Raw genomic sequence first — 47,492 nt, 5'->3', positions numbered from 1 at the left:
GCGCAAAAAGGCGTGCCCGGCGTCTATTTCCGTGCCGGTCGCGATCTCGTGAACGGCGGCAAGGCAGCGGGCGAACGCGAGCGAGCACGCTACAATGCCGTTTGCTATCACCAGACCTGCGATGAGTTCAAACCGGGTTGGGACATGACCGGCGCGGCGCAGGAAGGCAGCGTCGCCTACGCACTCGGACGTGAGATCGTGGGCGGAGCGACCTGGCCCACGTGGAATGCCTCAGAGCCGTTCCTGGCTGAGCGCGCGAAGAGCGACACGGAACGCCGCTGAGGGGCACACGCGCAACATCGAAGTGGCCATAATGACTAACTAGTCATCTCGTGTCGAGTACACCAAGATCGGCGAGAAGCCGACGAGGCCTGCGTTCCGCGTCGATTATCCTATTTCTTTTGCAGCGTAAAAAGCGGACCTTGTCGGTAATTTGATAGTCGATGCACGATTGGCACAACGTCAAGCACCGAAAGTGTGGCACGCTGCACACCATCGAAGAGCCTGTTTGCGTCTTCAGCAGCAAAGACACATCGTCCATCAAATGCCATAAACCGATTAGTCACGCGCTCGTGAAGACCAAGCAGCTGATAAGCTTGCCGCGCTTGGTGCTGAGCACCGTTCTCTTCGAACCACTGTTGGACGCTCTTCTCTGGTTGATGACCTTCGGTGTTTTTCCATTTCGTAGCGTCCCCCATGAGCTGCTTAAGCCCATGCAGGATCAATGAACTAGCGGGCTTGCTTACCATATTCATCGGAAAGCCAGCCTTTGCAGCAGATGAAAACACCATCATCGCGAGTGCGTAAGCGACGTTCGTGTCTCGACCGAACCCTAGATTGAGGCTCTCATAAAGATCGCAGAACCCCACGTTACCCTTTTCGAGAATACCCGCAAGCTCGATCACCTGCCGAGGCGTGTAAACCGCCTGAGCGACCGTACGAGTATTGATCGGGTCTGAAGATAGAAGTGCTGAAAATGACATAATATTGCCTCTAGTACGATTAGGGAGAGAGCATGATGGACATGCGCGGTTTGTGCACCCACTTTGCGGATCTGACTGCGAGAAAGCGGTGAGCGATCACACTACTAGGTCCCTGATGTTCCCGTTTGGCATCGAAGAATGCAGAAGGTTCGTTTTTTTTGAAAACCGCTACAGGATACGCTTCAGGTAAGGACACGCTGATCGAAGCCAAAGCGCGAGTTCAACAGTGGGCGACGCCGAAGACGGCGGAAGGGATAGCTGTCGTAGCCGGCGGCGCTGCGACGCTCACAATGCAGACGACCACACAGGATTTCGTGCCAACTTCGACGCTTACCTGACTGCTCATCGCAAGATCGCTGGCGCCAACTGCGCAGCTAGATGTCGCTGATCAAAAGAACGTTCCCGAACTCGTCGGTGCGACACCCCTGGCTGCCAAACACCCGCTACGTCTGTGCATGCCACTACGGAGCACAGCCGCTTCGGCGTAGACGTGGAAACGCGTTACTGTCATGGGACAGTCTCTCGCATGGTAGGGCAAGAACCTTGATCCTTGCCGCCATTTGCGTGTCTGAAGTTGCATCGACTGCTCGCCGACCACCGTGACGCTAGGTGAGTGGAGAAACCGTCCTTCACGCCGAGGACAATCAGCTCTCCACTCATAGCCCTTGATCGTGCGAAACCTACATGCGCAACCGCGCAAGGTGAGCTGCCCAAATCCTCAGAGCAGCCCGCTTCTCGGCATAGTACGCGTGCCTGTTGTACACGCCCTGCACGCCGGGTAGCTTGTGATTGACCACCCTCTCGACGACGTGTGGTGGAATAAGTGGTTGATCGTTCTCGTCCAATAAGCCGTACATGCCAGTGGCAAGCGTACGTCGCAGATCGTGAATGCTCCACGGCTCAACATCGATACCAACTTGGGCCGCCGCCGTGCTCATGGCTTCGTTCAAGGTCTTCGTAATTTTGCTAAAACCACTCATGGCATTCGCCGGATTGCTTTGACTTGGCCAAACCAGCTCAACACCTTTCCTGCGTCGCGATGCCGCAAGTTCAAGCATATCGGTCATGATCGCTGGTAGTGGCAATAGAAGCTCTACGTTGGTCTTCGTCCGATGCTTGGGAATAAGCCAGTCTCCGCGATTCATATCGAGTTCCGACCAGCGCATCCCGAAAGCTTCACCGCGGCGAACTCCAGTATGAAGCGCTAAAAGGAGCGGCTCGTTAAAAGGAGAGTTACGTTCGTCGAGCGCCTGAAAAAACAGGGCAATCTCATGATCCGATAATACGCGCCCTCGTGATTGCAGTTCGTGGAGCTTCGTCAAATCCACGGAAGGGTCGCAGGTCAACTCAGTGATGTGCCTTCCCTTTGTCACCGCCCACCGAAACCAGCGCCGAATGAGGCTCTGAAGGCCGTTGGAGATGCTTGGAGCTGTTAACAGCTTGCTCTGAAGAATATGTGCAAGGTCATTATGTGAAATGTCAAAATACGATCGCCCTCCAATTACCGGACTGATGTCACGGCGGTACAGCCGTCGCTTCTCCGCCGCGGATCTACGACTCGCCCCCTCATGAAGCATGTACTGCTCAAACATCCAGTCGCAGTCACGCTCACGGCGCTTCTGCTCAGCCTGCTCCTGGATCCTTGACTCCTCGATGACGTCAATCCCGAGATCGCGATTACGACCAATGTTCATGGCCCACTCGCGGGCTTCCTCAAGCGAATGCCTAGGAAACTGACCCAAGGTGTACTTCTTTGCCTTACCGTTGATGCGGAGCCTAGCCACGAAGGTAAGCGTGCCTGTGGGCCTGGAGGTTAACCTCAATCCCGGACAGTAGGCATCCACGTATTCGATAACTCTATCTGTGGGAACGATCGACTCGATGTACTTTTTTGTGAGCTTTACAGTTGGCATACCTTCTACCTCTCGTAAAAAGAGGCAGACCATCTATAACGAATGTAAGGAGCTCGCAAGAAGGGGCCAAAATGGACACTTGGCGGCATAAAGTCGAGTTAAAGTTGACACCCGCTGACTCGGTTGAGGTAACGCTGAGGTATCGCTTACGAGCTACGGTGTGCAACTAGAAGCAACCTTATGTTACGCTAATGCTAAGCCCGACTGTACATGGCGGAAACAATAAGTTCGAAAAGTCAATTTAGCGTTGCGCTACGTAACTAGTCTCGATGCTCTTAATCAGCGGGTCCTTGGTTCGAGCCCAAGTGCGCCCACCACCCTCCGTCGGGTTGCTATTTAAAACAGCTACAACCGCATGACCGGCAGCGTGCCCGACACGCTGCCGGTCGCGCCGGATCAGTCGCGGATCGCGGATCCGGCGTTCTGCAGCGCCGCACCGGTGCGATCGGCGGCACGATCGCCGGCGCGCTCGATGTTCTCACCCGCGCGGTCGGCGGCGGCATCGGCGTTGCGGGCGGCTTCCTTGGACTCAGCGGCGGCGCGGTCGCCCGCTCGGTCGATCTTCTCGCCCGCGCGGTCGGCGGCGGCCGCGACATCGTCGGCGGCGCGGTCGGTCGCCGCCGCCGCGCGGGAGCCGAGGTTCTTGGCATCGTCGCCGATCGCGTCCGCGGCCTGCGAGGTCTGTTCCTGCGCGCGCTCGCTGCACGCCGCCAGCGGCATCGCCGCGATAGCCATCGCCAGACCGAAATGAACCTTCTTCATACATCCTCCCGAAACACGGCGCGCGAGCGCGCCCGACAAGGCACCGCAAGACACTGGCGTCCTCCGGCAGCGGCTTCGTCAACCCGGCAGCGTCGGTAAACGTTCCGTAGCAGCAACGAGGCCGGTGCCGCGTGATCGCGCAGATCCGATCATGACGCGGTCACAATCCTGTGGCACGGGCACCCGCATGCGATACCTCCGCCGCCCCGCCCGCGCTCTGATCCCGGCCATGACCCTCGTGCTCTCCGCGCTGCCCAGCCCCGCGCTCGCCTGGGGCAAGACCGGACACCGCGTCGTCGGCGCGATCGCCGATCCGTTGCTGACACCGGCCGCGCGCGCCGGCGTGCGCGGCATCCTGGGCGTCGAGACAATGGCTGAAGCCTCGAACTGGCCCGATTTCATGCGCTCGGCACCCGACGATTATTGGCAGCACTCGACGCCGTGGCATTACGTGACGGTGCCACCCGGCAAGACCTACGCGCAAGTGACGCCGCCGCCCGAGGGTGACGCCGTGACCGCGCTGCGCGGCTTCACGGCAACGGTGAAGGACAGGAGCAAGCCACTCGCCGAGCGCCAGGCTGCGCTGCGCTTCATCATCCACATCATCGGCGACCTGCACCAGCCGCTCCACGCCGGAAAGGGCGACGACAAGGGCGGTAACGAGGTCGCGGTCACCTTCTTCGGCAAGCCGACCAACCTGCACTCGGTGTGGGACTCGGGACTGATCGACGACGAGCAGCTGTCGTATAGCGAACTGGCGGCGTGGCTCGGCGCGCGGATCACCCCCGCGGATCGCCGCGCCTGGGCGAGCATCGATCCGACCGTCTGGATCGCGGAGAGCACGGCGCTGCGCGACCAGATCTACCCGCGCGACCCGGCGCTGTCCTACGCCTACGTCTACCAGAACAAGGCGCGCGTGGAGCAGCGGCTCGAGATGGGCGGCGTCCGCCTGGCCGACTATCTGAACGCGCTATTCGCCGCCCCGCGCAAGCGCCGCTGACACGAAAAAGGGCGACACGTCACCGACGCGCCGCCCTTTCTCACTCGAGCCTGATCAGGCGAGCGCGTCCGCCACGACCTTGTTGACGATCTTGCCGCCGCGCACGTTCAGGCCTTCCATCAGCCCTGGGTTTTCCTCGCACGCCGCATAGCCCTTGTCGGCGAGCGCGAGGCCGTAGGGCAGCGTCGCGTTGTTGAGCGCGTGGCTGGAGGTCAGCGGCACCGCGCCGGGCATGTTGGCGACGCAGTAATGGATCACGCCGTCGACTTCGTAGGTCGGCTCGGCATGCGTCGTCGCGTGGCTGGTCTCGAAACAGCCGCCCTGATCGATGGCCACGTCGACCAGCACTGCGCGCGGCTTCATGTGGCTGAGCATCGGGCGCGTGACGAGCTTGGGCGCAGAGGCACCGGGGATCAGCACCGCGCCGATCACCGCGTCGGCCTCGGCGATCTCCTGCTCGATCGATTCGAGCGTCGACACGCGCGTCCGGACGCGACCGCCGAACAGCTCGTCGAGCTCGCGCAATCGCGGGATCGAGCGGTCGATGATCGTCACCTCGGCACCGAGGCCAACCGCCATGCGCGCGGCGTGCGTGCCGACGACGCCGCCGCCCAGCACGACGACGCGCCCCGGTTGCACGCCCGGCACGCCGCCCAGCAGCACGCCGCGACCGCCGTTCGGTGCCTTGAGCGCGTGCCCCGCCGCCTCGATCGAGAGTCGGCCCGCCACCTCGCTCATGGGTGCGAGCAGCGGCAACTGGCCGCGCGCGTCGGTGACGGTCTCGTACGCGACCGCGGTGACGCCCGATGCCATCAGCCCCTTGGCCTGCTCGGGATCCGGCGCGAGGTGAAGGTAAGTGAACAGGATCTGGTCGTCGCGCAGCTGCACCCACTCGCTCGGCTGCGGCTCCTTGACCTTCACGATCATCTGCGCGCGCGTGAACACTTCCTCGGCCGTGTCGACGATCTCGGCACCGGCGGCGCGGTAGACGTCGTCCGACGCGGCGATCCCGAGGCCGGCGCCCGCCTGCACCAGCACCTCGTGGCCGTGCGCGACATATTCGCGCACCGCGCCAGGCGTCAGGCCGACGCGATATTCGTGGTTCTTGATTTCTTTGGGCACACCGACGCGCATTTCAACTCTCCTCTACTTTGCTGCCTTTTACTGCGGCTCGCACGCCTTTTCTCGGCAAAGCTGGTCACCCTCTTGCGATATGTTGCCGCTTTCCTGCATCAAAGGGCGCGATGACGCAGCAATCCGATTTTCCCGATCGCATCGATCGCCGTCTGCTCGGTGCCTTGGTCGAGAACGCACGCGCGACCGCATTCGCGCTTGCCGAACGACTGGGTCGCAGCGCGACCGCCATCGCTAGGCGGCAACGCGCACTGGAGGAATCGGGCGTGATCGCGGGCTATGCCGCGCGCCTCGATCTCGGACGCCTTGGACTTGGCACCACCGTGCACATCAAGATGACGCTGGAAAGTCAGCGCAAGGACGTGCTCGAGGCGTTCGAGCACGCGATCGCGGTTAGCCCCTCGGTCGTGCGCTGCGACCTGATGTCGGGATCGTACGACTATCTCGTAACCGTGCAGGCGCGCGATCTGGCGCATTTCGCGGAGGTACACCGCGAGGAATTGTCACGCCTGCCCGGCGTTACCAGCATGGAATCGGGCTTCGTCCTGCGCGAGGTTGTGGGCGTGCGACTACCGCTCCACCTGCTCGATTGAGCGCGGTTGGAACCCAGGCGAGCGCATGATAGCTTAGCCTCCATGACCGAGCATGTGCCGATCACCAACGTGCCGACACGCGTCAAGCTGCGCGTCGAGGATTACCTGTCGCTCGATCGCGACGGTGCCTTTGACGGCTACGGCAAGACGGAACTGATCGACGGTGAGGTCACCTACATGAATGCGCAACACCGGCCGCACGCGCGCGTGAAGATGGGATTGTACGACGCGTTCAAGGACGCTCTGCCGCGCTCGGGAGAACAGTTGGGGATCATGGTAGAGGCGTCGATCGCCGTGCCTCCAAACAACGTTCCCGAACCCGATATCACCCTCACGAGCGAACCTGATGGCAGCGGCCTGATCCCGCTAAATTCCGTCCGACTCGTCGTGGAGGTTGCCGACACCACATTGCGGTCTGATTTGACCCTGAAAGCGACCGTTTACGCGCGTCATGGCGTGGCGGAATATTGGGTCGCCGACGTTAATGGTCGAGTGCTTCACCAGATGTGGTCGCCCGAGAACGACTATCGCGAGCGCAGGCTGATCACCTTTGGGGATGCGATTACCGCTGCCACCATTGCCAACCTGACGATCACGACCGACCATCTCTAAGCATCAGCGGCCTCGCCAATAGTTGAACGCCTTCGCCTGCTCCTCGGCAACGAATCGCTCAGCCTCGCCGCCTTCCCAAGCTCCGCGATAGCCGCGCCGCTCGGCCAGCGTCGTCCACCATCCCTGCCCCGGCAGCCGGTCGCCTTCTCGCACCACCAGCACGGCGAGCGCCGGCTCGCCCGCGCTCTCCCCTGCCAGATCGATCGCGTCGAGCGTCTTGCAGAGAGCACGCATCTTCGGTCGCGTGAAGCGATGACCGAGCATGCGCAGCAGCTCGGAATAACTCACCGCCCGCCCCTCACGCGCCGCATCCACCAACAGCCCGCGCACCAGCGCCACGTCGGCGATCGTGCCCGGCCCCTCGACCGGCACGATCCCCTCCGCCCCCAGCCAGTGCAACAAATCGTCGCCGTTGCCGGAGGCGCCGCGCATCAGCGCGTCAGCTTCTTGTACGCCAGCCGTGTCGGACGATCGGCGGCGTCGCCCAGGCGACGGCGCTTGTCTTCCTCGTAGCTCTCGTAATTGCCCTCGAACCATTCGACGTGGCTGTCGCCCTCGAAGGCGAGGATGTGGGTACACAGCCGATCGAGGAAGAAGCGATCGTGGCTGATGACCACGGCGCAGCCCGCGAACGTCTCCAGCGCCTCTTCGAGCGCGCGCAGCGTCTCGACGTCGAGGTCGTTGGTCGGCTCGTCGAGCAGCAGGACGTTACCGCCCTCCTTCAGCATCTTCGCCATGTGGACGCGGTTGCGCTCGCCGCCCGACAGCTGGCCGACTTTCTTCTGCTGGTCGGGGCCGCGGAAGTTGAACGCGCCGACGTAGGCGCGCGTGCCGAGCTCCTGCTTGCCGAACCGGAACACCTCCAGCTCGTCGGAAATTTCCTGCCACACGTTCTTGTTCGGATCGAGATGATCGCGGCTCTGGTCGACGTAGCCGAGCTTGACCGTCGAGCCGACCTCGATCGTGCCGCCATCGGGCTGCTCTTGGCCCGTGATTAGCTTGAACAAAGTCGACTTGCCCGCGCCGTTCGGCCCGATGACGCCGACGATGCCGCCCGGCGGCAGCGTGAAGTCGAGACCATCAAACAGCAGTTTGTCGCCGTACGACTTGGTCAGTCCCTTGGCCTCGATCACCTTGCCACCCAGACGCTCGGGCAGCTGGATCAGGATCTGCGCCTTGCCCGCGACGCGATTCTCCTGCTTCTCCATCAGCTCGTCGAATGCGCGGATGCGCGCCTTGGATTTGGTCTGGCGCGCCTTGGGGGTCTGGCGCATCCAGGCGAGCTCGTCGGCAATCGCGCGCTGGCGGCCTGCCTCCTCGCGCTCTTCCTGCTCCAGCCGCTTGGCCTTCTTCTCCAAGTAGCCCGAGTAGTTCGACTCGTAGGTGTAATAACGCCCGCGATCGAGCTCGAGCACCCAGTTGACGACATTGTCGAGGAAGTAGCGGTCGTGGGTGACGAGGATGACGTTGCCGGTATATTCCTTCAGGAAGTTTTCCAGCCACGACACGCTCTCCGCGTCCAGGTGGTTGGTCGGCTCGTCGAGCAGCAGGATATCGGGCTTCTCCAGCAGCAGCCGGCACAGCGCCACGCGACGCTTCTCACCGCCCGACAGGTTGGTGACGGGCGAGTCGGACGGCGGGCAACGCAGCGCCTCCATCGCTTGTTCGAGCTGGCTGTCGAGGCTCCACCCGTCGGCGGCGTCGATCTTCGCCTGCAGCTCGCCCATCTCCTCCATCAGCGCGTCGAAGTCGGTGTCGTCCTTCGGATCTCCCATCTCGGCCGAGATCGCGTTGAACCGCTCCACCATGTCGGCGACGGGTCCGGCGCCCAGCCGCACGTTCTCGATCACCGTCTTGCTGTCGTCGAGCTTCGGCTCCTGCGGCAGGTAGCCGACGCGGACGCCTTCGGCCGCCCAAGCCTCGCCGACGAAATCGGTGTCGATCCCGCCCATGATCTTCATCAGCGTCGACTTGCCCGCGCCGTTCGGACCGATGATCGCGATCTTCGCGCCCGGAATGAACTGCAGGTGGATGTTGTTGAGCACGGGCTTGTTCGCGCCCGGGAAGGTCTTGGTCAGACCCTTCATGACATAGGTATATTGGACGGCCACGGGTCGCCTTCTCGCGTGATGATGCTGGGGGAAAATTGTTCCCGTCATATGTAAGCGTCCGGCGCGGCGTTGGCAAACCGGCAGGTGCCGGTTACGCCTTCGTTCCATGAAGTGCATCCTGCTCGCGGCCAGTGCCGCTGCCGCCCTGTCCGCCCCCGCCGCGGCGCAGACCCCGCCGTCGCCGAGCCCGGCGGGCCAGCCGGCGGTTACACGCCCGGCACCGACGCCGCCCGCGCCGGTCGACCCGCGCGTGGCAGCGCTGCGCGATGCCGCGTTGAAGGACGAGGTCGGCTATGACATCGTCGAGGGACTGACGACCGAGGTCGGTCAGCGGCTCGCCGGCACCGAGGCGGAGGCGCGTGCGCGGGCCTGGGGCGCCGCAAAGCTCAAGGCGCTCGGGTTCAAGAACGTGCGGATCGAGACCTATCAGATGCCCGTCTGGGTGCGCGGCGCCGAGGAAGCCGAGATCGTCTCTCCCTTCCCGCAGAAGCTGAAACTCGCCGCGCTCGGCAACTCGGGCTCGACTGGCGCGCAGGGGCTGACCGCCGACCTCGCCGTGTTCCCGAGCATGACCGAGTTCGTCAACGCACCCGCGGTCGCCGTGCGCGGCAAGATCGTCTATATCGGCAACTCGATGCAGCCGACGCAGGATGGCTCCAGCTACGGCGCGAACGGTCCCGCGCGCTTCACCGGACCGGCAATGGCAGCGGCAAAGGGCGCGGCGGCGATCGTGATCCGCTCGATCGGCACCGACACGCACCGGCTGCCGCACACCGGCGTGACGAACTTCCCCGCCGGCACCGCCGCGATCCCCGCTGCCGCGCTCGCTGTCCCCGATGCCGAGCAGATCGAGCGGATGGCGAAGCGCGGCAAGCCGATCCGCATGCACCTGGTCCTCACACCGCAGCAGACCGGGAGCCACGAATCGGGCAACGTCATCGCCGAGGTACCCGGCAGCGATCCGGGCGCCGGCATCGTGCTGATCGGTGGCCACCTCGACAGCTGGGATCTCGCCACCGGCGCGATCGATGATGCCAGCGGCGTCGCGATCACCACCGCCGCGGCGAAGCGCATCCTCGATTCGGGCAAGCGCCCGCGCCGCACGATCCGCGTCGTCTGGTTCGGCGCGGAGGAAGTCGGCGGCTTCGGCGGCGAAGATTACGCGAAGAAGCACGGCACGGAGCGCCACGCGATCGCGGCGGAAAGCGACTTCGGCGCCGACCGCGTCTGGCGCTTCGAAACGACGCTACCGGCGGGCGCCAAGCCGATCTCGGATCGCCTCGCCAGCGCGCTAGCCCCGCTCGGCATCGTGCGCGGAACCGGGGGTGCAGGTGACGGATCGGATATCGAGGCGACGATCAAGACCGGCGTAGCGGGCGTCGACCTCAACCAGTCGGGCCTGCGCTACTTCGACGTCCACCATACGCCCGACGACACGCTCGACCGCGTCGATCCGGCGCAGCTGCAGCAGAATGTTGCCGCCTGGGCGACGATGCTCGCAGTGGTCGCCGACGCGCCCGAAGAGATCGGATCGGTGACGCGGCCGTGATGTCAAGTGCTCAACCACTCGTCGCAACCTGTACGCCAGATGAATTTTCCTTATTGACCCCCTGAACCGCTAGGGTATTCGGGCGTTTCGCGACGGCGTTGGGGTCGGCCGCGATTTTTGTGATGCTTGGGAGCATTCGAATGAAGAAGATCCTGCTCGTTGCCGCTGCCGCCGGCCTGATGTCCGTTGCTGCTTGCTCGAAGTCGCCGGAAGCCAACGCGGTCGAGAACAACGCCGACATGATGGCGGACAACATGGACGCGATGGCCGACAACGTCGCTGACATGTCGAACACCACTGCGAACCCGTTCGCCGAGGACAACGCCGAGGCGGTTGCCGAGAACATCCACGACGCGGCCGACAACGTCCGTGACTCGGCGGACGACGCGACCACCAACATGTAATCCGACCCGGTTCGGGTCTTGTTGATGCCTAGGTTGATCCCTCTGGCCGGCGCCGCGCTTCTTCTGCTCGGCGGCTGCAGCAAACCCGAACCGGTCTCGGTCGAGAATGGTACCGAGGCATTGTCCGCCAATCTGGAGCAGATGGCGAACGAGTTGGAGGCGGAAGCGGCGGGTCAGGTCAACGCGACCGAGCGCGAGACGCTCACCGACGCAGCCGCCACGCTCGACAATGCGTCGGACGCGGTCAACCTGTCCGACACCACCGCGAACGACTAGCTCGCGGTCGGCATCCATCACTCACCCGATCAAGGGCGTCCCGTTCGCGGGGCGCCCTTTTTCGTTCAGCTATCCTTATGCCGTCTTCGTTCACCTTCACGCGTGAACCAGATCGCGCCCGCCGAGTTGTGCCGCTGACGACAGGTCGGATGCGAAGGCGGACAAGATATGCGCAAATCCTTTCTGATGGGGCTGGTCGGTGGCCAGCGCGCGATGACCCCGCTCGCGACCGTCGCGATCGCCGCCGCTCGCGGTCAGCTGCCCGCGGATAATGGCGCACCCAGGCTGCTCGCGAACCCGCTGGTTGCCGCCGGCACGCTCGCGCTCGCGATCGGCGAGATGGCGGGCGACAAGCAGAAGACCGCCCCCAACCGCGTCGTGCCGATTGGCCTCGCCGCACGCTTCGTCACCTCGGCGATCGCGGGTGCTGCATTGGTACCCAAGCGGCAGCGTTGGATCGGCGCCGCGGTCGGCGGCGTGACCGCGGTCGTCGCTTCCTACCCCGGTTGGCGCACGCGCATGGCGTGGCTGCCCAAATACGGCCAGACGCCCACCGGCTTCGCCGAAGATCTGGCGGTGCTCTCCTCCGCCGCGGCGATCGTCCGGCAATAGCTTGCCAAGCTTGCGTCGGAGCCGCTACCTGCGGCGGGCGCGCGGAGGGCCTGTAGCTCAACGGTTAGAGCTGGCCGCTCATAACGGCTAGGTTGCGGGTTCGAGTCCTGCCGGGCCCACCGCGCGCATGTCATCCAGTGCATCGATGACCTCACCGAGCGCCACGGGCGCGTAGCCGCATCGCCCCAGCGCGGGCAGCACGTCGTCCCACCAGGCATGGAAGCGCGCCAACCCGCGCGCGTCACGCACGTAGGGCGTGTGTCCCGGCACCAGCGACGGCGAGTGAAACGTCAGCTGCAACAACCGCTCACCATCCGCCGCCGCCTGCTCGATCGCGCATACCGCCTCGCCGACTGGCGTGCCCTCTGGCGTCAGTGGCACCCGCGACAACAGCTTGGTGCGAGAGAAGGCACCGCGCGCCTTCGGCACACGCCCGAGCAGCGGATGCAGCCAGGCACCGTGCGCGCGCAGCAACCCGGTGTAGATCGTCGAAAGCGGCAGCTCGACCAGCGCGCCATCACCCAGCGTGAAGGCCCCCGGCCCCACCGCGACGAAATCAGGCCCGCCTTCTCGCGCGTAATCAAAGCGCGCGCGCATCGAGGCATCGATCCGAAAACCACGCGACGCGAGCGTGTGAAAGGTGTGCGGCCCAACCCCGTAACGCCCGGCGCGGAAGATGCACGGCCGACGCCCAAGCGTGCGCTCGATCATCGCGATCAGCCGGTCGAGCTTCGCCGCCTCGACCTCGCGCGGAAGATTGCCCGCGAAGGTTTCCACCCGCGCGCCGCTCCCGAGCGGCGGGGTTACCCAGCTGTGCAGTTGCGCACCAATCGCGGTCGCCGGATCGCGCGCCAGCAGATCGCGTATCGTTGCCGCGGCCGCCTCATTCGACGCTACGACATAATCGACCATGTAGATCGGGCTGACGCCGTGCGCCCGCAGCCGCTCGTGCATGGCCGGCAGCGCCGCGACCGCAGTCACATCATAATCGTCACTCGCACCCGGCGACGACCAGTCGAATTCTTCCTCGGTGTCGATCGTCACCACGAAGCGGCGCCCGAACGTGGCGGGCCAATCCAGCGCCGCGCCGTCCGGCGTCGCGAAGCGATGCGTCACGGAAGGAGCGTGGAAGCGGCATCCTTGCGTGCCGCGACCGCGCGCGGCAGCGCGACCGTCAACCGCGTCGGCTCGAACAGCAGGTGACCACCCAGCTGCGCCGCGAGATTGCGCACGAGCCTGAGCGCGAAGCCCACGCCCAGTAGCGGCGCGCCATCGGCATCGTCGACCTGATCGTCGAGGTGGAGCAGCCCCAGATCATCGCGCCCGACGAACGCCGCCGGGCGATCGATCGACACGTGCAGCAGGTCGCCTGCCCCCTCATCGACCATCACGCGCAACGTCTCGCCCGGCGCACTCGCCGACAGCAGGGTAGCGCTCAGCCGCGAGATCACACGCTCGACCGCGATTGGGTCCGCGGCCACGCGCACGTCGGACGCGTCGGGCAGCAGCAGCGCCGCGCCGCGACGCGCGGCCAGCGGAGCTAGGTCCTCCGCCACCTGCGCCAGCAGCGGCTGCAACGCGATCACGTCGGCCCGCAGGTCGAGTGCCGCGGCCTCGATCCGCGCCGCCATGTCGAGATCTTCGATCGCGCCGATCAGGCCCGACACTTGCGCGCGGATCGCCGCTGCGCGCTCACGGTAGGTTTCGGCGACCGGCCCGAGCAACTCGCGCTCGATCAATTCGGAGAAGCCTGCGATCGCGTTGGTTGGGGTGCGCAGTTCGTGCACCAGCCGCCGCAGACCCTCGGCGCCGCGTGCATCGAGCGTCGGCGCGGGGACCGGACGTGCGCGCGCCGCATCCTCGTCGATCCGCGGGCGCCGCGCGCTGCCGCGATAGCCCATGAAACGACCGCTGCTCTGCTCGAACACCGGCACGCCTGCGATCCGCCAGTCGCCACCGAGCGGTGAATTGCCCGCGACCACGAGCCGCGCGTCGCTGAACGCCGCGCGCTTGCGGAACGCACCCGCCGCGACGCCGTCGACCCCGGTGCGCGCAACTCCGGCATGCGCCAGATGCGTGCCGATCACCGCGCCGCGCGGGGCACTGTCGATCCAGCGGATGATGCCGTCGGCGTCGCTCTCGAACCGGAACGACGCGACCTGCGCCTCGTCGGCTAGTGCGAGCGGGTACGGCGTGTTGCGCCCGCGCTGGAACTCCTCGATCCGGTGCACCAGATCGGCGATCTCAAACCGCTCGCCGGGCACGGGGGGAGCCTCCGCGGCAACCGGAACGACAGGCTCGTCGGAAACCGCGCGAACGATCGGCACATCGGAAACCGCCGCAACCGGCCCGCCCTCTACCACCTGAGTCGACGGTCGCTGGTCGCTCAACGCGAAGTCGGTGCGCCCCATCGTCTCCAGCGCGCGCATCGCGCTCGGCGGCAGATCGCTGCGCTGACGCAGGACGCTGCGCCCCATCGGCGACAGGCGCGGAATCAGCTCGTCCCAGTTCTCGGGCGTCAGCCGCGCGACCCGCAGCACCGATGCCGCGACCTCCGCATCGTCGGCGGCGAACAAGGCGACGAGCGGCGCAGGCGGGTCGGCCAGCGCGAGGCCACGCGCGACCGATGCCCGAGTACCGACTGGCACATGCTCACCGATCGCCCGCAGCCGGGCGATCAGCACATCGTCGGCCGGCGCGCGACCGCGCGCGATCAAATCGGTCAGCTGGCGGAACGCAGCGCGCGCGCCGAAGGATGTCGACACATCGGCGGCGAGAACCGTCTTCAGACTGTCATCAAACCGCACGCGACCCTCCTTGCAGGGCTGACAACGATCGCTGCGCGACCTGATCGACCCGGCCTACAACGCAGATGTTGCCACGTCATCACCGACGCGCGGGCAATTTGTCGCACCTTGGCACAATTGCGTTATCGCGCAATTATCCTATAGCGGCACCGCGAACATCTGTCCTCATCGTTCGCAGGATTGATATCGGGATATAGTCATGGCGTTGGACAAGATCGACCGCGAAATCCTCTCGCTGCTTCAGGAGGACGGACGCATGACCAACGTCGACCTGGCCGAGCGCGTCGGCCTGACCGCCCCCCCGTGCCTGCGCCGGGTGCGGGCGTTGGAACAGGCTGGCGTTATTCGTGGCTATCACGCCGATTGCGATCCGGCGAAGCTCGGCTATCCGATCACCGTCTTCGCGATGGTCAGCCTGCGCAGCCAGGCCGAGCAGGATCTGGCGCTGTTCGAGCGGCACATCGCGACGATCCCCGAGGTGCGCGAATGCCATATGCTCAACGGTGAGATCGACTTCATCCTCAAGATCGTCGCGCCCGATCTGGAGAGTTTCCAGCGGCTGCTGACGACGCAGCTGACCGCCGCCCCCAATGTCGCCAGCGTCAAATCATCGCTGACGATCCGCACGGCCAAGGCGCAGACCGGCGTACCGATCCCTTGAGACAGGCGCATCTAAAGGTCGCGTGAAAGAAAAAGGGCGACCCGCAGGCCGCCCTCTCCCTCACAATTCTTCGGATCAGCCGACCGGCGGGTGATCCAGATACTCGATCCACAGACCTGCCAGATCGGCGCGGGGCTGACCCTTTACCGCCTCGAACGCGGTGCGCGCAGCCGCCTTGTCGCCCGAGTAAGCGAGCGCGATGCCGAGGCGGGTGTTGACCGCGTCGGCGTCGACCTGACCCTTCTGCAACGCAACGCGGTACAGCTCGACCGCCTTGGCGTAATTGCCCGAGCCGAGATACGCGTCCGCCGTGCTCGCCGCCAGCTTGCCGTTCGCCGCTGCCTTGGCCCGCGTCTCGAGCCCCGAGAGCGAGCCCTCGTTGGAGATCGACTTGTCGGCGAGCTGGAGCAGCGAGGTGGCATTGCTGCTCGACGCCGGGATCTTGCCCGCGGCCTTGCCCTCGTTCAGCACCGACTTGGCTTCCCACGGAATACCCAAGTCTAGCGCCGACTGCGCGTAGATTTCGTAATCATACTGGTCGGCCAGCGCCTTGCCGTTGCGCAGCAGGCGGAACAGGTCGACCTTCTGCCCCTTGTCGAGCGTCGCGACACCGCCAGAGGTCAGGCCGAACGTCGTCACCACGTCACGCCAGTTCTTGGCGGTCGGATACGCCTCGACGTACTTCTTGAGCCACTGGTAGGTCAGCGCGCCGTTGCGCTTCTGATTGCTCTTCGCGATCATGAAGCGATACAGGTCCTCGCCCGGCTTCTGCCCCGCGGCGGTCTGCGCGGCGATTACCTTGTCCATCTCGGCCGACGCACCGGCGAGGTCGCCCGCATCCGCCTTGGCTTTCAGGATCTGCAGCGACATGTTGGGGTTGGTGTAGCCGGCCGCCTGCGCCGCCGCGAAATATTGCGCGGCCGCGGCATTGTCCTTGGCGTTGGTCGCGATGCGGCCGAGCTCGTAATTGTAGCGACCGATGTCGGCCGGCGGCGTCTTCGGATTCGTCACCAGCACCTTGAGCGGCACCGCGAGCGCGGCGTCGCTGCCCTGATTGTTACCGATCTTCTTGGCTTCGAGGTTGAGGCGCAACGCCGCCGAGATATAGCGCTCATCGTCCGTCTTCGCGGCTGCCTCGGCCTGCGCGATCGACGTCTCTGCCGCGGCCAGATCATTCGCGGCAAGCGCGGTCTGCGCCGCAGCGGCAGGCGCCTGCACTTCCTTGCTGAGCTTCAGCGCCGGACCTTCCGCCTTCTTGTCCTTCTTCTGCGCGGCGGCGGGCTGGACCGCCAGCGACGCGCCACCGGCGAGAAGGGCGGCTGCGAACAACGCGTTGGTGAACCTCTTCATCGACTATTCTCTCCGATACGGCCGTGATCGTGCCTGCTGCCGCGATGCTCTACTGATACGGCGTCGCGGGTTCAAGGAAGGGACATTACGTACCCGTCACGCGCTGAACCCCGATTGAACGCGCGCGTTCCGGCGGCTAGCGCGGGCGCGATGATTGCCCTGCTCTCCCCCGCCAAGACGCTCGACCTCGACACACCCGCACCGTGCGACGCCACCCGTCCGCGCTTCGCCGAAGAGGCCGCCACGCTGGCCAAAGCCGCCTCGCACCTCACCCAGAAGAAGCTCGCCGAGCTGATGCACATCAGCCCCGCGCTCGCGAAGCTCAACGCCGACCGTTTCCGCGACTTCCCGGACGCCGCCGAGCGCCCGGCGATCTACACCTTTGCCGGCGACGTCTACACCGGGTTCGAGGTCGCGACCCTGGACGAGCCCGCGATCCGCTTCGCGCAGGATCATTTGCGGCTGCTGTCGGGCCTGTACGGCCTGCTCCGCCCGCTAGACGCGATGCGGCCCTACCGGCTCGAAATGGGCACGCGCTGGGCACCGCGTCGTAAAAAGCTGACCGACTGGTGGGGCAATCGCATCGCCGACGCGCTCGCCGCCGATCTGGCGGAAGAGGGTTCGGGGGCGATCCTCAACCTCGCGTCGAACGAGTATTTCGCGGCCGTGGACGGCAAGCTGCCCGCCGGCACCCGCGTGATCGCGGTCGATTTCCGCGAGGCTGACGGCCGCTTCATCAGCTTTCACGCGAAAAAGGCGCGCGGCACGATGGCGCGCTGGATGGTCGAGCATCGCGTCACCGACGCGCAAGCAATGCGGGGCTTCGACAGCGACGGCTACGCCTTTGACGCGAGCGCGAGCAGCGACGATCGCTGGACCTTCACCCGCTCATGAACGCGATCAGGAACGCTGTCGTCATCGGCGCCTCGGGCGGGATCGGAGCGGCGCTGGTCGAGGCGCTGGAGGAGGAGGATGTCAGCGTCCTGCCCTTCGCCCGTTCCTTCACCGGCGACCGCCATCTCGACCTGGAGGATGAGGCGAGCATCGCCGCCGCCGCTGCCCGCGCCGGTTCACCCGACCTCGTGATCGTCGCCACCGGCTTGCTCCACGATGCCGCGCACGGCCCCGAAAAGGCGATCCGCGAGCTCGACCCCGCCTGGCTCGCGCGCCAGTTCGCGGTCAACGCGATCGGTCCCGCGCTCGTCGCCAAGCATTTCCTGCCGGCAATGCCGAAGACCGGGCGCAGCGTGCTCGCGTTCCTATCCGCGCGGGTCGGCAGCATCACCGACAATCGGCTCGGCGGCTGGTACGGCTATCGCGCCTCGAAGGCCGCGCTCAACCAGCTCGTCCGCACGCTGGCGGTCGAGGACAAGCGCCGCAACGATCGCGGGCTGGTCGTCGCGCTGCATCCGGGCACGGTCGACACCGCGCTGTCGCAGCCGTTCCGCCAAGCGGGCCGCGACCTGTTCAAGCCCGATCGTGCCGCGGTGCAATTGCTCGACGTAATCGACGGCCTGAAGGTCACTGACAGCGGGCGTCATTTCGCGTGGGACGGCGCCGAGATCGCGCCCTGACCCATGTGCGCGGGCTTGTTACGCAACCTTCATGAACGCGACAGCGCGGCGTCATGCGCAGGCTTCTAATCAGGCAGGAGGCGCGATGAAGCGCCGGACGATTAGGAGACCTTCGATGACCCGTTCGTTGCCCTTCGCGCTTCTCGCCTCCGCCGCGCTGTTCTCCGCCGGGATGGCGGTCGCGCAGACACCGATGACGCACGCGACCACCGCGGCGCGCACCACCACGCGCACCATGACGAAGACGTCGTCGATGAAACCCGCGATGGCGACGACCCGCACGACGCAGTCGCGCACGGCTGCCGGTCACATGGTCACCACCAAGACCGCGACCGGGAAGAGCGTGACCTACGATTGCTCAAAGGCGGGCAACAAGACCAAGCAGGCCTGCAAGCGCTGATCCGACTTCATATGCTCCCGCGCGCGCACGTACACGCACGTACGCGCGCGGGGGTGGTCACGGGCGACACGCTCGGCTAGGCTGCTCCTTTCCCTAGTAGCCACGAAGAGCGTAGCACCTTGACCGACGAGACCGTCCTCGCCGACCCGTCCGACATCGCCCCCATCTCCATCGTCGAGGAGATGAAGACCTCCTACCTCGATTACGCGATGAGCGTGATCGTGGCGCGCGCGCTGCCCGACGTGCGCGACGGGTTGAAGCCGGTCCACCGCCGTATCCTGTATTCCGCCAACGAGAGCGGGTTCCTCTACAATCGCCCGTATCGCAAGTCGGCGCGCATCGTCGGTGACGTGATCGGTAAATATCACCCGCACGGCGACACCGCGATCTACGACGCGCTCGCGCGCATGACGCAGGACTGGTCGATGCGGCTGCCGCTGATCGACGGTCAGGGCAACTTCGGCTCGATGGACCCCGATCCGCCCGCCGCGATGCGCTACACCGAGGCGCGGCTGGCGAAGGCGGCGAACTACCTGCTCGAGGACCTCGACAAGGACACGGTCGACTTCCAGCCGAACTACGACGGGTCGGAGCGCGAGCCGCAGGTGCTGCCCGCGCGCTTTCCCAACCTGCTCGTTAACGGCGCGGGCGGCATCGCGGTTGGCATGGCGACCAACATTCCGCCGCATAACCTCGGCGAGGTGATCGACGCGTGTTTCGCCTACCTCGACAACGGCGCGATCACGACCGAGGAACTGATGCAGATCGTTCCCGGTCCCGACTTCCCGACCGGCGCGATCATCCTCGGCCGCGCGGGCGCGCGCTCGGCCTATGAGACCGGTCGCGGCTCGATCATCGTCCGCTCACGCCACGTGATCGAGGAACGCGGCGGTCGCGAGGGTCGCCGCTCGATCGTGCTGACCTCGATACCCTACCAGCAGGGCAAGAACGCGCTGGTCGAGAAGATCGCCGAGGCGGCGAAGGACAAGCGCATCGAGGGCGTCAGCGACATTCGCGACGAGTCGAACCGCGAAGGCGTGCGGATCGTCATCGACCTGAAGCGCGACGCGACGCCCGAGGTCGTGCTCAACCAATTGTGGCGCCACACGCCGGCGCAAGGGTCGTTTGCCGCCAACATGCTCGCGATCCGCGGCGGGCGGCCCGAGCTGCTCAACCTGCGCGACATCATCGCCGCGTTCATCACCTTCCGCGAGCAGGTCATCACCCGCCGCTCGAAGTTCGAGCTCGCCAAGGCACGCGAGCGCGCGCACATCTTGCTCGGCCTCGTCATTGCGGTCACCAACCTCGACGAGATGGTGCGGATCATCCGCGGCTCGGCGAGTCCGGCCGAGGCACGGCAGAAGCTGCTCGCGCGCGAGTGGCCGATTGCCGAGATCGCGCCCTACATCCGCCTGGTCGAGGCGACCGACGTCGAGGTCACGGGCGACACCTATCGCCTGTCGGAAACGCAGGTTCGCGCGATCCTCGACCTGCGCCTCCATCGCCTGACCGCGCTCGGCCGCGACGAGATCGGCAACGAGCTCGAAGGGCTCGCGGCCTCGATCGCGGAGCTGCTCGCGATCCTGTCCGACCGCGTCAAGCTTTACGGCGTGCTGCGCGACGAGCTGCGCGAGGTGCGCGAGCTGTTCGCGACGCCGCGCCGGACCGAGATCGCCGCCGCCGCCGACGGGATCGAGGACGAGGACCTGATCGAGCGCGAGGAGATGGTCGTCACCGTCACGCTCGAGGGCTACATCAAGCGCACCCCGCTCGACGCGTTCCGCGCGCAGGCGCGCGGCGGCAAGGGTCGCGCCGGCATGGCGACCAAGGACGAGGACGTCGTCACCAAGCTGTTCGTCACCTCGACGCACACGCCGGTGCTGTTCTTCTCGACGCTCGGCCGCGTGTATCGCATGAAGGTGTGGCGCCTGCCCGAGGGCGGGCCGGCGACGCGCGGTCGCCCGATGATCAACCTCCTGCCGCTGGAGGCGGGCGAGACGATCTCGACCGTGCTGCCGCTGCCTGAAGACGAGGCCGACTGGGGCAAGCTCCACGTCATGTTCGCGACCGCGCAGGGCAGTGTGCGGCGCAATTCGATGGACGCGTTCACCAACGTGCCGTCGAACGGCAAGATCGCGATGAAGTTCGAAGGCGTCGACGCCGACGACCGGCTGATCGGCGTCGCGCTGCTCGACGAGGGCGACGACGTGCTGCTCGCCACGCGCCAGGGCAAGGCGATCCGCTTCGCCGCCGATGAAGTACGCGAGTTCCAGAGCCGCAACTCGACCGGCGTTCGCGGCATCGCGTTGAAGGGCGACGACGCGGTTATCTCGCTCTCGGTCCTTCACCGCGTCGATGCCTCGCCCGAGGAGCGCGAGCAGTATTTGCGCAACGCCCCGTGGAAGGAGCGCGAGGGCGATCTCGACATGGAGCTGACCCTGTTCGAGCGGATGCGCGGGTGTGAGGAGTTCATCCTTACCGTCTGCGCCAACGGCTATGGCAAGATTTCTTCCGCCTACGAGTATCGCCGCACCGGGCGTGGTGGTCAGGGCATCACCAACATCGACAACGTGAAGCGTAACGGCCCCGTCGTCGCCAGCTTCCCCGCGACCAAGGCGGACCAGCTGATGCTCGTCACCGATCAGGCCAAGATGATCCGCATGCCGCTGACCAGCTTGCGCATCATTGGGCGCGGTTCGGCGGGCGTGCGGCTGTTCAACGTCGCTGACGACGAGCACGTCGTCTCCGCCGCGCGGATCGATGAGGAGCCCGAGCCCGAGGACGCGGCCGAGGCGATGGTCGCGGCCGAACTCGCCGACACGGTGGAAACCGCGCCCGCCGATGATGGTTCGATCGGTGACGATGCAGCCGCCGGACCGGAGGATGGCGAATGAGCGAGACCGATAAGCCTCTCACCGCCTACAAGGTGCTGACCGCGGAGCAGATGGCGACGCTGGAGCGTGACGGTACGTTCGCGGGCGCGCCGGTCGACTTGGCAGACGGCTACATCCATCTCTCGACCGCGGACCAGCTTGCCGAGACGATCGACAAGCATTTCGCCGGGCAGGCGGACCTTCACATCGTCGCGGTCGATCTCGCCGCACACGGCGACAAGATCCGGTGGGAGCCGTCGCGCGGCGGGCAGCTTTTCCCGCATCTCTACTCAGCCATGCTGCTCGAAACCGCCATCGCCTACTCGCCGCTCGCCCGCCACGACGACGGCAGCATTCGCCTGCCGATCGCGGGCTAGGCGTAGAGGTCGATCACCGCACGCCCCTCGCCCACCGTATGAAGCAGCAGCGTGCGGTGGCAATGGCACGGGTCGCGCTCGTAGCATAACAGCGCACTGGGTATTTCGTCGGCGAGCGCCAGCATCTGCGCCGCCGCGACCTGCGCCTCGGGCAGCTCCAGCTGTGCGTCGTACACCGCCGTTAAGGTCGCGACATCGCCCTTCTTCGCCGCGTCGCGCCCCGGCTTGGGCGTGCCGAGCGCCTTCAGATGAACATAGTCGATCCCCGCCTCCTTCAACGACGCGGCCAAGGTTGACTTGGAGAAGCCCGGCCGGCGCGACAGCGGCAGCGCGCGTACGTCGATCACCCGCCGGACGCCCGCGCCGTGCAGCGCGGCGGTGAACGCGTCCAGCGTCACGCCCTCGTAGCCGATGGTGAAGATCGTCATCGCGTCGCTTCCGTTAGCGCTGCCGCCTCACGAACGACGGCGCGCCCCCATATAGGGCCTCGCCTGCCCTGCGCCGAGCGCTGCTCGGCTTCTGCGCTCGCAATGCCTTAATGCTTGTGCGTTACAAAGCGTGTCCATGCGTCCGCTGTCTGCCACCATCGATCGTCGCGACCGCCTCCTGCTCGCGTTGATCTTCGTATTGGCGCTGATCATTCGCATCGGCTTCGCGCTCGCCATGCCGTACGACAGCGGTGACTGGGTGCTCTACCGCAACGTGGCGGAGAATATCTATCGCGGCTGCGGCGTCGCAGTGACGATCCCGGGCGTCGGCGACTGCGTGCCTCATTTCGGCGGCAACCAGCTGCCGCTGTTCCCTGCCTTCGCCGCCGCGGTATGGCACCTCAGCGGGCACAGCAACGTCGCGATCCTGCTGGTGCAGAGCCTCCTCTCGGCCGCGTCGATCGCCTATCTCACCTACGCCGTCCGCCGCACCTTCACGCGCCCGGCAGCGCTGCTCGCGGGTGTCCTGCTCGCCTGTTCGCCGGTCGGCGCGATCTACGCGGGTAATCTCGAAACCGAGTTGCTGACGCTTGCCGCCACGAACTGGGTGTTGGCCGAACTGCTGCTCAGCATCGAGGTCGGCCGATTGAGGACGTGGCCGCTCGCGCTTGCCCTCACCGTCGCGGTGTGGCTGCGGATGGACTCGGTGCTACTGCTCGCACCCGTCGCGCTCGTCGCCTATGCGATCGGCCCAAAACCAAGACTACGCCGCGCGATCACCTCGTGGGGCGTCGTCACTGCGATCGTCGCCGCCTCGTGCCTCGCCTGGTCGGCGCGCAACGTCGCGGTCGGCCTGCCCGCGCTGCCGCGGCCGTGGGTGAAGACCGACGGTACCTACTTGGCGCGCGGCTACACCGACTGGGTCACGACCTGGGTCGTCGGACAGCAGGAGCGCGGCGACGCACTCTACTACGATCCGCGCGACACGCGTCACTTCCGCCTGCCCGACCACGCTTATTCCTCGCCTGAAGAACATGCCGAGGTCGACCGGCTGCTGGCGATCACGCGGGCGACACCCGGCACGACGATCCCGCCGCTCGCCGCTGCCGGATTCGAGCACCTGGCGCGAGTACGGGAGGCAGGACTTGACCCCGTCGACCGGGTCCGCCGCTTCGCCGCCCGTACCCGCGCGCTCTCCGCCCGCTGGTTCTGGCCGTTCGCGCAGGGCGTGGGTGACGGGCGCGACCGCGTCAGCGTCACCGACCTGTACCGGTTCGCGCTCACGCTCGCGGTCCTGCTCGCCGCGGCGATAGGATCCCGCCGCACGCGCCTGTTCGCCGCGGCGAGCGTGCTCTACGCCAGTGCCCGCGTGATCTTCTTTGCCGCCGGCGCGAATACCGAGCTTCGCTATCTGGTCGAACTCTCGCCCTTCTTCGAATTGACCGCAGCGCTGATCGCGGCGGAACTGCTCGCCCGGCTGGCTCTCCCTCGCTCGAACCTTGCACGGGGCGCCGCCACGACATAATCACCGCCGCCGATGCAACGCTCGGACCACCGCCCCGGAACCCTGATCCCCGGCGGCGCGGTATTCCCGCATCGTCACCTGACCGGGATCCACGGCCTCGAACCACACGAGATCACCTTCCTGCTCGACGAGGCCGAACAGTGGATCGAGGCCAATCGCGCGCCGACCACCGCGGACAAGCGGCTCGCCGGGCTGACGCAGATCAACGCTTTCTTCGAGAACTCGACCCGCACGCTGCTCAGCTTCGAGATCGCGGGCAAGCGGCTCGGCGCCGACGTCGTCAACATGCACGCGGCGCAATCGTCGGTGAAAAAGGGTGAGACGCTGATCGACACCGCGATGACGCTGAACGCGATGCGCGCCGACGTGATCGTCATTCGTCACATGAGCTCGGGCGCGGTGCGCCTGATCGCCGACAAGGTCGACTGCCCGGTACTGAACGCGGGCGACGGCCGGCACGAGCACCCGACGCAGGCGCTGCTCGACGCGCTCACCATCCGCCGCCGTTTGGGCGGCATCGCCAACAAGCGCGTCGTGATCTGCGGCGACCTGCTCCACAGCCGCGTCGCGCGATCGAACATTCTCGCACTCACCGCGCTCGCCGCCGAGGTCCGCGTCTGCGCGCCCTCGACGCTGATGCCGCCCGAGATCGAGCGCATGGGAGTCACCGCCTTCACCGATTTCGACCAGGCAATCGCGCATGCCGACGTGGTGATGATGCTGCGGCTGCAGACCGAGCGGATGTCGGGCGGCTACGTCCCCTCGATGCGCGAATATCACCTGCGCTACGGCCTGACGATGGAACGCCTCGAACGCTACGCGCCCGACGCGCTCGTCATGCATCCCGGCCCGATGAACCGCGGGGTCGAAATCGACTCGGCGGTCGCCGACCATGTCGAGCGCTCGGCCATCACCGAACAGGTCGCGATGGGCGTGGCGGTACGCATGGCGTGCCTCGACGTGCTGACCAGGCGCTCGCGCGGTGTGGAGGGTTGGGCATGAACGCGCTCCACCTCGTCAACGCACGCACCATCTGCCCCGTCGCGGGTGAAACGCAAGGCGACCTGCTGATCGTTGACGGCGTCATCGCGGACGGCATCGCGCCCGACGACGCCGTTCGCGTCGACTGCGGCGGCAAGCTGGTGCTGCCCGGCATCGTCGACCTGGGCGTCGCGACGATCGACCGTGCGGCATTCCGCGCCGGCGGTATCACCCGCGTCGCGCTGATGCCCGACCAGTCACCGGTGCTCGACGAGCCCGGCATCGTGCAGCGTTCCGCCCTGATCGGCCGGCCAGACCTGTGGATCCACCCGATCGCCGCTGCGACGCGCGGCCTCGCCGGCGCCGACCTGGCCGAGATGGCGATCTGCGCCTCCGCCGGCGCGCGCGCGGTCGGCACCGGGCGCGGGTGGATCGCCGACACGGGCGTCATGCACCGCGTGCTGACCTACGCGCGCGACCTCGACCTGCCCGTCATCGCGCACGCCGAGGATGGTGGCCTGACCGCCGGCGCGGTCGCGACCGCGGGCGAGACCGCGACCCGCCTCGGCCTGCCCGCGGCATCCTCGCTCACCGAACCGCTCGCGATCGCGCGCGACCTCATGCTGGCGGAGGAAACGGGCGCGCGGCTCCACCTGCGTCAGGTCACCACCGCGGCGGGGTTCGCGCTCGTCCGCGCGGCCAAGGCGCGCGGGGTGCGCGTCACCTGCGGGATCACGCCCACGCACCTACTGCTGTCCGACAATGCGATGAGCGATTTTCGCACCTTCGCGCATCTGTCGCCGCCGCTCCGCAGCGAGGACGACCGCAAGGCCGCGCTCGCCGCGCTCGCTGATGGCACGATCGACGTGCTGTGCTCGGGCCACGACCCGCATGGACCGGAGGAGAAGCGGCTTCCCTTTGCCGATTCGACTGCTGGCGCGGCGGGTGCGGTGACGCTGCTGCCGCTCGCACTCGGGCTGACGCGTGACGGCGTGATCGGCCTGCCGAGGCTGGTGCAGTTGCTTGCTCAGACGCCCGCACGCCTGCTCGGGATCGACGCGGGAACGCTCGTGCCCGGCATGCCCGGCGACGTCATTCTGGTCGACCCGAACGCGCCGTGGCAGATCGATGCCGACGCGACGCCCGGCGTCGCGGGCAACACGCCGTTCGATGGTCTGCCCGTACAAGGCCGCGTGCTACGCGTCTGGAAGGGCGGGCGCGAACTCTAGCGCCCGCGGCCCGCGATCACCTCAGCGCGAGGCGACCTGGACGCCTTTCGCGCCCTTCACCCAGGCGGCGACTTGATCGCCCGCCTGCTGCCGCACGAAGCAGCGACCGCCCTTGACGCGGTAGCCGCGGCACATCCGGTCGGCGTCGGCGCGCGCGAACCCGCCGACCGACAGGCGATAATAGTTGGCGCCCTTGACCGAGGCCGACATGCCCGCCGGGCTCAGCCCCGCGAAGGTCGGGTAACGACGCGACGCGCGCGCCCAGCCGTCGCGTGCCACTGCGGCATTCTCGTACGCGCCCAATTGAACGTACCAGTGACCCGGCGCGGGTGCCTTCACGGCGACCTTCTCAACTTGTGGCTTGGGCATCGGCTCGGCGCCGCGCACCTTGTAGGCACCCTGCGGCTTGATCAGGCTGGCGAGCCGCACCGGCTCCGGCTTCGCCTCACGCGGCGTGGCCGGCTCGGGCGCGGGTGCCTGCGCTACCTGGATCTCGTCGATCGCGGGCTGCGGCGCTGCGGCCGCGACCTGCTTCGGTGCTGCCTCCGGCGGACCGGGCATATAATTGTCGACCGGGTCGGCTGCGGCAAGCCGCGTCGGGGCGACCGCGGCGTTCAGCGCGATCGCGACCGGCTGTCCGGGGTCGGCCGCCGGCGTGATGCCCAGCAGGCTCGCCACCTGCGACGCCGACGAGGTCGGGTGCGCGAACGCCGCCCACTCGATAATCCGCATGTCGGCCTCCGCCGGGTTCATGTCGTATCCGATCAGCGTGCGTGCATCCTGCCACCGCCCGCCGAGCGCGAGCGCGAGCGCGAGGTTCTGCCGCGTCTTGGCATCGGCATCGGGCGCGCGCGCCGCCGCGGTCAGTACCTCGATCCCCGCGTTCGGATCACCCGCCAGCGCGATGGCGAGACCGCGGTCGACCGGCGCGATCACGTTGGCGTGGCCGTCCAGCATCTGCCGCGCGGCGTCCCACTGCCCGAGCGCCGTCTGTGCCAGCGCGAGGTTCAGCGCCGCCTTCGCATTCGCGGGTTGCAGCGACAGCACGTCGCCGTAAGTCGCGCGCGCCGAGTCGAACCGGCCGGCACGCAGATACGCATTGCCCAGGATCATGCGATAGCCCGCATCGCCCGGGCTGTTCGCCACTGCCGCCTCAGCGAAGCGGACCGCCTTGTCCCACTTCTGCTTGCCCAGCATCGCCGATGCCTTGCGCGCGTAGCCCGCCGCCTTTTTCGGATCGCTGCGCTGCGTGGCAACGGCCGGGTCGATCGACTGTACGACCATCACGCCGCCGCTTCCCAGCAGCAGCGCCGACAGGCCGATGCCTACCAGCTTCTTTGCCGAGCACCTGTTTGCAGAAAGCGTCACCATCGTCGTCCCCACCGCTTCGTCGCCGACACGTGCCCACGCTAAGGAGCGCGCGTCGCTGAATGCCGGCGGGCGGCGTGCCGAGAGCGCGAACGCCCGCCTGTGTCGAAACGGGAATGGCAGAGGCTGCTCAACATACCGTTAACGCCCATGCCGCGTGGTTAAGCCACTTTCACCAACGCGCCGCCTCGGGCATGATGCGACAACGGTTTTGGGGCGGGAACGGCGATGAAGACGCGTTTGGTGGTGCTGGCAGCGGCGATGATGGCGGCGACGCCCGCGTTCGCGGACGTGAAGGCGGGCGTGGAGGCATGGAGCCGCGGCGACTATCCCGCCGCCGTCGCGCAGTGGCGCGCCCCTGCCGCCGCGGGCGACGCCGACGCGCAGTTCAACCTCGGGCAGGCGTACAAATTAGGGCGCGGCGTGCCCGCCGATCAGGCGCAGGCGACCGAACTATACCGCAAGGCCGCGGCGCAGGGGCATCCGCAGGCGACCGACAATTACGCGCTCGCGCTGTTCCAGTCGGGCAAGAAGGCCGACGCGCTGCCCTGGCTGGAAAAGTCGGTGGCGCGCGACGAAAAGCGCACCGAGCTCGTGCTCGGCACGATGCTGTTCAACGGCGACGGCGTGCCGCGCGACTGGACCCGCGCCTATGCGCTCGTCACCCGATCGTCGCAGCAGGGCCTGCCGCAAGGATCGCAGACGCTGGCGCAGATGGACAAATACATCCCCGAGGATCAGCGCCGACAGGGTATCGCGCTCGCACAGCAGATCGAGTCCCGCGGCCGCGCGGCGAACACCGCACCCGCTGCGGCGCTCGCGGCGGCGGAGCCGGGTACCCGACCGCAGCCCGCGCCATCACGCACGACCCCGCCGCCTGCCCGCGCCGGCGCTTCCTACGCGCAGCCCGGTCGGTCCGAGCGGATGGAGCAATCCCGGCAACGCGCGCAGACCGAGCGTCCCGCGCCCGTCACGCCGGCACGCACGGCCGCGGCAAAGCCGGCGCCCGAGCGGGCGGCACCGGAACGAGCCGCACCCGCGAAGGCGAGCGGCGGCGCCTACCGCGTCCAGCTCGGCGCCTTCGCCAACGATGCGAACGCGCGCAGCCTGTGGTCGCGCGTCGGCAGCCGCGTCGGCGGCACGGCGAGCTTCGCGCGCAGCGGCGGCATTACGCGGCTCCAGGCGAGCGGCTTCGCCAGCAAGACGGAAGCGCAGCGTGCCTGCGCGCGCGCCGGCAGCGGCTGCGTGGTGCTGCCGCGCTGATCGTGTTGCGAGGAGGGTGATCGTCGGGCCGGCACATCGGTGCGGGGTGACCTCGCCGATGCGCTGCGCTTCGCCGCACCGGTGCGGCTTCTCACCGCTTCAAGCCGGGAGCAGGCTGTCCTACAGCTTGCCCGTCGCGCATCGATGATCCCGGTCGCGCGCCCGCCCGCGCGCCCGTGCATCTGCGTCGGCGTGTGACCTTTGTAATCTTCCGGCGGCTTGGCGGCAGCGGCGCTTGGGCCTAGAACAGCTGCCAAAGGAGCCGTTCGCATGACCGCCACCCTCGCCACCCGCACCGACTGGAGCGCGCTCGGCGCCGAGCAGCTCGCCGACACGATCGCGCTGCGCCGCGCGATCCACGCCGAGCCCGAGGTCGGTCTCCACTGCCCGCGCACGACCGAGAAGGCGAAGGCCGCGCTCGCCGGCCTGCCGCTCGAGATCCACGACAGCACCTCTACCACCGGCTTCGTCGCGATCCTGCGCGGCGGTCGCGCCGGCGGGGCGGGCTCGAACGGCCGCACGGTCCTGCTGCGCGGCGACATGGACGCGTTGCCGATGGAGGAGGAAACCGGGCTCCCCTTCGCGTCCACCATCCCCGGTGCGATGCACGCGTGCGGCCACGACGCGCACACCGCGATGCTCGCCGGCGCCGCCAAGGCATTGTGTGCCCGCCGCGACGAACTGTCGGGCACGATCGTGTTCATGTTCCAGCCGGGCGAAGAGGGTCATCACGGCGCGCGCTGGATGATCGAGGACGGCCTGCTCGATGTCGCCCGGCCCGAGGCCGCGTTCGCGCTCCACATCTCACCCAACGCGCCCGCCGGCGTGTTCGTCAGCCGCGAAGGCGCGCTGCTCGCCTCGACCGACACCGTGCTCGCCACGATCAAGGGCCGGGGTGGACACGCCGCGATGCCGCACGAGTGCGTCGATCCGATCCCGGTCGCCTGCGCGATCGTCACCGCGCTTCAGGCTCATGTCGCGCGCCGCGTGCCCGTCGCCGATCCCGCCGTGCTGACGATCACGCAGATCCACGCCGGCTCGTCGCACAATATTATTCCTTCAGAGGTCAAGCTGATGGGCACGCTGCGTACGCTGTCGCCGACCACGCGCGAGGCGATGCGCGCCGCGTTCCGCCAGATCTGCGAGAACATCGCCGCCGCACACGATTGCACCGCCGAGGTGAGCATCGACGAGGGCTATCCGGTCACCATGAACGACCCCCGCGCGACCGGGCTGATGCGCGGCCTCGCGACCGAGATCAGCGGCGAGCACGGCTGGTCGGTGATGCCCGCGCCGATGATGGGCGGCGAGGACTTCTCCTACGTGCTGCGCGAGGTGCCGGGCGCGATGGCCTTCATCGGCGTCGCACCCGAAGGCACCGATCCGCGCACCAACCCGCCGCTTCACAACACCCGCATGACGATCGACGAGTCGGTCATGGCAAAGGGGATCGCGATGCACTGCGCGATCGCCGAGCGTTTCCTGGAGAACGGCCTCGACTGACAGCACCTCAGCGGTAGCGCGGCTGCGCGACGCCACCCGCGCCGCGCACGACGCGGTCGATGCCGCGTTCGGCGGCTATGATCTGTCGAAGCGCGACGACTATCGCCGCTTCCTCGTCGCGCATGCCCGCGCGCTGCCCGCGGCCGAGCAGGCGCTCGGCGCGCTCGCATTCGCCCGCACGCTGCCGCCGCGCGCGCCGCTGTTGGAACACGACCTCGCCGACCTAGGCGAGCGGATGCCAGCGCCGCTGCCATTCGCCTGCACCGATGAAGCCGGTTTGTGGGGCGCGCTCTACGTGGTGGAGGGGTCGCGGCTCGGCGGCGTCATGCTGGCCAGGTTGGTTGGCTCCGACCTGCCGCATCGCTACCTCGCCGCCGCGCACGGACCCGGCCAGTGGCGCGCGATCCGCGAGGCGATCGACGCCGCCGGCCGCGACGCCTCAGCCGAATGGTACGACGCATTGCTCAGCGGAGCGGCAGCGACCTTCGACCTCTATGCGCAGGCCGCGCGATTGGGCGAACCCGCGCTCGCGCCGGTCTGAGCAGCCGAACCTCAGTCCTCTTCGATCGGTGCGGTCAGCACTGCACGTAAGCCAGGCTGATTGTCCTGATACTCGACCTCGCCGCCGATCCGCTGCACCACCGCGCTCATCATCCGGCTGCCGAAACCGACGTTATCGCCCTGCTTGCCACGGCCTTGGTCGGCGACGATCAGCCGCAGCTTGTTGCGGTGCTGCTCCAGCACGAGCTCGATCGGGCCGGGCTGGTCGGGCGAGTAAGCGTATTTCGTCGCGTTGGTGATCAGCTCGGCCGCGATCAGCCCGACGTTCACCGCGCGATCAGTCGGGATCAGCACCGGCGCCAGCTCCGCCGACAGCCGGTTGCCCCAGTCACGCCCCAGCGACGTGCGCATGTCGTCGAGCAATTCGGTCAGGTAGCGCGACAGGTCGATGGTCGCGATCTGGTCGTCGCGGTAGAGCCGGCGGTGGACCAGAGCCACGGCGGACAGCCGCGATCGCGCTTCCTGCAACTGGTCCGCTACCTCGCCCGGCCCGGCGGCACGTGCCTGCAACATCAGGAACGATGCGACGAGCTGCAGGCTGTTCTGCACGCGGTGGTCGACCTCGCGCATCAGCAGATCCTTCTGCGCCAGCGCGGCGTCCTTGTCCGCATTTGCGCGGCTCAGGTCGGCGTTGACGCGGCGCAACTCGCCCAGCAGCCCCGCCTCGCGCAGCATGCGCCGCAACCGTTGCGCGGCATCGACCTGCTCGAGCGTCCAGCGGCGCGCCCGGCCCCGCACCGTCTGCGTCCACGTCTCGAACGAGGAACGCGGCGTCAGCGTCGCATTCGGATCGTGACGAACCGCCTTGTGCGGGTTACCCGCCCATTCGACCTCTTCGACTTCCTCGGCGCGCAGCCACAGCAGCGTCAGCCGCTCCTGCGGCAAGCTGATCGCCAGCACGCCCGCGAACGGCGACAGCCCCGCCGCATCTTCCCAATCGGCGCCGAGTTCGCGCGTCGAGAACACGCTCGCATCGTCGCGCCGCCCCACCCATGTGGCGAGCTTTCGCACCTTGTCGTCGGTGGGGCAGAAACCGGTCGTCTCCACCTTCTCGCCGACGATCGCGAAGCCGTCCGCGCCCATCATACGCCGTAGGTCCTCGCGCCGACGCGCGAGCACGCGGTCGAGCCGCTCGTCGCCGAACAACGCCGGGAGCAGCGTGTCTTCCTCGGTCCTGAGCGCCAGCCGCTCGCGATAGCTCTCGGCCTCCTCCTTGGCGGTGATCTGCCGCGAAAGCCCGCCCGCCAGCGCCGCCGCCACCGTTCGCACGTCGCGCGACAGCCGCTTGGGCGCGTGGTGATGGCACGCGATCAAACCCCACAGCATGCCGTCCTTGACGATCGAGATCGACGCCGACGCGCCCACCCCCATGTTCCGCAGGTACTGCATGTGGATCGGCGACACGCTGCGGATCGCCACGTCGCTCAGATCGACGCCCGCGAAGGCGGCGGGGCGAATTGGCTGCGGGTCGTACTCCACGGTCGGAATGACGCGCGTACGATTGCGGACATAGAGCGCGCGCGCCTGCCGCGGGATATCGCTCGCCGGGAAATGGTGGTTGAGGAACGTGTCGAGCGAGGGATCGCGATCCTCCGCCACGACATAACCCGCCTCGTCGTCGAGGAAGCGGTACACCATCACCCGATCGAACCCGGTCAGGGTGCGAAAGGCGACCGCCGCGCGCTCGCACAATGCTTTCAGCGACGCCGTTCGCTCGAACCCGCTCGCCGTCGCGTCGAGCCAGCCGAGCGTTTCCGCGGCCCCGCGGGCATGCTCGTCGACCGGCTCGAGCTCGGCGAGCAGGTACGCACCCGAGCGATGGAAGGCGAGGTCGTGACCATGCACCACGCCGCCGATCACGGTACCGCCAGGCCCCGCCGCCGCGCGCTCCAGCACCGCGGCGACATCGATGCCGAGCACGTCGGACAGGGTGAGGCCGAGCCAGTCGGGCGACAGGACGCCCTCGATGTCGCCGGCCCCTGCAACGATCGTCAGCGTCTGCGGCTCGGCGATCAGCAACAGACCGTGCGGCTGTACCGCGCCGGGAATGTGGATCGGCTCGCGATCGCACGTGGTCAGGTCTAGCTGGGCTGCCACCCCCACCTCCCGCGCCGCCAATCCATCGCCCGCCAAACGCCACTCCTGCACACGTTATGTTCTTGCCCTAGAACACAATGGCGCGGCACCGCTAGTGTCCGCGCGCGATCGCGGACCCGATCTGGAATTGCCAAGCCGGAACGTGCATCCATACTGCCAAGCTCGCCTGCTGAGCTGTCGGATACCGACGCTCACAACAGCCAGCAACGCCCTTGTCTGCCCGCCGTAACTTTTGTTGTGTGACGGGAGCGAGCGCCCTACGCTCTCCACGAGGGAAAAAAGGGAGGACGGCGTGGGGCGACCACCATTGCACGGCATTCGCGTGATTGAATTCGCGGGCATCGGCCCCGGACCGTTCGCAGGCATGATGCTCGCCGACCACGGGGCGGAAGTGATCCGCATCGATCGCGTGAGAGACGGTGCAGCTACGCTCGACGCTGCCGACCCGCTCCTGCGCAGCCGTACGTCGCTGTCGCTCGACCTCAAAGACCCACGCGCGATTGCGGCGGTCCGGCGGATCGTGCGGGATGCCGACGCGCTGATCGAGGGATTTCGCCCCGATGTGATGGAGCGGCTCGGCCTAGGTCCCGACGTGTTGCTCGGCGACAATCCACGGCTCGTCTACGGCCGCATGACGGGCTGGGGACAGACCGGTCCGCGCGCGCACGAGCCCGGCCACGACATCAACTATATCGCGCTATCAGGCGTGCTGCACGCGCTGGGGCGCGCCGGCGAGAAGCCGACGCCGCCGATCAATCTGGCGGGCGATTTCGGCGGCGGTGCGATGTTCCTCGTCTTCGGCATGCTCGCAGCACTCCTCCACGCGCAGCGCACCGGCGAGGGGCAGGTGGTCGACGCGGCGATGACCGAAGGCTCGTCGCTGCTCATGTCGATGATGTGGGGCTTTCGCAAGCTGGGCCGCTGGCGCGACGAGCGCGGTACCAACCTGCTCGACACCGCGGCGCACTTCTACGACACCTACGAGACGAGCGATGGAAAGTACGTCTCGCTCGGCGCGATCGAACCGCAATTCTACGCCGAATTTCGCCGGGTCCTCGCGCTCGACGACGCGCGGTGGGACCGGCAGATGGACCCGCGCGTCTGGCCCGACTTGAAGCAGGAACTCACCGCGCTGTTCCGCACCCGCACCCGCGACGATTGGGTCGCGCTGTTCGACGGACACGACATCTGCTTCGCGCCCGTGCTCGGCTTCGACGAGGCGCGCGCCGACCCGCACAATGTCGCGCGCGGCGCCTTCGTGGAGGCGGGCGGCGTGCCGCAACCGGCCCCCGCCCCGCGCTACTCGGTCAGCGAAACCGTCGCACCGAAGATGGCCGGGGCCCGCGACGATCGCACCGTGCTGCGCACCCTCGGCTTCGCAGACGACGAGATCACCGCGCTAGGCCATTGATCGTCGAGGGAACCCTTGTACCTGCCGCGCGCAATCTCGCTCGCGGCAGGCTCGTTTGCGATCAGGCTACAACGACCGGCTTGCGCGCGAACACGCCGTAGGCGGCGATGACGAGGTAGCACAACGCCGGCAGGACCAGCGCGAACTGCAGACTGCCGCTCGTGTCGGCGAGCTGCCCGGTCAAATAGGGCACGATCGCGCCACCGACGATCGCGGTCGCGATGACGCCCGACCCTTCCGCCGCACGCTTGCCCAGCCCTTCGCTGGCGAGCGAGAAGATCGTCGGGAACATGATCGAATTGACCAGCCCGATCGCCAGCAGCGACCAGCCCGCGATCGCGCCCTGCGCATTGGCGGAGATCAGTATCAGCGTGATCGCGCCCGCCGCGACCGCTGCCAGCACCTTGCCCGGCGACACCTTGGTCAGCACCCAGGCGCCGATGAAGCGCCCGACGAGCGCCCCGCCCCAGTAGAACGGCACATGGTCGCCCGCGACCTTGTCGGCGACACCCCAGACACTCGGCTGCATCAGGTAATTGACGATCAGCGACCCGATCGAAACCTCGGCGCCGACGTAGAGGAAGATGCAGGCCACGCCCCAGGCGAAACGCGGACGCTTGAGCAGCGTCAACGCGTGGAAGATGCTGCCCGCGTCTTCCTGCTCCTCGTTCAACCGGTTGCGCCGCGTCCACACGACGGCGGCGATCACCAGCAGCGCGACCGCGAGCCCCAGATAAGTGTGGACGATCGTGCGCGAACTCTCCGCGCGGTAGGCGTCGAGCGCCGCGCCGGTCAGCGTCGATGCGCTCTGGTTGGCGAGCCCGCCCAGGATCAGCGCCGATCCCGCGAGCGGGAAGAGCGTGGTGCCGAGCGAGTTGAACCCCTGCGCGAAGGTCAGCCGGCTCGACGCGCTCTGCGGCTTGCCCAACAGCGAGATCAGCGGGTTGGCGACCACCTGCACGATGGTGATGCCGGCGCCCAGCACGAACAGCGCGACTAGGAACAGCCCGAACGCGGCGTTGGCCGACGCCGGAATGAACAGCAGACACCCTGCCGTCATCGTCACCAGCCCGATCGAGGCGGTCCGCATATAGCCGAACCGCCGCACGATCCCCGCGGCAGGCAGCGAGAACAATGCGTAGGCGAAGAAGAACGCCGTCTGCACCAGCATCGCCGAGGCGTGGGTGAGCGTGAACAGCTCCTTCAGCTTCGGAATGATGATGTCGTTCAGGCTGGTGATACCGCCGAAGATGAAGAACAGCGCGAAGACGAAGATGCGCAAATCCGGCGCGTCGTACCCGTGGCTCGCATCCCCGCTCGCCGCCGGAGCCGAATTCATTGCCTGCATACGCCCGTCACTCCCCTCACCGATCGCGCCCGCGGCGCGTCGCCCCTCTTGTCCCAACAAAGCAGTTGTCAGCCCGCGACATGCGCTATGACACCGTCCATGACGCGTCTAACCGTGAACAACGAACCGGTCGAGTATCTGATGGTCGCGGATACGCCGCTGCTGTGGGCGCTACGCGACGGCTCCAACCTGACGGGCGCGAAGTACGGCTGCGGGACGGGTAGCTGTGGTGCGTGCACGGTCGACGTGGACGGCCGCGCGGTGCGTTCGTGCCAAATTCCGCTATCGCGCTGCGAGGGTGCGTTCGTGACCACGATCGAGGGGCTCGCGCGCGAACGCGATCACCCCGTCCAGTTGGCGCTTCTGGCGGAGAACGTGACGCAGTGCGGATTCTGCATCCCCGGCATCGTCATGGCGGCGGCCGCGCTGCTCAAGCGCAACACGCTGGCGAGCGAGGAGCAGATCAGGTCCGCGATCACCAACGTCTGCCCTTGTGGTATCTACCCGCGGCTGGTGGCCGCGATTCAGCGCGCCGGGCGCGCCATGCGCGGCGATGAAGTGATCCCCGCCGGCGCGCGCCCCGGCATCGATCCCGCGGACGCGGCTCGCGCAACCCCCGCGCTTAGTCCTCGATGATGCGGCTCGTTGTGCGCGTGTCCGGCATTCGGAGATAGGTGACGAGCGACACCGCAATCATCGCGGTCAGATACCAGTAGAAACCCTGCTCCCATCCAGCCTGCTTGAACTTAAGCGCGACCGCCTCAGCCGTCCCGCCGAACAGCGCGTTCGCGACCGCGTACGGGAACGCGACGCCAAGCGCGCGTATGTGTGCCGGGAACAACTCCGCCTTCACCACCGCGTTGATCGAGGTGTAGCCGGTCACGATCACGAGCGCGAACAGAACGATGGCGAACGCCGCCGCCGCGCTGTCGGTGTGCTGCAGCGCCCAGAAGATCGGCCAGGTGAATACGACACCCGCAATCCCGAACGCCACCATCAACGGCTTGCGCCCGACCCGATCGGACAGCGCGCCGGCGAGCGGTTGCAGGCACATGAAGACGAACAACGTCCCCGCGCTGATCCAGGTCGCGGTTTGGCGCGAAAAGCCCGCCGAATTGGCGAGGAATTTCTGCATGTAGATTGAGTAAGCGTAGAAGGCGAGCGTTCCGCCAGCGGTCAGCAGCAGAACCGTCACGAACTCGCGCGGGTGCTGCCGCAGCAGTGCCAGCAACCCTGATCGCCCGTCGCCCGCGTTCCTCGCATTCTCGAAGCTTTCCGTCTCGGCCAACCTGCGGCGCAACCAGAACACCGCCACCGCCAGCACGCCGCCGATCGCGAACGGGATGCGCCAGCCCCATGCCTCAAGCTCACTTTCGCTCATCACCGACTGGAGCAGCAGGAGCACGCACAATGCGGTCAGCTGTCCCGCGATCAGCGTGACATATTGGAAACTGGAGAAGAACCCGCGGCGTTCGCGCCCCGCCATCTCGGAAAGGTACGTCGCGCTCGCACCATATTCGCCGCCGACCGACAGCCCTTGCATCAGCCGCGCGAGTGTCAGGATTATGGGTGCGAGCCACCCGATCGACGCATAGGTCGGCGTCACGGCGATTAGCAGCGAGCCCGCGCACATCAGCGTCACCGACAATGTCAGCCCCGCCTTACGCCCGCGCCGGTCGGCGTAGATGCCCATCACCCATCCCCCGACCGGCCGCATGACGAACCCGACCGCGAAGACGATCGCGCTATTCAGCAGCTGGGTCGTCTGATCGGCCGCGGGAAAGAACTGCCCGGCAAAATAGAGCGTGAACGACGAGTAAGCGTACCAGTCGTACCATTCGACGAGATTACCCGCCGATCCACCAAGGATCGAGCGAAGTCGGTGGCCGCGGTCTTGGCTCACGCTAGATGCCCACGGTTGTGGAGGCCAGCCGATGGCCAGCCCTCGTACCGACCAGCACTTCCGTCATAATTACTCCTCGCATCGTCACCTCTTTATTCAAGAGCAACCATGCCACTCATGCGAGGGGGGCGCCAGCAATGCAGATGGTCAGGACGTGGCGACTGACCGATCAATCGAGGCGGCGAGCCAGTTCCTTGTTGAGACCGAGCGCGACCAGCGTACCCACCGCACCCGACAGCAGGTAGGTACCCGCCGCCACCAGCCCGAACTCCTCCGCCAGCACCAGCGCGGCAAGTGGCGCAAAGCCCGCGCCGAACAACCATGCCAGATCGGAGGTGAGCGCCGCGCCAGTGTAGCGCGCGCGCTTCGGAAAGTTGCTCGTCACCGCGCCCGACGATTGGCCGAACGACAGGCCAAGCAGGATGAACCCGCTGATCATGAACACCGCCTCGCCGACGTAACCCGCGTCGAGCAGCTGCGGCGCGAAACCGCTGAACACCGCGATCGCTGCCGCCGTATAGCCGAGTAGCGACCGTCGCCCGATCCGATCGGCGAGCAGCCCCGACGCGACGATCGCGCCGACGCACACGGTCGCGCCGAACATCTCGATCAGCAGGAAGCGCGTGATGTTCTCGCTGGTGTTGAGCGCCACCCACGACAGCGGGAACACCGTCACCATGTGGAACAAGGCGAAGCTGGCGAGCGGGGCGAACGCGCCGATGATGATGTTGCGCCACTGCGCCTTCAACGTAACGGTGACCCGCGACGGCGTCAGCTCGCGCGTCTTGAACATGTCGGTGTATTCCGGCGTCACGACGATGCGCAGCCGCGCGAACAACGCCACGACGTTCAGCGCGAAGGCAACGAAGAACGGATAGCGCCAGCCCCACGACAGGAAATCCTCGGGCGAAAGCGTACCGAGCGCGAACGCGAACAGGCCGGCGGCGACGATCAGGCCAAGCGGCGCGCCGATCTGCGGCACCATCGCCCACCAGCCGCGCTTCTTGTCGGGCGCATTCAGCGCGAGCAGCGATGCGAGACCGTCCCAGGCGCCGCCCAGCGCCAGCCCCTGCCCGACGCGGAACAGCGCCAGCAGCAGCGGCGAGAAGATGCCGACCGAGGCATAGCCGGGCAGGAACGCCATCGCGACCGTGGAGGTACCGAGCAGGAACAGCGCGATCGTCAACTTCGTCCCGCGCCCCAGTTCGCGATCGATCCGCATGAACACCTGCGTCCCGATCGGTCGCGCTATAAAGGCGAGCGAGAATAATCCGAACGACCACAAGGTACCCGACACACGGTCCAGCTGCGGGAACACGATCTGCGGGAACACCAGCACCGACGCGATCGCGTAGACGAAGAAGTCGAAAAACTCGCTCGTCCGGCCGATAATGACGCCGATGGCAATCTCGCCCGGGTTGACGCCGTGCTCGTCACGCGTGTTGACGGCGCGGGCATCGCGCTCGAGCGGCGCGGACGAAGCGATCGACTGTGCCATAGGTATGAAACTCCGAAGCTAGCTGGACGCTTTAGGTTCCATCGCCGCGGCGCGGGATAGGACAAATTGTCCTATTTCGCAGCCGCACAACGGAGCCTAGCTCGATCGTGATGAAGAACCGGTTCCTCTCGCACCGGCGCGCCCGCCAGCTCGCCCCCCTGCTCGCGATCGGCGCGGCGGCGATGCTGTCGGGTTGCGACATGGTGGTGCTCGACCCCGCGGGCGATGTCGCGCGGCAGCAGTCGCACCTGATCCTCTGGTCGACCGCGCTGATGCTGCTGATCATCATTCCCGTGATGGCGCTGACCGCGCTGTTCGCGTGGAAGTACCGCGCGGCGAACAAGGATGCGGAATACGCACCTGATTGGGATCACTCCACCGGCCTCGAACTGGTGATCTGGGCCGCGCCGCTGATGATTGTTATTTCGCTCGGCGCGCTCACCTGGGTGTCGACCCACCTGCTCGACCCTTATCGGCCGCTCGGACGTCTGGCACCTGGCAAGCCGCTCGCCGCCAACGACCGGCCACTCGAGGTGCAGGTCGTATCGCTCGACTGGAAATGGCTGTTCATTTACCCCGGACAGGGCATCGCCACCGTCAACGAGCTGGTGCTGCCGACCGATCGGCAGGTCCGGTTCCGCATGACCTCGTCCTCGGTCATGAACACCTTCTGGGTGCCGTCGATGGCGGGCATGATCTACACCATGCCGGGCATGGAGACGAAGCTCCACGCCGTCCTCAACAAGCCCGGCCGTTACGAGGGGCGCTCCGCCAATTACAGCGGCGCCGGCTTCTCGGGCATGACGTTCTGGACCTACGCGGTCGATGACACCGGCTTCTCGCGCTGGGTGTCGCAGACGCGCGCGGCGCAGGCGCGGCTGAACGACGCGACCTATCTCAAGCTCGAGCAGCCGAGCGAGAACGTGCAGCCGATGCGGTTCGGCGGCGTCAACGCCGATCTGTTCCGCCGCATCACGCAAATGTGCGTCAAGCCTGGGATCCCATGCATGAGCGACGTCATGTCGCACGACATGGCCGAACCCGGCAGCCACGCGCCCGTCAACGACCGTCCGCCGGTTGACGCACCCAAGGGCGCGCTGCGGAAGGACACGAACGAGAAGGGCTCGGCGCCGCACCTCACCGCACCGCGTGGCCAGGCCGACGGCTCGAGCGAGCGCGGCGCGCAGAACAACCGAAACATGACCCGCCTGCAACCCGTCCGCCTGCCCGGCGCGACCGTCACGGCACAGGGCTAAACCGCTATGTCCGACACTTTGCTCAAGACCATCTTTGGCCGGCTGACGCTGGAAAGCTTCCCGATCCACGAGCCAATCATTCTCGGCACGTTCATCGCGGTGATGCTCGGCGGCATCGCGCTGGTCGGCGCGATCACCTATTTTAAGCTGTGGAAGTGGTTGTGGACCGAGTGGTTCACCAGCGTAGACCACAAGAAGGTCGGCATCATGTACATGGTGCTCGGCACGGTCATGCTGCTGCGCGGCTTCTCGGACGCGATCATGATGCGCGCGCAGCAGGCGATGGCCTTCGGCGCGAACGAGGGTTACCTGAACGCGCACCACTATGATCAGGTGTTCACCGCGCACGGTGTCATCATGATCTTCTTCGTGGCGATGCCGTTCGTCACCGGCATCATGAACTACGTGGTGCCGCTGCAGATCGGCGCGCGTGACGTGAGCTTCCCGTTCCTCAACAATTTCAGCTTCTGGATGACGGCGGCAGGTGCGGTGATCGTCATGGCCAGCCTGTTCGTCGGCGAGTTCGCGCGCACTGGCTGGCTCGCGATGGCGCCGTTGTCGGGGCTCGATTACTCACCCGATGTCGGCGTCGATTACTACGTCTGGGCGCTCCAGATAGCGGGCGTCGGAACGCTGCTGTCGGGCGTCAACCTGATCGCGACCATCGTCAAGATGCGCGCGCCGGGCATGACGATGTTCAAGATGCCGATCTTCACCTGGTCGGCGCTCGTCACCAACGTGCTGATCGTCGCCGCCTTCCCGGTGCTGACCGCGGTGCTCGCGATGCTCAGCCTCGACCGCTACGTCGGCACGCACTTCTTCACGAACACCGGCGGGGGTAACCCGATGATGTACGTGAACATGATCTGGATCTGGGGTCACCCGGAGGTGTACATCCTGATCCTGCCATTGTTCGGCGTCTTCAGCGAGGTGACCTCGACCTTTTCGGGCAAGCGGCTGTTCGGCTACACGTCGATGGTCTACGCGCTGCTGGTCATCTGCATCCTCGCCTATCTCGTGTGGCTCCACCACTTCTTCACGATGGGGTCGGGCGCGAGCGTCAACAGCTTCTTCGGCATTACCACGATGATCATCTCGATCCCGACGGGAGCGAAGATCTTCAACTGGCTGTTCACGATGTACAAGGGGCGCATCCGCTTCGAACTGCCGATGATGTGGACGGTCGCGTTCATGCTGACCTTCGTGGTCGGCGGCATGACGGGCGTGCTGCTGGCGGTACCGCCCGCGGACTTCCAGCTGCACAATTCGCTGTTCCTCGTCGCGCACTTCCACAACGTCATCATCGGCGGCGTGCTGTTCGGTGCCTTCGCCGCGATCAATTACTGGTTCCCCAAGGCATTCGGCTTCAAGCTCGATCCGTGGTGGGGCAAGGTCAGCTTCTGGTCGTGGGTGGTCGGTTTCTGGGTCGCGTTCATGCCGCTCTACGTGCTCGGCCTGATGGGCGTGACGCGCCGCCTGCGCCACTTCGACGATCCGAGCTTGCAGATCTGGTTCATCATCGCCGCGGTCGGCGCCGCGATGATCGCGGTCGGCATCGCCGCCTTCCTGATCCAGATCTACGTCAGCTTCCGCGATCGCGAGCGGCTGCGTGACTGGACCGGCGATCCGTGGGATGGCCGCTCGCTCGAGTGGGCGACTTCCTCGCCGCCGCCGGCGTACAATTTCGCTTTCACGCCCGTCATCCACGACCTGGACGCTTACTACGACATGAAGAGCCGCAATGCCGAGCGTCCGCTGACGGGCTTCCGCGACATCCACATGCCCAAGAATACGGGTACGGGCGTGGTCCTTGCCGGGCTGTCGGTCGCGTTCGGCCTGTCGATGATCTGGTACATGTGGTGGCTGTCGGCACTGAGCTTCGCCGGCATCCTGGCGGTCTCGATCTTCCACACCTTCAACTACGACCGCGACTTTCACATCCACGCCGATGAGGTCGAGCGGACCGAGGAGGAGCGCACGCGCATCCTCGCCAATGCAGCCGCGGGGGCCTGAGCGATGACCAGCACGACCGACGTGCCCCCCGGCGCGCACAATGCGGTGACGTTCTACGACACCGATCCGCACGAGCATCCGCCGGGGCAGAGCACCATGCTCGGCTTCTGGCTCTACCTGATGAGCGACTGCCTCATCTTCGCGATGCTGTTCGCGGCCTGGGGCGTGTTCGGCGGCAGCTACGCGGGCGGGCCGCGCCCGTCCGAGCTGTTCGAGCTGCCGCTGGTCGCGGTCAACACCGCGATGCTGCTGTTCTCCTCGATCACCTACGGCTTCGCGATGCTGGCGGCGGATGAGAAAAAGCAGGGTGCGACGCTCGGCTGGCTCGCGATCACCGGCGTGTTCGGCCTCTGCTTCCTCGGCATCGAGCTGTATGAATTCTCGAACCTGATCGCGGAGGGTGCGGGCCCGTGGCGCTCGGCGTTCCTGTCGTCGTTCTTCACGCTCGTCGGCACGCACGGGCTCCACGTCACCTTCGGCATCATCTGGCTCGTCACGCTGATGGTACAGGTGTCGCGCAAGGGGTTGATCGACGCCAACATGCGCCGTTTACAGTGCCTGTCGCTGTTCTGGCACTTCCTCGACGTCATCTGGATCGGCGTCTTCACCTTCGTCTATCTTCTGGGAGTGCTGCGATGAGCGCGCCGACCAACCAGCATCAGGCGGTCGAGATGGAGCGCGACGCGCACGATCGCGGATCGAGCGACCACGTCGACGGCGGCGCCGCGCACGGCTCGCGCAGCAGCTACGTCACCGGCTTCGTGCTGTCGGTGATCCTGACCGCGATCCCGTTTGGCCTCGTCATGTCGGGCGTGATCGGCGACAAGTCGGTCGTCGCGGGCATCTGCATGGCGCTGGCGATCGTGCAGATCGTCGTTCACATGATCTACTTCCTCCACATGAACCGCAAGTCGGAGGCCGGCTGGACGCTGATGTCGCTGATCTTCACGGTCATCATCGTGGTGATCGCGCTGACCGGGTCGCTGTGGGTCATGTTCCACATGAACCAGAACATGATGCCGCCGATGAACCCGGCTTCCGCGGCGGAGATGTCGGACCAGATGTGAGCCTCGCGCGCGTCCGCGTCTTGCCGCTGGTAGCGGGCAGCATCGCCATTGCGGTGCTGATCGCGCTGGGTGTGTGGCAGGTCGAGCGGCGCGCGTGGAAGCTCGACCTGATCGCGCGGGTCGAACATCGCCTATCCGCAGCGCCGGTCGCGGCCCCTGCCCCATCGCGATGGACAACGATCGGCAAGGACGACGCCTACACCCGCGTCGCCGTCACCGGCCGCTTCCGCGCCAATGCCGATACCTACGCGCAGGCAGCGACCGATCTCGGCGCCGGTTACTGGGTCATCACACCGTTCGATACGGACGGCGGCTGGACGGTCCTCGTCAACCGAGGATTCGTGCCCACGCGGGAGCGCGGCCGGCATCCGGCCTTGACCGACCATCAACGCGTCACCGGATTGCTGCGGGTGACCGAGCCGGGCGGTGGCTTCCTCCGCAGCAACGATGCGGCTGCCGATCGCTGGTACTCGCGCGATGTCGCCGCGATTGCTGCCAAGCGTCGGCTCGGGAACGTCGCGCCCTATTTCATCGACGACGACGCGAACGGCCCTGGCTGGCCGCGCGGCGGGCTGACCGTCGTTCGCTTCCCGAACAACCACCTCGTCTACGCGCTCACCTGGTTCGGGCTCGCGGCACTGGTCGCCTTCCTGCTCGCCCGTGCGCTGCGCGACACCAGGGACGAGAGCTGATCCGTGGTCAGGCACCACCACGCGCCCCCGCTCGACACCAGCCCCGACGACGCACTGCGCCGCAACTTCATGCTGCTGGTGCAATTGCGCTGGCTCGCGGTGGGTGGTCAGGTGGCGACGATCCTGGCGGTCCGCTACCTGCTCGGCATCGCGCTGCCGGTGCACACGATGCTGATGACGGCGATGCTGCTCGTCGTCCTCAACCTGCTCGTGCTGATCGCGGAGCGGCGGCATACGCCCACCAATCTCCAGTTGCTCGCCGGGCTGGTGGTGGACGTCTCCTGCCTGACGCTGCAGCTGTTCCTCAGCGGCGGCGCGACCAACCCGTTCGTCACCTTGTTCCTGCTACAGGTCGTCCTCGGCGCGGTGCTGCTCGAGGCATGGTCGAGCTGGTTGCTGGTCGCGCTCACCAGCTTCGCCTTCGCTTTCTTGACGATTATCTTCCATCCGGTCCCGCTGCCGGGCTTCTATGCCAGCCGGTTGTCGGCGCCCTACCTGTTCGCATCGTGGTTCAACTTTACGCTCGCCGCGGTGCTGCTGGTCGCGTTCGTCACCCGTATCGCGCACAATCTTCGCGACCGTGACGCGCGGCTGGCCCGCCTGCGCCAGCGCGCGGTGGAGGAGGAGCATATCGTCCGCATGGGCCTGCTCGCCAGCGGGGCCGCGCACGAACTCGGCACCCCGCTCGCCTCGCTTTCGGTCGCGCTCGGCGACTGGCAACGCGAGCCCGCGATCCTTGCCGAACCCACGCTCGCCGCCGAGGTCGAGGACATGCGGGTGGAGGTCGCGCGCTGCAAGCACATCCTCGCCGGCATCCTCTTCGCCGCGGGCGAGGTCACGGGCGAGGCACCCGCCCGCACCGGCCTGCGCCGCTTCATCGGCGATGTGCTCGGCAGCTCGACCGGCTCCGCCGCCGTCTCGCTAGACGATCGGCTCGACCGCGATGCGACGATCGTCACCGATCGCGCTCTGGCGCAGGCGCTTACCAACCTGCTCGACAATGCCGCGGAGGCGGGGGCGACGCAGATCCACGTCGGCGTAGAACGCGACGGCGATCTGCTGCTGATCCGCGTCCGCGACGATGGTCAGGGGTTCCCGCCCTCGATCCTGGCGAACATCGGCAAGCCGTACCTGAGCAGCAAGGATCGCCGCGGCGCGGGGCTCGGCCTTTTCCTGTCGACCAACGTGCTCCGCACGCTCGGCGGAACGCTGGAAGCGCGCAACCTGTTGAACGGCGGCGCTGAGGTGACGCTGCAGATGCCGTTCGCCGCGCTGCTGGTCGATGAGGAAGCGACGCGGTGACCGAAGCCAGCCCCGACCTTCGCCGGTTGCTCATTATCGAGGATGACTCGGTGTTCGCTCGTACGCTCGCCCGCTCGTTCGAGCGGCGCGGCTACCGCGTCGAGGTGATCGATGGCCCCGACCGGCTCGACGGCGTCGCCGACACGCTGCGTCCCGATTACGCGGTCGTCGACCTGCGGCTCGCCGGCGCATCGGGCCTCACCTGTGTCGAGCGGCTCCACCAGCGCGATCCTGCGACCCGGATCGTCGTCCTGACCGGCTTCGCCAGCATCGCCACCGCGGTTGAGGCGATCAAGCTGGGCGCGACCAATTACCTGACCAAACCCGCCAACACCGACGATATCGAGGCGGCGTTCGCCCGTACGGAGGGAGACGCGCAGGCCGATCTCGCCACCCGCCCCACCTCGATCAAGACGCTGGAATGGGAGCACATCCACCAGACGCTCGCCGACACCGGCTTCAACGTGTCGGAGGCCGCGCGCCGGCTCGGGCTGCATCGCCGCACGCTGGCGCGAAAACTCGACAAGCGACACATGCCGTGACGCGAAGCTAACCTGCGTCATCACGCCCGTGCCCCGCGAGCCCTATGTCGCTCCTCTAGACAGGAGAGCGCAGGCGTGACGGACAAGGCGGCATTGCTCATCATCGACATGCTCAACCGCTTCGATTTCGAGGACGCGCGCCCGCTCGTCCAGGCGGCACAGGCCGCGGCGGACGCGGTCGAGCGGCTGCGCGACGAGGCGTATGCGGCCGACGTGCCGGTGATCTACGTCAACGACAATTACGCGCAGTGGCAATCGACTCCCGAACAGCTGATCGACGAACTCATCGGCGACAATCCGCAAGGGGGCGAAATCGCGAAGCGCCTGGCACCGAGCGAGCGCGATTACTTCGTCATCAAGCCGGAGTTTTCAGGCTTCTACGCGACGAACCTGCCTGCCATTCTACCGCGGCTCGGCGTGTCGCGGCTGATCCTGACGGGCGTCGCCGCCGACATCTGTGTCCTGTTCACCGCCGCCGACGCGCACATGCGCGAGTACGATTTGTGGGTACCGCAGGATGCGATCGCCGGGGTCAGCCCGGAACGGACCGCCTGGGCCATCGACATCATGCGCGATACGCTGAGCGCAGAGGTTGCATCCACCGATACGCTCGCCCTCGCAGACTGGATCGCGCGAGCGTGATCGCCGATCTTAGCTGAATCTCAATTGCACCCGGCTACGGGCAGGGTCATGCAGACAGCCGCGTGGATCCTGCTCATCCTGCCGATCGCGGTGTTCCTGGGCTACCCCGCGCTCGTTCTCGTCGCCGCGTCGCTGCGCGGACCTCGCGAGCGACCAAGCGCGGAAACTCCGCCCCTGTCGATCACGATCCTGATCTGCGCGCATAACGAGGCGCGGACGCTGGGCGAGAAGCTGGCTTCGGTGAACCGCGCCCTCTCCGCCTGGCCGCATGATGCGCAGTTGCTCGTCGCCGACGACGGATCGACCGACGACACGGTCGCCATCGCGCGGGCGCGCGGTGCGGAGGTCGTCGTCGCGCCGCGCGGGGGCAAGGCAGCGGCGCTCAATCTCGCGATGCGGCACGCGCGCGGCGAAGTGATCGTGATGACCGACGCCGATCCCTTGTTCGACGACCAGACCTTGCCGGCGCTGCTCGCCCCCTTCGCCGACCCCGAGATCGGAGCGGTTGCCGGACGGGTGGAGACGCTGCGCGCCCGTCGTACCGCGCGCTTCGCCGGTGCCGATCGCCTGTTTCGCTCCTACGAATCGAGTCTGCGCCTCGCGGAGGATCGCCTGTTCGGCTGCATCTCCGCGGATGGCGGGTTGTACGCGATCCGCCGCGCGCTCGTGCCCCATGTCGTCGCCGATGCAACCGACGACTTTTTCGTCAGCACCGCGGCGGTCGCCGCCGGCCACCGTATCGCTTTCGCCGGCGACGCGCGTGTGTGGGAGCACAGCATCGCGGGATCACGCCAGCAGTTCCGCCGCCGCGTGCGGATCACGGTGCGCGGGCTTACCGGACTGTGGCGCCGCCGCGCGCTGATGAACCCGTG

Annotated in this window: 46 protein-coding genes, 1 tRNA gene and 1 pseudogene (1 of these 48 only partly in view); 32 read left to right on the top strand and 16 right to left on the bottom strand. The window is 66.8% G+C overall.

Annotated elements, in window-relative coordinates:
• A pseudogene (locus tag BMW51_RS14475) lies at positions 1–282 on the top strand (M28 family peptidase); the annotation flags it as partial.
• A gap of 110 nt (positions 283–392) precedes the next feature.
• On the opposite strand, the gene BMW51_RS15910 reads toward BMW51_RS14475, so the two are convergent.
• From BMW51_RS15910 to BMW51_RS14460, 3 genes are all read right to left on the bottom strand, one after another.
• Complete coding sequence (locus BMW51_RS15910) at positions 393–983, bottom strand: hypothetical protein (RefSeq protein WP_143051877.1); 591 nt, start codon at positions 981–983, stop codon at positions 393–395.
• A 680-nt stretch (positions 984–1,663) separates the two neighbouring features.
• A complete protein-coding gene (locus tag BMW51_RS14465; RefSeq protein WP_177171694.1) occupies positions 1,664–2,896 on the bottom strand; it encodes a tyrosine-type recombinase/integrase in 1,233 nt (410 codons plus the stop codon).
• Positions 2,897–3,292: 396 nt separating this feature from the next.
• Positions 3,293–3,658, bottom strand: coding sequence for a hypothetical protein (locus BMW51_RS14460; RefSeq protein WP_093007662.1), 366 nt, complete (start codon positions 3,656–3,658; stop codon positions 3,293–3,295).
• Between the two features lie 229 nt (positions 3,659–3,887).
• Between BMW51_RS14460 and BMW51_RS14455 the strand changes: the two genes are divergently transcribed.
• Positions 3,888–4,658, top strand: coding sequence for a S1/P1 nuclease (locus BMW51_RS14455; protein WP_245708562.1), 771 nt, complete (start codon positions 3,888–3,890; stop codon positions 4,656–4,658).
• A gap of 54 nt (positions 4,659–4,712) precedes the next feature.
• Here the strand turns inward: BMW51_RS14455 and ald are convergent, their stop codons facing one another.
• On the bottom strand, positions 4,713–5,792 hold the full coding sequence (ald, locus tag BMW51_RS14450; protein WP_093007660.1) for an alanine dehydrogenase: 1,080 nt from the start codon (positions 5,790–5,792) through the stop codon (positions 4,713–4,715).
• 110 nt (positions 5,793–5,902) lie between these two features.
• Here ald and BMW51_RS14445 point away from each other — a divergent pair, with 110 nt between their 5' ends.
• Entirely contained in the window at positions 5,903–6,385 is a 483-nt protein-coding gene (locus BMW51_RS14445) for an Lrp/AsnC family transcriptional regulator (protein WP_093007658.1), read from the top strand.
• Positions 6,386–6,427: 42 nt separating this feature from the next.
• Positions 6,428–6,997 (top strand): Uma2 family endonuclease, encoded by a 570-nt coding sequence (locus BMW51_RS14440; RefSeq protein ID WP_093007656.1) that lies wholly within the window; start codon positions 6,428–6,430, stop codon positions 6,995–6,997.
• A gap of 3 nt (positions 6,998–7,000) precedes the next feature.
• Here BMW51_RS14440 and BMW51_RS14435 read toward each other — a convergent pair whose 3' ends face one another.
• Positions 7,001–7,429 (bottom strand): ribose-phosphate pyrophosphokinase, encoded by a 429-nt coding sequence (locus tag BMW51_RS14435; RefSeq protein WP_093007654.1) that lies wholly within the window; start codon positions 7,427–7,429, stop codon positions 7,001–7,003.
• The gene (gene ettA / locus BMW51_RS14430; protein WP_093007652.1) at positions 7,429–9,108 is read right to left on the bottom strand and encodes an energy-dependent translational throttle protein EttA; all 1,680 of its coding nucleotides are present in this window, start codon (positions 9,106–9,108) and stop codon (positions 7,429–7,431) included. The genes BMW51_RS14435 and ettA overlap by 1 nt, the downstream gene beginning before the upstream one ends.
• Positions 9,109–9,214: 106 nt before the next feature.
• Between ettA and BMW51_RS14425 the strand changes: the two genes are divergently transcribed.
• The 5 genes from BMW51_RS14425 to BMW51_RS14405 all read left to right on the top strand — a co-directional run bounded on the left by BMW51_RS14425 (position 9,215) and on the right by BMW51_RS14405 (position 12,068).
• Positions 9,215–10,657: a M20/M25/M40 family metallo-hydrolase gene (locus BMW51_RS14425; protein WP_093007650.1), complete on the top strand. Its 1,443-nt coding sequence runs from the start codon at positions 9,215–9,217 to the stop codon at positions 10,655–10,657.
• Positions 10,658–10,797: 140 nt separating this feature from the next.
• A complete protein-coding gene (locus tag BMW51_RS14420) occupies positions 10,798–11,061 on the top strand; it encodes a hypothetical protein (protein WP_093007648.1) in 264 nt (87 codons plus the stop codon).
• Positions 11,062–11,085: 24 nt separating this feature from the next.
• On the top strand, positions 11,086–11,337 hold the full coding sequence (locus tag BMW51_RS14415) for a hypothetical protein (RefSeq protein ID WP_218139397.1): 252 nt from the start codon (positions 11,086–11,088) through the stop codon (positions 11,335–11,337).
• Between the two features lie 168 nt (positions 11,338–11,505).
• Positions 11,506–11,949 (top strand): DUF4126 family protein, encoded by a 444-nt coding sequence (locus tag BMW51_RS14410; RefSeq protein ID WP_093007644.1) that lies wholly within the window; start codon positions 11,506–11,508, stop codon positions 11,947–11,949.
• A 46-nt stretch (positions 11,950–11,995) separates the two neighbouring features.
• Positions 11,996–12,068: transfer RNA gene (locus BMW51_RS14405), tRNA-Ile, on the top strand.
• On the opposite strand, the gene BMW51_RS14400 is transcribed toward BMW51_RS14405, so the two are convergent.
• Together BMW51_RS14400 and BMW51_RS14395 are read right to left on the bottom strand one after the other, a co-directional pair.
• Complete coding sequence (locus BMW51_RS14400; protein ID WP_093007642.1) at positions 12,037–13,065, bottom strand: polysaccharide deacetylase family protein; 1,029 nt, start codon at positions 13,063–13,065, stop codon at positions 12,037–12,039. The genes BMW51_RS14405 and BMW51_RS14400 overlap by 32 nt on opposite strands.
• Positions 13,062–14,756 (bottom strand): sensor histidine kinase, encoded by a 1,695-nt coding sequence (locus tag BMW51_RS14395; RefSeq protein WP_093007640.1) that lies wholly within the window; start codon positions 14,754–14,756, stop codon positions 13,062–13,064. Before BMW51_RS14395 ends, BMW51_RS14400 begins: the two co-directional genes overlap by 4 nt.
• 199 nt (positions 14,757–14,955) lie before the next feature.
• Here BMW51_RS14395 and BMW51_RS14390 point away from each other — a divergent pair, with 199 nt between their 5' ends.
• Positions 14,956–15,417, top strand: a complete 462-nt coding sequence (locus tag BMW51_RS14390) for an Lrp/AsnC family transcriptional regulator (protein WP_093007638.1) — start codon at positions 14,956–14,958, stop codon at positions 15,415–15,417.
• Positions 15,418–15,492: 75 nt separating this feature from the next.
• On the opposite strand, the gene BMW51_RS14385 is transcribed toward BMW51_RS14390, so the two are convergent.
• The gene (locus BMW51_RS14385; RefSeq protein WP_093007636.1) at positions 15,493–16,767 is read right to left on the bottom strand and encodes a tetratricopeptide repeat protein; all 1,275 of its coding nucleotides are present in this window, start codon (positions 16,765–16,767) and stop codon (positions 15,493–15,495) included.
• A 150-nt stretch (positions 16,768–16,917) separates the two neighbouring features.
• Between BMW51_RS14385 and yaaA the strand changes: the two genes are divergently transcribed.
• The 5 genes from yaaA (at position 16,918) to BMW51_RS14360 (ending at position 21,991) form a co-directional block, all read left to right on the top strand.
• Entirely contained in the window at positions 16,918–17,661 is a 744-nt protein-coding gene (yaaA, locus tag BMW51_RS14380; RefSeq protein ID WP_093007634.1) for a peroxide stress protein YaaA, read from the top strand.
• Complete coding sequence (locus tag BMW51_RS14375) at positions 17,658–18,341, top strand: SDR family NAD(P)-dependent oxidoreductase (RefSeq protein ID WP_093007632.1); 684 nt, start codon at positions 17,658–17,660, stop codon at positions 18,339–18,341. Before yaaA ends, BMW51_RS14375 begins: the two co-directional genes overlap by 4 nt.
• A gap of 115 nt (positions 18,342–18,456) precedes the next feature.
• Positions 18,457–18,741, top strand: a complete 285-nt coding sequence (locus BMW51_RS14370; protein WP_093007630.1) for a hypothetical protein — start codon at positions 18,457–18,459, stop codon at positions 18,739–18,741.
• Positions 18,742–18,860: 119 nt separating this feature from the next.
• Positions 18,861–21,635 carry a DNA gyrase subunit A gene (gene gyrA, locus BMW51_RS14365; protein WP_093007628.1) on the top strand — a complete coding sequence of 925 codons (2,775 nt, stop codon included), beginning with the start codon at positions 18,861–18,863 and terminating at the stop codon, positions 21,633–21,635.
• Positions 21,632–21,991 carry a DUF952 domain-containing protein gene (locus BMW51_RS14360; RefSeq protein WP_093007626.1) on the top strand — a complete coding sequence of 120 codons (360 nt, stop codon included), beginning with the start codon at positions 21,632–21,634 and terminating at the stop codon, positions 21,989–21,991. The genes gyrA and BMW51_RS14360 overlap by 4 nt, the downstream gene beginning before the upstream one ends.
• On the opposite strand, the gene BMW51_RS14355 is transcribed toward BMW51_RS14360, so the two are convergent.
• The gene (locus BMW51_RS14355; RefSeq protein WP_093007624.1) at positions 21,988–22,419 is read right to left on the bottom strand and encodes a DUF488 domain-containing protein; all 432 of its coding nucleotides are present in this window, start codon (positions 22,417–22,419) and stop codon (positions 21,988–21,990) included. The genes BMW51_RS14360 and BMW51_RS14355 overlap by 4 nt on opposite strands.
• Positions 22,420–22,555: 136 nt before the next feature.
• Here BMW51_RS14355 and BMW51_RS14350 point away from each other — a divergent pair, with 136 nt between their 5' ends.
• The 3 genes from BMW51_RS14350 to BMW51_RS14340 are packed head-to-tail and all read left to right on the top strand — an operon-like array spanning position 22,556 to position 26,154.
• On the top strand, positions 22,556–23,944 hold the full coding sequence (locus BMW51_RS14350) for a glycosyltransferase family 39 protein (RefSeq protein ID WP_093007622.1): 1,389 nt from the start codon (positions 22,556–22,558) through the stop codon (positions 23,942–23,944).
• 12 nt (positions 23,945–23,956) lie between these two features.
• Positions 23,957–24,946: an aspartate carbamoyltransferase catalytic subunit gene (locus BMW51_RS14345; protein WP_093007620.1), complete on the top strand. Its 990-nt coding sequence runs from the start codon at positions 23,957–23,959 to the stop codon at positions 24,944–24,946.
• Positions 24,943–26,154, top strand: coding sequence for a dihydroorotase (locus BMW51_RS14340; protein WP_093007618.1), 1,212 nt, complete (start codon positions 24,943–24,945; stop codon positions 26,152–26,154). Before BMW51_RS14345 ends, BMW51_RS14340 begins: the two co-directional genes overlap by 4 nt.
• A gap of 21 nt (positions 26,155–26,175) precedes the next feature.
• On the opposite strand, the gene BMW51_RS14335 is transcribed toward BMW51_RS14340, so the two are convergent.
• On the bottom strand, positions 26,176–27,525 hold the full coding sequence (locus BMW51_RS14335; RefSeq protein ID WP_093007616.1) for an SPOR domain-containing protein: 1,350 nt from the start codon (positions 27,523–27,525) through the stop codon (positions 26,176–26,178).
• 225 nt (positions 27,526–27,750) lie between these two features.
• Here BMW51_RS14335 and BMW51_RS14330 point away from each other — a divergent pair, with 225 nt between their 5' ends.
• Positions 27,751–28,785, top strand: a complete 1,035-nt coding sequence (locus BMW51_RS14330) for an SPOR domain-containing protein (protein WP_093007614.1) — start codon at positions 27,751–27,753, stop codon at positions 28,783–28,785.
• 270 nt (positions 28,786–29,055) lie between these two features.
• Positions 29,056–30,288: a M20 metallopeptidase family protein gene (locus BMW51_RS14325; protein ID WP_093007612.1), complete on the top strand. Its 1,233-nt coding sequence runs from the start codon at positions 29,056–29,058 to the stop codon at positions 30,286–30,288.
• Between the two features lie 7 nt (positions 30,289–30,295).
• On the opposite strand, the gene BMW51_RS16295 is transcribed toward BMW51_RS14325, so the two are convergent.
• Positions 30,296–30,499, bottom strand: a complete 204-nt coding sequence (locus BMW51_RS16295; protein ID WP_245708561.1) for a hypothetical protein — start codon at positions 30,497–30,499, stop codon at positions 30,296–30,298.
• Between BMW51_RS16295 and BMW51_RS14320 the strand changes: the two genes are divergently transcribed.
• Entirely contained in the window at positions 30,491–30,829 is a 339-nt protein-coding gene (locus BMW51_RS14320) for a heme oxygenase-like domain-containing protein (RefSeq protein ID WP_245708560.1), read from the top strand. The two genes, BMW51_RS16295 and BMW51_RS14320, sit on opposite strands and share 9 nt — an antisense overlap.
• A gap of 11 nt (positions 30,830–30,840) precedes the next feature.
• On the opposite strand, the gene BMW51_RS14315 is transcribed toward BMW51_RS14320, so the two are convergent.
• Entirely contained in the window at positions 30,841–32,946 is a 2,106-nt protein-coding gene (locus tag BMW51_RS14315; protein ID WP_245708559.1) for a histidine kinase dimerization/phosphoacceptor domain -containing protein, read from the bottom strand.
• A gap of 292 nt (positions 32,947–33,238) precedes the next feature.
• Between BMW51_RS14315 and BMW51_RS14310 the strand changes: the two genes are divergently transcribed.
• Positions 33,239–34,357: a CaiB/BaiF CoA transferase family protein gene (locus BMW51_RS14310; protein WP_093007608.1), complete on the top strand. Its 1,119-nt coding sequence runs from the start codon at positions 33,239–33,241 to the stop codon at positions 34,355–34,357.
• Positions 34,358–34,418: 61 nt separating this feature from the next.
• On the opposite strand, the gene BMW51_RS14305 is transcribed toward BMW51_RS14310, so the two are convergent.
• Positions 34,419–35,705, bottom strand: coding sequence for a sugar MFS transporter (locus BMW51_RS14305; RefSeq protein WP_093007606.1), 1,287 nt, complete (start codon positions 35,703–35,705; stop codon positions 34,419–34,421).
• A gap of 99 nt (positions 35,706–35,804) precedes the next feature.
• Here BMW51_RS14305 and BMW51_RS14300 point away from each other — a divergent pair, with 99 nt between their 5' ends.
• Positions 35,805–36,341, top strand: coding sequence for a (2Fe-2S)-binding protein (locus BMW51_RS14300; RefSeq protein ID WP_093007604.1), 537 nt, complete (start codon positions 35,805–35,807; stop codon positions 36,339–36,341).
• Here BMW51_RS14300 and BMW51_RS14295 read toward each other — a convergent pair.
• Together BMW51_RS14295 and BMW51_RS14290 are read right to left on the bottom strand one after the other, a co-directional pair.
• Positions 36,328–37,608 carry an MFS transporter gene (locus BMW51_RS14295; protein ID WP_245708558.1) on the bottom strand — a complete coding sequence of 427 codons (1,281 nt, stop codon included), beginning with the start codon at positions 37,606–37,608 and terminating at the stop codon, positions 36,328–36,330. The two genes, BMW51_RS14300 and BMW51_RS14295, sit on opposite strands and share 14 nt — an antisense overlap.
• Positions 37,609–37,777: 169 nt before the next feature.
• A complete protein-coding gene (locus BMW51_RS14290; RefSeq protein ID WP_093007600.1) occupies positions 37,778–39,106 on the bottom strand; it encodes an MFS transporter in 1,329 nt (442 codons plus the stop codon).
• Between the two features lie 110 nt (positions 39,107–39,216).
• On the opposite strand from BMW51_RS14290, the gene cyoA reads away from it, so the two are divergent.
• From cyoA to BMW51_RS14245, 9 genes are all read left to right on the top strand, one after another.
• Positions 39,217–40,362 carry a ubiquinol oxidase subunit II gene (gene cyoA, locus BMW51_RS14285; protein WP_093007598.1) on the top strand — a complete coding sequence of 382 codons (1,146 nt, stop codon included), beginning with the start codon at positions 39,217–39,219 and terminating at the stop codon, positions 40,360–40,362.
• A 6-nt stretch (positions 40,363–40,368) separates the two neighbouring features.
• Positions 40,369–42,375 carry a cytochrome o ubiquinol oxidase subunit I gene (cyoB, locus tag BMW51_RS14280; protein WP_093007596.1) on the top strand — a complete coding sequence of 669 codons (2,007 nt, stop codon included), beginning with the start codon at positions 40,369–40,371 and terminating at the stop codon, positions 42,373–42,375.
• Between the two features lie 3 nt (positions 42,376–42,378).
• Complete coding sequence (gene cyoC, locus BMW51_RS14275) at positions 42,379–43,014, top strand: cytochrome o ubiquinol oxidase subunit III (protein WP_093007594.1); 636 nt, start codon at positions 42,379–42,381, stop codon at positions 43,012–43,014.
• Positions 43,011–43,442: a cytochrome o ubiquinol oxidase subunit IV gene (cyoD, locus tag BMW51_RS14270; protein WP_425440999.1), complete on the top strand. Its 432-nt coding sequence runs from the start codon at positions 43,011–43,013 to the stop codon at positions 43,440–43,442. The genes cyoC and cyoD overlap by 4 nt, the downstream gene beginning before the upstream one ends.
• Positions 43,439–44,134, top strand: a complete 696-nt coding sequence (locus tag BMW51_RS14265; protein ID WP_093007592.1) for an SURF1 family protein — start codon at positions 43,439–43,441, stop codon at positions 44,132–44,134. The genes cyoD and BMW51_RS14265 overlap by 4 nt, the downstream gene beginning before the upstream one ends.
• A gap of 69 nt (positions 44,135–44,203) precedes the next feature.
• Positions 44,204–45,436 carry an ATP-binding protein gene (locus tag BMW51_RS14260; RefSeq protein WP_093007716.1) on the top strand — a complete coding sequence of 411 codons (1,233 nt, stop codon included), beginning with the start codon at positions 44,204–44,206 and terminating at the stop codon, positions 45,434–45,436.
• A complete protein-coding gene (locus tag BMW51_RS14255; RefSeq protein WP_093007590.1) occupies positions 45,433–45,978 on the top strand; it encodes a response regulator transcription factor in 546 nt (181 codons plus the stop codon). Before BMW51_RS14260 ends, BMW51_RS14255 begins: the two co-directional genes overlap by 4 nt.
• A gap of 75 nt (positions 45,979–46,053) precedes the next feature.
• Positions 46,054–46,620, top strand: a complete 567-nt coding sequence (locus tag BMW51_RS14250; protein WP_245708557.1) for a cysteine hydrolase family protein — start codon at positions 46,054–46,056, stop codon at positions 46,618–46,620.
• A gap of 48 nt (positions 46,621–46,668) precedes the next feature.
• Positions 46,669–47,492 carry the 5' portion of a glycosyltransferase gene (locus BMW51_RS14245; protein WP_093007588.1) on the top strand. Its footprint extends 316 nt past the window's final position, so 824 of the gene's 1,140 nt are visible here — the first part of the coding sequence; it begins with the start codon at positions 46,669–46,671; its stop codon lies beyond the right edge, outside the window.

This window comes from Sphingomonas palmae (assembly GCF_900109565.1).
Lineage (GTDB): Bacteria > Pseudomonadota > Alphaproteobacteria > Sphingomonadales > Sphingomonadaceae > Sphingomonas > Sphingomonas palmae.
Note: the sequence above shows the minus strand (reverse complement) of the source record. Positions and strands in the feature narration are given on the sequence as shown.

What these genes read in the sequence shown, in the direction of transcription:
- cyoD (WP_425440999.1), top strand. Translation starts at nt 43,011, where the DNA reads ATGAGCGCGCCGACCAACCAGCATCAGGCGGTCGAGATGGAGCGCGAC.
- BMW51_RS14440 (WP_093007656.1), top strand. Translation starts at nt 6,428, where the DNA reads ATGACCGAGCATGTGCCGATCACCAACGTGCCGACACGCGTCAAGCTG.
- BMW51_RS14445 (WP_093007658.1), top strand. Translation starts at nt 5,903, where the DNA reads ATGACGCAGCAATCCGATTTTCCCGATCGCATCGATCGCCGTCTGCTC.
- BMW51_RS14425 (WP_093007650.1), top strand. Translation starts at nt 9,215, where the DNA reads ATGAAGTGCATCCTGCTCGCGGCCAGTGCCGCTGCCGCCCTGTCCGCC.
- BMW51_RS14415 (WP_218139397.1), top strand. Translation starts at nt 11,086, where the DNA reads ATGCCTAGGTTGATCCCTCTGGCCGGCGCCGCGCTTCTTCTGCTCGGC.
- BMW51_RS14465 (WP_177171694.1), bottom strand. Translation starts at nt 2,896, where the DNA reads ATGCCAACTGTAAAGCTCACAAAAAAGTACATCGAGTCGATCGTTCCC.
- BMW51_RS14335 (WP_093007616.1), bottom strand. Translation starts at nt 27,525, where the DNA reads ATGGTGACGCTTTCTGCAAACAGGTGCTCGGCAAAGAAGCTGGTAGGC.
- BMW51_RS14260 (WP_093007716.1), top strand. Translation starts at nt 44,204, where the DNA reads ATGCTGCTGGTGCAATTGCGCTGGCTCGCGGTGGGTGGTCAGGTGGCG.
- BMW51_RS14305 (WP_093007606.1), bottom strand. Translation starts at nt 35,705, where the DNA reads ATGCAGGCAATGAATTCGGCTCCGGCGGCGAGCGGGGATGCGAGCCAC.
- yaaA (WP_093007634.1), top strand. Translation starts at nt 16,918, where the DNA reads ATGATTGCCCTGCTCTCCCCCGCCAAGACGCTCGACCTCGACACACCC.
- BMW51_RS14410 (WP_093007644.1), top strand. Translation starts at nt 11,506, where the DNA reads ATGCGCAAATCCTTTCTGATGGGGCTGGTCGGTGGCCAGCGCGCGATG.
- cyoC (WP_093007594.1), top strand. Translation starts at nt 42,379, where the DNA reads ATGACCAGCACGACCGACGTGCCCCCCGGCGCGCACAATGCGGTGACG.
- BMW51_RS14300 (WP_093007604.1), top strand. Translation starts at nt 35,805, where the DNA reads ATGACGCGTCTAACCGTGAACAACGAACCGGTCGAGTATCTGATGGTC.
- BMW51_RS15910 (WP_143051877.1), bottom strand. Translation starts at nt 983, where the DNA reads ATGTCATTTTCAGCACTTCTATCTTCAGACCCGATCAATACTCGTACG.
- BMW51_RS14420 (WP_093007648.1), top strand. Translation starts at nt 10,798, where the DNA reads ATGAAGAAGATCCTGCTCGTTGCCGCTGCCGCCGGCCTGATGTCCGTT.
- BMW51_RS14460 (WP_093007662.1), bottom strand. Translation starts at nt 3,658, where the DNA reads ATGAAGAAGGTTCATTTCGGTCTGGCGATGGCTATCGCGGCGATGCCG.
- BMW51_RS14355 (WP_093007624.1), bottom strand. Translation starts at nt 22,419, where the DNA reads ATGACGATCTTCACCATCGGCTACGAGGGCGTGACGCTGGACGCGTTC.
- cyoA (WP_093007598.1), top strand. Translation starts at nt 39,217, where the DNA reads ATGAAGAACCGGTTCCTCTCGCACCGGCGCGCCCGCCAGCTCGCCCCC.
- ald (WP_093007660.1), bottom strand. Translation starts at nt 5,792, where the DNA reads ATGCGCGTCGGTGTGCCCAAAGAAATCAAGAACCACGAATATCGCGTC.
- BMW51_RS14370 (WP_093007630.1), top strand. Translation starts at nt 18,457, where the DNA reads ATGACCCGTTCGTTGCCCTTCGCGCTTCTCGCCTCCGCCGCGCTGTTC.
- BMW51_RS14345 (WP_093007620.1), top strand. Translation starts at nt 23,957, where the DNA reads ATGCAACGCTCGGACCACCGCCCCGGAACCCTGATCCCCGGCGGCGCG.
- BMW51_RS14385 (WP_093007636.1), bottom strand. Translation starts at nt 16,767, where the DNA reads ATGAAGAGGTTCACCAACGCGTTGTTCGCAGCCGCCCTTCTCGCCGGT.
- BMW51_RS14330 (WP_093007614.1), top strand. Translation starts at nt 27,751, where the DNA reads ATGAAGACGCGTTTGGTGGTGCTGGCAGCGGCGATGATGGCGGCGACG.
- BMW51_RS14455 (WP_245708562.1), top strand. Translation starts at nt 3,888, where the DNA reads ATGACCCTCGTGCTCTCCGCGCTGCCCAGCCCCGCGCTCGCCTGGGGC.
- BMW51_RS14390 (WP_093007638.1), top strand. Translation starts at nt 14,956, where the DNA reads ATGGCGTTGGACAAGATCGACCGCGAAATCCTCTCGCTGCTTCAGGAG.
- BMW51_RS14435 (WP_093007654.1), bottom strand. Translation starts at nt 7,429, where the DNA reads ATGCGCGGCGCCTCCGGCAACGGCGACGATTTGTTGCACTGGCTGGGG.
- BMW51_RS14375 (WP_093007632.1), top strand. Translation starts at nt 17,658, where the DNA reads ATGAACGCGATCAGGAACGCTGTCGTCATCGGCGCCTCGGGCGGGATC.
- BMW51_RS14290 (WP_093007600.1), bottom strand. Translation starts at nt 39,106, where the DNA reads ATGGCACAGTCGATCGCTTCGTCCGCGCCGCTCGAGCGCGATGCCCGC.
- BMW51_RS14340 (WP_093007618.1), top strand. Translation starts at nt 24,943, where the DNA reads ATGAACGCGCTCCACCTCGTCAACGCACGCACCATCTGCCCCGTCGCG.
- BMW51_RS14325 (WP_093007612.1), top strand. Translation starts at nt 29,056, where the DNA reads ATGACCGCCACCCTCGCCACCCGCACCGACTGGAGCGCGCTCGGCGCC.
- BMW51_RS14350 (WP_093007622.1), top strand. Translation starts at nt 22,556, where the DNA reads ATGCGTCCGCTGTCTGCCACCATCGATCGTCGCGACCGCCTCCTGCTC.
- cyoB (WP_093007596.1), top strand. Translation starts at nt 40,369, where the DNA reads ATGTCCGACACTTTGCTCAAGACCATCTTTGGCCGGCTGACGCTGGAA.
- BMW51_RS14360 (WP_093007626.1), top strand. Translation starts at nt 21,632, where the DNA reads ATGAGCGAGACCGATAAGCCTCTCACCGCCTACAAGGTGCTGACCGCG.